Raw genomic sequence first — 57,671 nt, forward strand, 5'->3', positions numbered from 1 at the left:
GGGGTTGTTCCTAAAGGAAATATTTGTTAAGGATGGCATAAAACTACGAGTAAAATTGGATAAAAAAGGATCTTTCTGATACAATTAGTGCACGGAAAAAAGCAAAAAGAACCAAAAAACCTTGCATCAATCAGAAAGAAAAGCCGATGTATCTGCGAAAGAATCAACAGCAAGATTTGTGTAAAACCGCTCAGTGGTATCAATTCGATCGGAATTTAAATCCGGAAAACCGATGGGTAAGATTAGCAGAAATCATCCCATGGGATAGTTTTGAAAAAGAATATGCCAAACAATTTTCTGAGAAATCCCGGCACACAGCGCATCCGGTAAGAATGGGATTGGGGACGTTGATAATCCAGCGAATGATGGATTTGTCAGATCGGAAAACGATAGAAGCAATTGTGGAAAGTCCGTACTTACAATACTTTATCGGGTTGGAAAGGTTTGAATTTGAGCTGCCATTCAGTTACAGTATGTTGAGCAAATGGCGAGACAGGATCGATCTGGGGATGATTATGGGACTGATTGAGGAAATCGGACGTCCCGGAGAAAATTCAAATACGGCTGGAAAAAAGAGCGATGATGAGAGAAAAGGTGACAACAAGGGCGAACTGATAATTGATGCAACTTGCGTACCCTCCGATATACGATATCCGAAAGATACCGATCTATTGAATGAAGGAAGGGAAAAGCAGGAAAAAATCATCGACATCATGTATGCTGGAAGCAGCGAACGGAAAAAGAAACCAAGGACTTATCGAAAAACTGCCCGAAAAAAGTATTTGATGTTTGCAAAGAACCGGAATCCAAGTCAAAGAGCGATCCGAAATGCAATAAAAGCACAAATCGGCTATGTCAGGAGGAATTTCAAAACTATCGATCAGATGCTGGAAAAAGAGCCGGGTTTAATTGAATTATTGAGTGAGAAACAAAAAAGGGAATTGGAGACAACTCGTCTGGTATATCAACAACAGGAGGAAATGTATCGCGCAAAAAAGCATAATGTCGAAAACCGGATTGTCAGCATTTCACAGCCATACATTCGTCCGATTGTCCGGGGAAAAGCAAAAAATAAAACAGAATTCGCAGATGATGTCAATCAGCGTAATTGATGGGTATTCATATTTGGATCGCGTCCAATTCGATTCCTACAATGAAAGTGAAGACCTTTGGTCACAGATAGAAGCGTATAAACTTCGCACGGGGCATTATCCGGAAGCTGTTCTGGCAGATCAAATCTATCGAACAAAAGAAAACCGGCGAAAATGTGCTGAATTAGGAATACGACTGAGTGGGCCAAAACTTGGCAGAAAACAGGTCAATCAGGAGAAAGCGGAAAGAAAAATTGCCCAAATGGATTCCAGAAAACGGAATGCTGTTGAAGGCAAATTTGGTGAAGGGAAACGGTTCTATGGAATGGATTGTATCAAAGGAAAGACTGAACATACATGCAAGGTCATGATTGCTCTGTATTTTGTAGTTCTGAACTTAGCTAAAAGGCTAAGAGATTTTTTGTCGCAATTTTTAGATTGGATTTTAATCCTGTGCAAGTTCAATATTTTCATTAATTTTGGAAGAAAAAATGGGGCTATTCCACAACTTGCATAATATGGAACAACCCCTAATTAGAAAACACGCGAAAAATTGCTTTCTGGAGTTATTTTCCTCGTGTTTCGCAGATTGTTCTTATGTGGACTTAATTATTCACTGTAAAACTCGGGTTATAATATGGATCAGACGCTTGAACGAGCACTAGAGTTTTGCAATCAGCTTGGTCGTTATTTTTCGGGAGATTTAGCATAAATGGAGAACAAAAACAACGAAACACAGAAGTGTTGGAAAGACCGAGAGATGGAGCAAGGATTTGACTGGCGGATATATGAGGCAAGGATTCTGACATTATCGAAGTATATCGATAATAAGGATACATCTATTCTTGATTTAGGTGCCGGAAAGATGTATTTAAAAAAATTGATCCCTGAGTCTATAACATACTTTCCAGTAGATTTCGTCGCAAGATGCGAACAGACAATTGTCTGCAATTTCAATAAAAAAGAGTTTCCTGATCTGCAAGCTGATGTGGCATTCCTTTCAAGTATATTGGAATATATCGAAGATACAGAATGGTTTTTTGAACAAATTTCTTTGGTTGTGAAAAAAATTATTTTATCTTATAGTTGTTTGGAAGCCTTTCCTGATATTAATTATCGGCGAAGCCGCGGATGGCTAAATGATTTATCAACAGATGAAATAATCAGCTCACTCCAAAACAAAGGATTCATACTCATAGATCGGAGTCAACGGGGTACAAATCAATCATTTTTATGCTTCATTAAAGCAAAACCTGAGAATCTCCCACAAAACTTTTATTGTTCTGGATGCGGTTCATGTGCGAATGCCTGCCCCACGGATGCAATACAATTGCATCCTGACGTAAATGGCTTCTATCGCCCGTTGTTTGATCATGCAAAGTGTATCCAGTGTGGCAAGTGTGTTGATATTTGTCCAACGCTTCATCCGTCCTACAAAAATGTAGCTACACCACCCTGCTATGCATTTATGGCAGATGATTATACCCGTTCCGAAAGTTCATCCGGCGGTGTATTCCCTCTTATCGCAAAAAAAATGTTAGAAACTGGGGGAGTTGTTTGCGGGGCAGCATGGGACCAAAATTTTTGTGTGGAGCATATTATTATTGATCATGAAGATAACCTGGATCGACTGCGTCATTCAAAATATCTGCAAAGCTATATAGGAACCATCTATCGAGAAGTTAAATCTCGTTTGGGGAAAGGTACCCCGGTTTTGTTTACCGGTTGCCCTTGTCAAGTTGCAGGGTTAAACGCTTTTCTCAATAATAAATATGAGAATTTATATACCATAGATTTATTCTGTCATTATTCCCCTTCACAACTCCATTTTAAAGAGTATCTAGAAGATACGTTTGGTATAAGAAATATTAGTAAATACGAATTTCGTGTAAAAAACACGGGTTGGCTTGACGATACACACAAGGTTGTTTTTAAGGATGGAATTGAGCAAATCCGTCATTTGGATGATGACATGTATCAACAAGCCTATCATCCTAGGTTGCTCATGAATAAGGCATGCGAAAATTGTCGTTTTTTTGGTTTTCCGAGGCAGGGGGATATTTCGATAGGAGATTTTCATGGGATAGATGCTTATGATCCGTCGCTGAACGATAAAAAGGGGACAAGTGTAATTCTTGTCAACAACGAAAAGGGAGAACAGCTTTTGCAAATAGCTCAGACCGGGAGTAAGTTATGTAAAGAAGTTCCTCTTGCATGGATTATGAACAATCGGGTTACTAATAATTTTCCGGCGCATCCGGCACGCAATAGATTCTATGAACTCTCAAGATACATGCCTTTCCGTCAAGCAGTGGAGTATTCACTGAAAAGCAGATATGATGTAGGAATTGTTGGAATATGGAGTGTAGAAAACTATGGCTCCAATATGAGCTATTATGCCCTGTATCAAGTGATACGCGATATGGGCTTTGAGCCTCTCATGATTGAACGGCCGACAGATTCTATATGGAAACCGCATGATATGCCTATTAGGTTCAAATACAATCCGTATCGCTCCTTTGATCTTGCACATTTATATCAAAGTAAGATTGAAATGAGAGAACTCAATAACTTTTGCGATATGTTTTTGGTTGGATCAGACCAACTTTTCAGAGACAATTTGTATCATCAATTTGGTAAATATATAACGCTGGATTGGGTAAGTGACCGAAAGAAAAAAGTTGCATATGCTGCATCTTTTGGTGCTGATTATTTCGAAGGATCGGATGAAACCCGAGCTGAAATGTCTTATTTTATGAATAAATTTGATCGGTTTTCGGTTAGAGAAAAATGCGGTGTTGATTTAGCCAAAAATGCTTTCGGCATTGACGCGGATTTTGTTCTTGATCCCGTATTTTTGTGTGATAAAAAGCACTATGACGCTCTGGTCGCAAAGGGACACAAGCCGAAAGAAAAACATATCGCAGCCTATATACTGGATCCTGACGATGATAAACAAGAGATACTCACATCCATATCCAAAACGTTAGGGTTGAATTGTAATATCTTCTCAGATTCTAATTATCAGAATGATAGATTCGGGGAATGGTGGCATATTTCTGCAAGCAGTTCCACTTACAACGAGGACTGGTTGAGAGATATTGTAGACAGTGATTTTGTAATTGCCGATTCATTCCATGGGATATGTTTTGCAATCATCTATAGAAAACCCTTTATCGCAATAGCAAACAAAAGAAGGGGAATAACTAGATTCACATCCCTGCTGAATTTGCTCGGATTAGGAGACAGGCTCATTTTCAATGCACAACAACTTGAGAACAAGTTCGAGTACCTTATGAAGATCGATTATGACAAAGTTTATTTGATTTTAAACAAGGAAAAAGCACGAAGCATAAACTGGCTTAAAAGTACCCTTACTCCAATGATTCCCAAAAAACCGATGTCAACGTACGATTTTTTCAGTGAAAAACTACTTACGGTCGACCAGCGTTTTGCCAGAGTAGACAATTTTGCAGACGATGTCAACCAACGTTTTACTGCGATCAACGATTTCACGGATAATGTCAATCAACGTTTTACTGTAGTAGACAAATTCGCAGACGATGTCAACCAGCGTTTTACTGCAGTCAACGATTTCACAGATAATGTCAATCAGCGTTTTTCTGTAGTAGACAAATTCGCAGACGATGTCAACCAACGTTTTACTGCAGTCAATGATTTCACAGATAATGTCGACCAGCGTTTTTCTGTAGTAGACAAATTCGCAGACGATGTCAACCAACGTTTTACTGCGATCAACGATTTCACAGATAATGTCAATCAGCGTTTTACTGTAGTAGACAAATTCGCACACGATGTCAACCAACATTTTACTGTAGTAGACAAATTCGCAGACGATGTCAACCAACGTTTTACTGTAGTAGACAAATTCGCAGATGATGTCAATCAGCGTTTTACTGCGATCAACGATTTCACAGATAATGTCAATCAGCGTTTTACTGTAGTAGACAAATTCGCAGATGATGTCAACCAACGTTTTGTTTTGATAGAGAAATGGGTTAACAACCAAAATAATCAAATAAACTCGTTAAATAATGATATAACCCGTTTACAAGACACATTGTGCCAGAAGGAACAGGAATTGGCGAGAATGTATAAATCGAAAACATTTAAAATTGGTCGGATAATTGCCTATATTCCTCGAAAGATATATTTTTTACTTTCAAGAAAATAGTCCAAGGTTAAATGCCTCAAAATATCCTCTGAGCGAATTTTTCATTACTTATAGATTGTTACTCAACCGGGTCTATGCTAAAATATCGGACAGAAAGTTAAGCAGAAAAGTACCGAAAAATTTGAATCAAATGGGGTTGAGGAATTGACCCTTGCAAAAAACACGAATGGCTTGATGAACGATTATGAAGCTGTTCAGAATGCAGTGATTTATCCTTACTCAAACGGATTTGTTGAGGGTTGTAATAACCGGTTGAAAATGATAAAACGGACGATGTATGGAAGAGCCCGGATATCACTATTACGTGCGAAGATTATTTTGTAATGATAAAAGTACTCTCAACTTTGCGGAAGAACCCAAATTCACCGGATTACGCACTCAGTAAAAACATGCATTTATCAGGAGGAAAAACATTAAAGTGAAGCCTCTTTCCTTTTGCTCCACTTTAATGTTTATAAATTGCACTTAGCTTTTTCCCGACTTTAGGAGAACGAAACGCAAGTTACTCATAAGAAAAAGATAAAATGAGCCAAAAAACGGTTGGAGAATTTGTCCTCTTATCTAAGGTTAATAGAAAGGTCGAGTTTGGTAGCAGCCCGGAATTGAGTCAACGTCATATTCGTTTTCAAAGGAGGGCAACCGATAAGTTGAGCAAGATCGAGAAAAGACTGCTCAGTAATCGTGGGCGTCACCACGCAACGGGGAAACTTACCCTGTACCAGGATTTCAGCTTCACGAACTGAACGCATAATATCTTCAGCCGAAATTGAAGTTTTGTACTGTTGGTTCCATAAAAACTGGATATAACGAATAATACACAGACAAAGATAACAAAGTAAGAAGTGCCCACGAATATGGGCATCATTCCAAACGAACACAGGGCGAGCTTGCAAGTCAGTTTTCAACACTCTGAAGCTTTCTTCGATTTTCCACAATCCGCGGTAAATCCCCGTAACCTTGGCAGTGTCCAGATCAAGATTGTTTGTGATATATGCATAGTAACCATCAAACCTTTCGGACTCCGCGACTTTGGCGTTATCAATCATCCAATCACTCGTATCCAGTTCCATGGCAAGAAACTGGTTGCAACCACGTCTCATATCAGCCTTCAATTGATATGGCTTATCCAGACGTTTTCCAAGTTTCGCAAGCAATTGTTCCCGATCCAACCGATCTTTTGTCGCCCGTTCCTTTGTCCAGGTCATATGTATTTTCACGGGAACCCGCATCATATCGTACTTTTTGGGGCGGCCTCTCTTTTTGGGCGTATCTGTTTTTTTACTGTTATCGATTGGAACATGAACTTCAAGGTACTCTTCGCTAATCTTGCTTTTTGAGAGAACTTCTCCGGTTTTATTATCCCTGATTTCTTTCCAGTCAGTATCGTTGAATACCAGATTACGAAAAGCTTGTGGTGACTTTTTCAGCGTGTAGCTTATAACAAAGTCATGCCCGGAATTGTATAGAAACTCCAAATTGGTGCCACTGTTCAGGCCACGATCTGCAACGATCGTTATCTTGTCCAAATTGTACAAACGTTTCAGCTTTTCGACAGCCTTTGTCAGTGTGGTCTGATCCATCGTATTCCCCGGAAACAGTTCATAGGTGATCGGAATGCCATTACTGTCGATCAGTAGTCCCATAACAACTTGTACTTCATTGTTTTTGTGATCTTTTGAAAACCCGAACATCCGTAATTCACCCCATTGCGTGCTTTCAAATGCATATGTCGTTACGTCATAAAAGGTCACCTTCTCATTACGATCCGTTGCCTTTCCTAAGAAACTTGAAAGATGCTCAATAACGGTTTCCTTTTGCTGATCCAGGACATCCAGAACATCATAACAAACATCAAGGCCAACCGGGTATACGCCAGCGTATGCAGTTTGTTCCTTCTGACTGCTGACTATACTGTCAGGATTGATGCATCGGTGAGCAACAAGATAATATAAAGCATTGGCAACCATTTCGGCATTTCGCTTCCCGCAGTTGTCTATAAAAAATTTGTCTAATCCCATCTTTTTCCATATCTGCCTGATGATCGCATGTCCGAATTGATATCTTGGCGTGCAATCTTCAACGCATTCGATCTGTTTTACCGGAAGAGATATCTGGATGGGTGCAATTGCCTCTTTCTTTTGGCGGGTTATTTCTTTTGCTTCCTCTCGGAGTTTTGCGATTATGTCAGGATCATCGGCCAGCATTCTTTCATAATTACCAATTGTCTTGACGACATGTGTAGTCTTTTTCTTTGTTCCAGGAATTCTTGTGTCTTCACGATACTGGATAACGCGCGCGTGTCCATTCCCTGAAATAGCTACATACATGACAAGCCTCCATAAAACATTTTATGTCTGAATTATACTCGACGTCCAAGGCGCAGTCAAGGAAATAACAGTTCATAACAGGACATTAATAAACTAATATGAAGCAAAGAAAAAGCTTGAAATCCTGAGGTAATTTCAGCATTTCAAGCTCCAAATAAGCTGTTGTTATCGATTATCTTCTAAAGTCAGGTGGAAAGGAGATCTCCAGCCACCGCGCCCAAGAAGCTACTCAACGCATGCAAGAAGAAACCATTGAATAGTTGTTTATCCAGGGGCTCAGCTGTACCCACTGCTATAGCCCTGCACACCTTTCAGGTGTATTATTCCTAATGGGCATTTCTAATTGTCGCCATATCCATTTCTAATTGTCGCCAGGGGCTTTGCGGAAGAACCCAAATTCACCGGATTACGCACTCAGTAAAAACATGCATTTATCAGGAGGAAAAACATTAAAGTGAAGCCTCTTTCCTTTTGCTCCACTTTAATGTTTATAAATTGCACTTAGCTTTTTTTTTACCTTATTTCAATCCATCATGTTTACTTATATTAAATTCACGGTGCATTTTAATTCTTTTCCTGTTTCATTAGTGACCAGTTATTTTCTACTCGGAATCGGGATATCACCAGACAAACCAAATTGCACATTGTACTGGTCTTTTACATACCATGTACCGTTTGAAGGCCGGTATACAGCTACATCAGTTTTTCCATCTCCGTTATAATCTCCCGGTACTGGGATTTCTTCAGAAGTGCCCCAACCTACATTGAATTGATTTCTTACATACCATGTACCGTTTGAAGGCCGGTATACAGCTATATCAGTTTTTCCATCTCCATTATAATCTCCCGATACTGGAATTTCTTCAGAAGTGCCCCAGCCTACATTGAATTGATTTCTTACATACCATACACCATTTGAAGGCCGGTATACAGCTATATCAGTTTTTCCATCTCCGTTATAATCTCCCGGTACTGGAATTTCTCCAGAAGTGCCCCAACCTACGTTGAATTGATTTCTTACATACCATACACCTTCCCACGGCCGGTATACGGCTATATCAGTCTTTCCATCTCCGTTATAGTCACCTGGCACTGGAATATCACCAGATAAACCAAACACTCCATTGAACTGGTTTTTGACAAACCATTCACCACTCCACGGTCGGAATACAGCTACATCAGTCTTTCCATCTCCGTTATAGTCACCTGGCACTGGAATATCACCAGATAAACCAAACACTTCATATAACTGGTCTTTGACAAACCATTCACCATGCCACGGTCGAAATAAAGCTACATCGGTTGTACCATTTCCATCAAAATCAGAGGCGATATTTTGTTTATAATTAGTAAACGCTTTGATTCGGGCGCAACCTAATGAAGTGGAAGCCATATCATACCACTTACTATTGTAATAAAAACTTTGACCTGCTGATGAATTATTAACAAATTGTATCCAGTTACCGTTTGTATAGGAATAGTCAATAAAATAACTATTTTCATTGGCGGCTAAATCTACAACAACAGAGAATTTCGTACCCGATGTGATTGCAATCGGGTTTGTCAGCTTAACTGTATGATAGCCTGCATAAGTTTCTGTGCCAGTAATTACAGCCGATAAAGTCCCATATTCTGGATTAGTTGTTCCAATAACATTTGTGTAAATTTTTATCGTATAGCCTATGTTTGTTTCGTTTGAAGCGAATGAAACAGCTTCAATCCGTTCATTCTTTTGTGAAGTGAACACGTTTGCCATCTTGTCTACTTTAGTCATATATGCCGAACCTGCTGATCCGTCATATTGGTAATTTCGATCATAATTATTAGATGACTCAGTATCAAAAAAGAAGAAAGTATTGTCAATGGAAGTATCATAGTAGGAAAGCCAGAAGTATCCACTATTTCCCCAACCAGAACCCCAGCTGTTTTTAATCAACCAAGCTCCATTCTCAGGCGGATAATCTCCGGAGACATAACCTTTTTTAAAATTGTACTTGGAATAATCATCATCCCAGCCAACTACACTTACAATATGATTTATAGATGTGAAGTAATCATTATAATAAGCATAATTTGTATTATAGAATAAAGAGTAGGAATAATATTGAATCACACCTGATCCATATTCCATGATTAGTGTCTTGATAGCATTAGTATCTGCGCTATTGATTCTGTAAATATTTTGTACATGTCCAGCATCATTCCAATAAGATAATGAACTATCCAATGTCATGTTTGAATCAGCACTAGAATAGGGGGCGAGGTATTCATGAATCGGACCAGTCCAACTGGCAGCAGTCCAAGATGAAAAAGATGTATTATGTCCAACATCTAACCAACTATATGAACTAATATTATTTACTTTATCATTAGTGATCAGATTTAAAGGATCTGCAACACGATGGTAACAAAAATAAGCGAATTGCAGTTCTGAAAAATCAAGATTTGTCGTTGTGACTCTGTTATTAATTATTGCTGATTCTTCTGCATTCATAGCAGCATGTGCCCAGCAGGTGCCATATGAACCTTGATTTTTTACAGACGTAACTTTCCCATAATTTCGCGAATCATAGCTGACTGGAACTGTAGCTGGAAGAGTTTTTTCGTCATAGGTAATTCGCGGTGGTATATTAAGATCACTCAACACATCTTCACGTGCGCCATAATTTTCAGGCTTTACTCCGGTAGCCTGATATATTTCCAATTCTTTTTGTTGCTGTTCATCAGCTTTGGCTGAATTAAAAACATCTCCATCTCTAATGATTGTTTCTTCCCCCCCTAAATCCAACTGGTATGCATTGACTGTAAAAGCATTTACCAAGAAAATAATTATTGCAATCAATGTAATCCGAATGCCCAAAGTTTTCTTTTTCATAATTCACCTCTTTTTATCTTAAATTCCTTTAGTATGCTTTTTAATTACTTTTTAATTAAACGCAGAGTTCTTTTTAATATGGTTATTTTACATGCGGCGTTTATTTAACCAAACTTTTTTATATTATAATTCTCAACCTTCTCCCAAAGAATTGTGAGGAAACAAGACCAAAAAGTACAACCCTTTACAAAAATAGCACCTTAACAAAATCATTTTGAATAACAGGGCTTTGCGAAATCCAATCCAAAATGCTTCGGAATACGACTGACAAAAGTATCTAAAAGAGCATTTGCAGATGAGATCACATCAACATTTGAACAAAAAGCGGATCTGACCTCAGAAAAAGCCTCGAAAAAGATTTGGGCCAGCGATTCGAAAACCGAAAACCATCTCTGATTTCATCACACAGGGCGAAAAACAGGATACCGAAAGTTTTTGCATCCTCATGATTGCGAACTTCAAGACAAATCATGCTGTAGCGTAAGAAGACAATTAAAATAAAAGCAACCATGGCATCTTAATTGGGATCCTCATATTCTTTCGTCAGATTCAGGTAAGTCTTGCCCATTTTGAAGAACGTTTCAATCTTCCAGCGTTTTCCATACATCTGAATGATCTCCAGACTGCTCAAAGCAATGTCATAAGATGCGATGATTTGGAAATCATTGGTGTCTGATTTGCTCTAAACATAATCAATCCCGAAATGCTTCACCTTCTCCAACATCTTGAGGGCTGCTTCCGGCATTGGTAACAGGGACTCAATCCTTCTTTTTCCAGACAGTGTCCGTTTGTCATATTCTTTTCCCTGAAAAAGCAGACAATGGGGAGAGCTAATTAAACGGAAAGCTACCGGTACAAAGCTGAATCGATTTCCCTGATGGCAGGTATTTCTTGAAGTATTTTGTGGACTCGCTTCGAGTTTTAAGGTCAGATAACTGGTTTTGTGTTAAAGTGGAATCCATAGAAACCTTTGTTAGTATTTATTTATTATATTATCGACAATAATAATTATATCATACTTGAGGCTTCTATTTGTTATTCAATTATATTTTGTTGTCAAGGTTCACATTTTTACTGAGTAATTTCTCCAAAATTTATCTGGGAAGATTGAGTTATATTTAAATTCATGGTGCATTTTAATTCTTTTCCTGTTTCATTAGTGACCAGTTATTTTCTACTCGGAATCGGGATATCACCAGACAAACCAAATTGCACATTGTACTGGTCTTTTACATACCATGTACCGTTTAAAGGTCGGAATACGGCTACATCAGTTTTTCCATCTCCGTTATAATCTCCCGGTACTGGAATTTCTTCAGAAGTGCCCCAACCTACATTGAATTGATTTCTTACATACCATGTACCGTTTGAAGGTCGGAATACGGCTACATCAGTTTTTCCATCTCCGTTATAATCTCCCGGTACTGGAATTTCTTCAGAAGTGCCCCAGCCTACATTGAATTGATTTCTTACATACCATACACCATTTGAAGGCCGGTATACAGCTATATCAGTTTTTCCATCTCCGTTATAATCTCCCGGTACTGGAATATCGCCGTTGTATCCATATGGATTCGTAGATTGGCCTCGGATATACCATGTAGCGTTGGAAGGACGAAACACCGCAATATCTGTTTTTCCATCTCCGTTGTAATCTCCAGGTACCGGAATATCGCCGTTGTGTCCATATGGAATCGTAGATTGGCCTCGGATATACCATGTAGCGTTGGAAGGACGAAATACCGCTATATCTGTTTTTCCATCACCATTGTAATCTCCAGGTACCGGAATATCGCCGTTGTGTCCATATGGAATCGTAGATTGGCCTCGGATATACCATGTAGCGTTGGAAGGACGAAACACCGCTATATCTGTTTTTCCATCACCGTTGTAATCTCCGGATACTGGAACATCGGTACTTCTTCCATATGGAATACTTGACATATTCCGGATATACCAGGTGGCATTGGAAGGACGGAACAATGCAATATCGGTTTGGCCATCCCCATTAAAATCAGCATTTGGTTTTATTTTTTTTACATTGGTCGTTGTAAATGCTTTGATACGCGGATTGAGCTTGTAATTATTGTAATAATATAAATCAGCCCAGGAACCAGAAGACCATTGTCTAAAACTGATACCAGGTTTTGATGAATTTATATAGGTTCCACCACTTGAAGACCAATCGACATACAGTATATTTTCTGTTGCATTATAAATTTTAACAACTACTGAAAACTGGCTGCCTTTGTTGATGCTAATTGGCGTTGGAAGTTTCACCGTATGATAACCGGCAAAAGATTCTGAACCTGTCAAAGTCTTTACTAACGTTCCATTCGCTGGATTAGTCGTTCCTGTTACATTCTTATATATCTTGATTTCATACTGATAAACACTGGAAGGTGTACTATATGAAACTGCTTCAAGAAATTCATTCTTTTGTGATGTAAAAAGATTTGCCATGGTGATACTAGCTGTTCCATTCGACCACCAAGCGTTCAATGCTGTTCCATCATACTGATAATTATGATCATAATTATTAGCCGGCTCAACCTCAAAGAAAGTTATTTCGTCTTCTATTGTTGCGTCATAATATGAAATCCAGAAATATCCTTCATCGAGCCACCACAAATCAGATCCCCAGCTATTTTTTATCAACCATGCACCATTTCCGGCAGGTCTGTTTACAAAATTTGAAGCAGAAAAATTATCATTCCAACCAATAACACTCACTTCGTGATTTGCATATTGAAAATCAGGATAATAATACGCAAATGTATTCGTATTATATGACAAAGACGTATTAAAATTTGAATAAAACGCGAGATCTCCTGCGCCATATTTCATAATCATTTGTTTTACTGCATTCCGGTCAGTTTTAAGAACCTGGAAGGCGTTCTGTAAATGCGCAGAATTATTCAGGTAAGACAAGGAACTACTCAATGCATAATTTGCTATATCTGCACTATTGGAAGGATAAGGAGCGCGTATTTCCTCTGTTGCTCCAGTCCAACTGCTCATGAGGGCTATCTCTCTAAAGGCGCTCCCGCCGGAATTAATCCAATCACCATAGGAATCATCCCAATTGTTCTTATCATTCGTAATTAGATTCAGAGGATCAGCAACCCGATGCCATAAAAAATAAGCCTGTTGTGCTTCTGAAAAATCAACACTTTTGTTAAATACGCCATCTTTAATCAAATTTGATTCCACAGCATTGATCGCGGCATGTGCCCAGCAAGTCCCATAACTTCCTTGATTTTTTACACTCGTTACAACATTGTAATTTCGAGCGTCATAGCTCGAAGGAATCGCTGCTTTATCAATAAAAATATCATTCGCACTTTCTACACTGTTCAGGGGCACTTTATTAAGAACGACTTCATGTCCAAAATTATAATCTCCTGAAAGAGTTTTGAATGCATTAAAATAGGCTGCATTTTCTGCATCACTTATAAATAGATTATCGGCTTGTCTGGTTTCCAGTTTTCCATTCTCAACAGAGGGTTCATTCTCCTCTTTGATGATCGCAGTTACGAGAGACCCTTCCGCTGGTTTTTCATTTTTTCCTTGAGCAGAAACTATTCTGCTGCCTGAGACCAACAATAAAATAAAAACCAAAAATACAAATTTCTTTGATATACAGGCTGATTTCTTTTTACAATATCTCCTTACATGTATTTCTATATTAATTACAATTGTTACTATTCATTATTGCAAGAATAATGCCATTACTGTAGTTGGGATAAAAATCAAATAGCAATCCAGCAAGTAAACCGATCTAAAAAATAATTTTTCGATAATCAAATTTAAAGATCTATTTTTCACGAAAATGATTCCATGGTCTGTCAATAAAATAATCCAGGATATCGATTTTTCCCAGCGGATTAACCCGAATTTCAGAAGTATCATAGGATAAATTCGGATTAAAACAGGGGTCATGCTTTTGAATAAAATTTTTCCAACGGGTGATAAACAGTCTTGCCTCCCGGCAAAAGCGCAAATGCTTTTCGCTGTTGGAATCTTCTGCACCGCGTGTCAGGGATTCATGGTGAAAAAGTTCAGCATAGGGTGTCCAGACATTCCGATAATCCTTTTCCAGCAATCTAAGACAAAAATCCACATCATTGTAGGCGAATTGAAAACGCTCGTCGAATCCACCCGCTTCTTCAAATTTCTTCTTCTGCACCATCAGACAGGCGCCGGTCACTGCCGAGTAATTTTGGATGACCTGCAGACGGCCAAAATATCCCATCGAGGTTGACAATTCACCCAGATAAAGATGTCCTGCGACGCCTCCCATTCCAACAACAACACCTGCATGCTGCAGCGTGTGATCGGGATAATATAATTTCGCGCCGACCGCACCAACATCCTTCCGCTGCGCATGCATCAGCAGCTGTTCGATCCAGTCTTTTGTAATGATCTCAGTGTCATTGTTGAGAAATAAAACAAATTCACCCCTGGCTCTCTGAACCGCAAAATTATTGACAGATGCGTAATTGAAATCTGCATCCCAATGCAATACCTTTATACTTTTTTCCTGTAATTCCTTATACAAATGAAAAATTTCAGGCGAAGAACTGCCGTTTTCGATGACGATGATTTCGTAATTTGCATATGTTGACAATGTTTGGATGGAATGGATGCATCTGCGTAAGGTTTCAGGCTGCTCTTGATTGGGGATCAGAATGGAAACGAAAGGCTGCCCTTCAATGTGATAAGAAACTCGGTAGGATGTGGGAATTGGACCTGACTGTACGTCCGCTGCAAGACCGCGTCTGACCAATGCATCTGCCAGTGCGTGCTTGCCCGCTTCATCCGCATACGGTTTTACCGTTATATCCCTGGCTGTTGAAGTTCGCGCTTCCCGCCAATGATAAAGTATCTTGGGAATATGAGTTACTTTTCTTGTTTTTTCTACAGCTCTCAGAATGAGATCATAATCCTGCGCACCGTCAAAACCTGGTCTAATCCAATCAATTGATTCTCCTAAAGAACGTCGAACGACCAGAAAATGGGTAATATAGTTCAGACTTAACAAAAAGTCGGGACAAAAATCCGGCTTAAAATGGGGATTACGGCGGTTGCTTCCGTCTTCATAAATAAAATCCTCGTCAGAGTATAGCAAATCAATTTTCGGATCTTCAGTAATTTTCGAAACCATTTCTGCTAATGCAATCGGCGCCAACAGATCATCATGATCCAGAAAACCAACCCATTCTCCGGATGCATTTTTAAGGGCAATATTGGTATTTTCTGCAATACCATGATTCTTTTCCAGTCGAATGATCTTGATTCGTGGATCATGCCGGGAATACTTCTCGAGTAAAGCGGAAACCGGACTGCCCGGCACACTCGCATCTGCAAGTATCCATTCCCAGCGTTGATAAGATTGTGCAAGAACAGATTGAATGGTTGCATGAATGATAGACAACGCCGGGTCTTTGACAGGGGTCACGATCGTAAAGAGCGGGGATTCCAATTCTTCTTTCAGAATATGCGGAAATAGATCATTCTGTTCATTAATCTGAATCCATAACTGATAATCCGGATTTATCGATCTCTGAGGCGGGTGCCAACTGTTGTTTAAAGAATTTACTTTCTGTTCTTTCATCGGCGTAATAGGATTCGCTTTATCGTAAGTGATCCAGCAGGTAGAGCACGATCCCGCCATGCATAGAGGGCAAGAATCCAGTGCCAGTATCGACTTTGCGAGACTCTTTGGGTAGTTTTGTTGACGATTCGAAAAGCTCGATAAGCTGCCTGTAACTGGTTGTGAAGCCTTACATTTTCTTGTTCCAGTTCTGTAATCCGTTTCGTCAGTTCTTTGATCTGCATTACTTCTGTATTCATAAATTGAATTATACTCTCAGGAAATGGTTTTAAAAGTCAACCGGGGATTCGAAATATAGGGAGAATTATTTGTTATTGTGTTGTTTTTGCGCAGAGCGCAAAAACAACACAATAACAAGTTTTCTCTTTTTTTTCAAAAGGCTTTTTTTAATTTCGAATTACTGTTAAATTAAAAATTTGCAGGACACATCATTCTCAGATTGATTTACCCATATCGGAACTATGGATTGTCCAGAAATAAATTTTGATGATTTGATTCAAAAAAAATCAGACGATCCAGAATCCGTTCCGAGCCTGCGGGATAAATGCTAAAACCGGTTCGTTCATTACAATCCGGATAATCGCCTGTAAGCAGATAACACTCCTTCCATTTTGTCTTGCCTTCATAAAAATTAACAATGGAGTCTTGTTCATTATTGTCGAAGGGCAAAATCGTTTTTACCAATGAAAATGCAAGCAGCACAGAAAGAGCGATCGTTATTTTTGGAATCCTGATTTGTGAAATCGTCATCAGCAATCCAACAAAACCGGGAATCAACAACGTCATATAGCGTGACGATTGAGCCTGTTCCAACCCTAAACAGATCCGACCCACCGAAGTGAAAGCAGCAAAAACCAATGAAAAACCGAGCAGGATCGATATGATCTTATGAGTCTGGTCCGGACTTAATGGGTCAAGCAAATAAGCCCGAAGATTCCAGCCAAATGCAGCAATAAAAGCAGCCAGAATCAGGAGTCCGGCGATGATGGACGGGTACGGATTAATTGAATTATTAATACCGAGAAATTTGGCAAGCATCAAACCAACATATACCGGATAGCGCAGTATATAATCCCATTGAAAGCCAAAGCATGCCACTGCCGGTGAAAACTTATACCCGCAGCTAAATAAGTATAGAGAAGAAACTGCCCCGCTGAATCCAATTACTGAGAAGATCACCAACCTTTTTTGGTGGCTCCGAATACCCGTGATCAATTCAAGCCCAAAAACTGCTGCCGTGATGAATCCCATAAACAATCCAAAGCCTGTAAAGAGGAGCAGGAAGTTTATCAATAAAACGATTGTATACCGCCAGGGTTTATTGGGAATCATCCAGGATAGAACGTATACGAATATGAGCAGTAGCGGAAGGACGGAATGTGAAACATTCGGAGTAACAACAAACTGCTCCCATTGATATTTATTCAGGACAATAAAGGGAATGATGAGGTCTATCCATTGGAATCGGCCTATCAGTTTGCGTTTTAACAACAATACTGGTGGAAGGCTGAGCAGCAGTACCCCGAAAATCATGAATGATTCTGCTCTGGTATTCCATCCGGATAGTCGAATGACTACCCAGGTTAATAATTCGCCTAATCCTTGGCGATGGGGTCCATGCTGCCAGGTAAACATGGTCCAGGCGTTTTGTTTTAAGAAAAACGGAGTCATAAAATCAAACTGATCCCAGAAAATGATATTCACAGAATACGCATCCACAAGTTGATATAATGCTCTCGCCAAGAGGGTTGACAGGATAAAGATGAACAGAATAATCAAATTTTGTTGACCTGAGGTTTTCCGAAATAATAAATGTCCTAAATGGTTTTTTATTAAAATCTTCATCGGACTCCAAATTCTAAAAATCTTGATTTTTGGAATTATGATTGAAATATTTTTATAATTATAGATTAGAAAAACATGGTTTTCGCTTTTCATTCCTACACAAAATGGTAGCTGACATCTGCGCTGGTGGTCGCTATGCTGGTTTGGTTAATATTTCTAAATTCCATGGTATCTGTTTCAAATTTCCATGGTCAATTTAATGGAAGAAGTTCCGAATGAATTATATTCCTGAAAAGATCATAAAATGGAGCAGAAGCTTTATAAGAATTTAGAATTGGAAAAGAAGCGTGTTTTCCAGAATATTCACTAACAACAGACTTGTTTCTGCGTGAATTATGATGATTTTTCCGATCCTTTGCTCGAATCTCTTCATATCTGAGTGTATGAGCTGATAATTCCTTAATATGAGACAGAATGGCCACCATTGCTTCCGCACCCGAAAGGGACCAACTGCAGCCACGGCTTTTCTTTCAGTCTGGTCCAAGGTTTTTTCGTTCTTTTTGCTTTTATTCGGGCACAACTTGAATCAGAAAAATCCTTTTTAATCCGCTTTTACTCGGAATTCTATGCCATCCTTAACCGATATCTCTTCTGGGAACAAACCCTATTTATTCTGCCAAAGTCAGTAGGATGGCATTTCTTCATCTCATTTCTTCATCTCATTTCCTCACTTTTTTGTGGGAAGGTTGAATTTCTAACTCAACGGTTCATTACCGCATGCCGCCGCCATTTGGCATACCGCCGCCACCTGGCCCGCCTGGACCACCGCCCATCATCATTCCAAAATCAAAGAAACCGGGAGTTTCTTCTTTTCCATAAACATCCAATTCAATCTCATCTCCTGCTTTTAAGTCATCCGAGAAAATCTGAACATTGGAACCGCTGATCAACCCGATTGTTATTTCAACATCTTCAAAGGAACCATCCTCTTTTTTATGATGAACAAGATAGCGGTCTCCATCCAAAAGCACTGATGTTTGCGGAACATATAACGCATCCGGTACAGAATCAATATTGATGGAGATATCCGCAGTCATTCCGGACTTAATCTGTTCATCTGCATCCACGATAGCGACTGATAAATTATACGTAACTGACCAGCCGGATGTTGTTCCGGTATCTGCAATATTGGTAACAATACCATGATACATTTTTCCTGGAATTGCAGTGAAACTGATATCAACAGGCATATCCAGCGTTATTTCGTTGACATACAGCTCAGATACGCTGAAGTCGATATAGAAAGTGGAAATATCATCGATTCGGGCGGCAAAAATATTCCGTTGGACACTGGAGGAATCATACGAAACGATGTCATTTTTTTTCGCATCAATTTTTGTGACTGTTCCTGCAAAAGGAGCGATAATTTTTGATGAATCAATTTTTGTCTGCGCTGCATCGATTGCCGCCTGAGCAGCGTTTATTTTTGCATCGGTCGGTCCGTTAAGCAATTTGTTATATTGATACTGCTTATCTTCCAAAGTGGCTTTCGCTAATAGTAATGTCGCTTCCCTAAGCTGCAGCTCCAATTCATCAATTTGTCCCAAATACCAGGTATATTGTGCCAAGGCATTATCACGGACGGATCGGTATCCGCCAACATCGCCCAATCTTTTTATTCGGGTGGAATCGTCTGCATCATAATCACGCGTTGTCTCAAACTTGGCGATGGCAGCCTCATAATCATCCTGGGCTTCTAAATAGGTTTCATAAGCCAAATCAATATTCAAATCTGTAGCCCGAGACAGATCCATGCTGTCCAACGATTTCTGTGCATCTTCAACGTCTTGCTGTGCAGTAACCAAAGCTGATAATGCCTCAGCCAATCCCGATGAATTATTTTTAAGTTCTTCCATCGCGTCCTGGGCGTCACTCAGTTCAAGTTCAGCATTCAAGACATCCTGATCCAAAGTTTGCGGATCGAGCGCTGCCAGCACATCTCCTTTATTAACACTGTCACCCGCCTCGAAATATACATCCTTGATTGTTCCGCTTGTCTGCCAATACAAATCAACAGACTGGTTGGAACGCACGGTTCCCGTAACATCTTCCACAACTAATGAAAGAGGACCTTGTTTGATTTTCGTTGTTTCCGTTTCTGTCAAAGCAGCCAGCTTAGCCGCTGCTTGTGCCTGTTGTTTTTGATATAAAGAATATATCCCTATCGCTGCCAGCATCAGAATGATGACCAGGATTAATAACGCGATGACACAACCTGGTTTATGATTTACTTTTTTTGTTTCAATTTTATGATCCATGCCTTTGCACCTTTCGATTCAAGATTTCTTAATTGTTGTCTGATATCGATTCAATCAGTCGGAGCAGGTGTACTCACCGATTCTTCCACGAATTTCTGATCGGCTGACGATACCGTTAAGTTCATTGTGGGCAACATCTCTGATGGGGGGAATCCATCTGCCGATGGTCTATTTCCTTGTCCAGGGGCCATTACACCATTCGAATTCGGACCCATCGGCATCTTTGTTCCTTCGAGTCCACCAAATTGGCGATCAGTAACTTGACCAGAAGGGATACCTGTTTGATTTCCAGGTTGCAGATTTTTTCCATCCATCGAAACATTTGTATCTGCACTTACTTTTCCTGCCACACTTTGATCATCATCGCCGATAATCTGCGTTTGCTCTCCACCGACCGGATTAAAACTTGCTGAGCCGGGCATTCCTTGAAATTGTCCTGCTACTGCCGGTTGGATCCCCAGTTCAGTATAAATTCTCGAATCAATTGATGGTACTTTGACAACGTCACCTTCTGATATTCCGGATGTAATTTCAATAAGAAGGTTCGAACGGATACCTGTTGAGACTTCAACCGAATTCCATCCATTTTCGGATGATACCGTTACATAAGATTTTCCATCCTTTTGACTCACTGCATTCGTTGGAATTAGAACGACATTTTCTTTTTCTTCGAGGATAATCTCTGTTTCGGCAGTCATGCCTGCCTTGATATTCGCATCGGGATCTGTAATTTCAACTAATGTTTCAAAAGTGACGATGGAATCACTTTCCTCACCCAAATCAGAAATTTTGCCGATTATTCCTGAATAGGTTTTGTCGGGTACTGCATCTAACGAAATATTTACTTTCTGTCCGACAAATAGTTTATGAATGTCAATTTCTGAAATTTGCAGCGGAATGAATATACTGGTCATATCATCAATTCCGAATGCAACAGTTCCTGCCTCTACATAATGACCAACTTCAGCTTGTGAGGATGTGACCGTTCCATCAAATGATGCGATAATATTGCGTTTGTTATATACATTCTCAGCATTCGTTACATTGATTTCAGCTTCCTGAATATCTTTTTGACGAGGCATCGACTCGTACGTCTGGTATTCCTTCAACGCTTCATCATATGCCTGTTGTGCAACTGCAACAGCCCCCTGAGCTACAGCCAATTCGGTATCGGTTGGCTGCCCTTTTGTCCACACCCAGTTTTCATAGGCTTCAATCATAGCATTGTATGTACTGAGGTACGATTCATAATAGGTTTGACGAGCCTGATCTTCCCATCCTTTTGAGTTTTTCACAGAGTCATAATCAGCTTTTGCATAGTTGAAATTTTCAACAGCCAGCATATAGGCATCATAGGCCATCTCAATGGTTAATTGATCCGCTCTGGGATAATATAGAGCTTCCTGTGCCTGTTTGGTGGACTTGAGAGAAATCTCATTCACAGTTAATGTGGAATATGCATTCATTTTAGATGTTTTTGTTTCGATTACATCCGATAAAGCCTCCTGAGCATCAATGAGTGTTTTCTCTGCCAGGATCACGGCGGACTTCATGGAATCAGTTTCCAATTCCGCCAGAACATCCCCCTTTTTTACAGAATCGCCCAATTTCACAAGAACTTTGCCGATGACACCGTCAGTTTTCCAGACCAGTTTCGCAGATTGATTGAATTCGACATTTCCGATAAAATCTATCGATCGGTCAATCTTGCCAGTTACAGCAGTAAACGTCAATTCCTGTGTCTCTTCATTTTTAGATGCCTGCAGCTTTGAAAGAAGCGTACAGCCACTTATAATCATCATAAAGAGTAGAATCGACAGAATTTTTCGATTTTGTTTTTTATGCGTCATTTTTACTTAACTCCGATTAAGAGGTGAATTCCGCAATTCTTGCAGCAATTCCCGATTATTTTCCATGTGTATTGTCCCGTTTTTCAAATAATCCTTCCCGCCATGCAAAAACAGCAGCCTGTGTCCGGTCAGCTAAATGCAGTTTGTGTAAAATATTAGAAACATACCCCTTGACGGTTTTTTCAGTTATAAATAGTTTCCCTGCAATCTCGCTGTTATTGTTACCCTGAGCAATCAATTCGAGAACGTCATATTCCCTTTCAGTCAATTCTGCGAATGGATCAATCACGCGACCGGGACGATCATGCAGCTCACTCATCAATTTTTTTGCGATTTCAGGAGACAAAATTGCAGTTCCTTTTGCTGCCATTCGAATCACATTAATGAGTTCCTCCGGAGGGATGATTTTCAGTACGTATGAAAGCGCGCCGGCTTTCATCGCAGGGAATACAAGAGAATCATCATGATGGGATGTCAAAACAACGATATGCGTGCGGGGACTGATCTGTTTAATCATTTTTGTCGCTTCAACGCCATTCATTCCTTCCATGAGCAAATCCATCAGAATCACATCCGGAATATTTGATTTTACAAATTCGATGGCTTCTTCCCCGCTGCCAGCTTCTCCAATTACTTCTATGTCATCCAATGTTTCCAGATAAGACCGAACCCCATTTCGAACGACTGGATGATCGTCCACCAACAATACGCTGATTTTATTGGATTCTTTATCTGTCATATTCCCTGCTTTCTTTTTTTCTTTTTCATCTACGAACACCACATCAGAAAAACATCGAAGTGAACTCAAACCGGCAATTCAAAAAAATAGATGATTCATTCAAACAACTGAGAGCATTTTTTGAATTACTGATTAAAAATGCATCGCTCTTGGGATGTGAATCAATAACGTAGTTCCTTCCCTTCCTGACTGAATATGAAACGTTCCATTCATGTTTTCCACTCGCTCGTGAATTGATTGAAGTCCAATTCCTGACGGCTGTTCCTGTGAATCGAAGCCCTTTCCATTATCGTGAATGGTCAGATTTACTTCAATTTCATTTGTTTCCAGTTCAATACGTCCGATTTTCGCCTCGCTATGCCGCATCATATTGGACAATGCTTCCTGACAGATCCGGAATATTTCTCCTGCCATGTATTCATCCATGGGCGGATAGTTCTGCAGTTTTAATTCCAATTGAATTCCGGAACTCATCTGCCATGTTTTCCCATACTGCTCGAGCTTGTTAATCAGAGCATTTCCAGAGATGACTGGCGGACGAAGGGTGCCGATTAAATCATCCAGATCCTGCAATGTGTTTTGTGTCAGATTGGCGGCAAGTTCTATCTTCTCTTTCACTTGTTCCGGTTTTTTTTCGATCAAAACTGCTGCAGCCCCAAGATTCATGTTGATGGAAAAAACTTGCTGTTTAATATTGTCATGGAGCTCCCGCGAAATCCGGTTTCTCTCCTCGGATGCTGCCAATTCCTGCCGTGTCTGGACCAATTGACCAAGCTGATCAGACATTGTGTTCAGTTTGGAGGAGACCATATTGAGCTCGCTGTAATCTTGTTCGGTTTCAACGGGTATTTTGAAAGAAAAATTACCTTCTGCCCATTGATTGGATGCCCTGAAGATTTCATCAAACCATAGCGACCATTTTTTTGAAAAGATATAACCGACAATCAAACCTAATATTGCCGCAAATAGAATCAATCTTAAAAAACTCATCATGGATGACAGAAATATGGCACGAATCATCTCCCACGAACTTGGCTGCGTAACATACAGAAAAAAATTTCCGACGATATGATTGCTGTCGTCTTTAAAGGGAACCAGCGCCATCGAATAGTTTTTTTCTGCCAGGATGATCTGTCCATCAGTAGAACCGGTCATCACTTTTTCGGATAAAGAAACCACTTTTTCTTTAATCAGATTTGCAGTACCAACATCCAAATCTTCTAATGGGATTGGAATCGTTCCTCCAATAGAGACTGGAATTATTTCTTGTTTTTCAGTCACAAAGTACATTAGTACTCTGTTTTTTAAAAAGAATTTTGTGTTGACCCGCAAATCTGCTTCAAAATGATCCGACTGCAAATTGAGATCGCGCGGCGGGATTCCAAAATGTGTCTGCTCTTTGATCCACTCGTTTGTCTGATCATGCAAAAATACATTTTTTACCCATGGATCATGCAATAATTGTGTCACTGCATTTGCGATGATGGAACTGCTGTTGCTCTGGCTTAACTCATAGGAAGTTCGTATATAACGGTAGGCAAGTACGGCAACACACACAATGACCGAACTGACTGTGATCAGCAGTGTGATCTGCCATTGGATTGTGTGAAACGCTCGTTTCAACCTTCCGAATCGAAGCCTGACAGCATTCATCTTTAGCATTCCTTTTCCTTTTATTCAGTCCTCAAGGCAATGACCGGCTGTAATTTTGCGGCTTGATTTGCCGGATAGATCCCAAAAAATAGACCAATGGCAACCGAAAACAAGGTTGACCCAAGGATAAATAACGGATTATAGGAAGCATGCAGTTCTGTTCCCATCATTGTCGCAATATATGCAATCAAATAAGCCAAACCAAGACCGAACAGAATACCTAAAATACCGCCAACCAGGCTCAGAACGGAAGATTCAACCAGGAATTGAGCCAAAATATCACGTTTCTTTGCACCCAGAGCTTTTCGCAATCCAATTTCTTTGGTACGTTCTGTAACCGTTACCAGCATAATATTCATGATTCCAATACCACCAACCAACAAAGAAATGCCGGCAACGCCTCCCAGGAACAGAACAAAAGTATTCATAATTGAATTCAGAGTATCCAATATTTCCTGTGTATTCATGATCGTGAAGTCATCGGGGTTGCCTTCAAAAATACCATGTCTTTCCCGCATCAGATTTTCAATCATCGTCTGCGCCTGATCAAGCGAGACTGAATCTTTCACATTGATGGATATTCGTCCAACTGTGTTCCTTTGCCGGGTTATCAGCCGATTTTGCGCAGTTGACAGTGGCATAAAAACGACCTGATCCTGGCTTGTCCCCATTGTGGAACTTCCCTTCGATTTCAAAACCCCGATAACTGTATAAGGCTGACCGCTAATTCGAATGGTTTCACCAACCACACTGATATTTGAATTGCTGAATAACGAATCACTGATTTCGGAACCAATCACAACGACCATGGAATTCTCATCCAATTGTTCCTGCGTAATATATGAACCGCTTTCGATTTCATAATTGCTGATTTCCAGATATTCCGGAATTACGCCGGTTACCGAAGCATTGACCGTGTTTCCATTACTTTGAGAAAGCGTGAAAGGTTGAGAAACGGTAGGGGCAACAATATCTGCAATACCTAAAGTTTTTATCGCTTCCACATCCGAATTGGTCAGATCCTGCGGATTTCTGACATTTTCAGTGAAATTTCCAGCTGATAAATAAAGCGTCTGCGTACCCAGAGAACTCATCTGGTCTGTGATCGAATTTTTCGCACCCTGACCAATTGACATCATCGCAATCACAGCGCCAACACCGATAAAAATTCCGAGCATCGTTAATAATGAACGAACTTTATTGGAGAGTAAGTTACGGAGAGCCTCAATAATCAATGTGCTGATATTCATGCTGTTTTTCCCTCCTCATTTCCCTTTATCGGATTCACTAAGAATTGTTTCCCCGCAGGCAGCTCTTCATTTGCCACTTTTTTCCTGTTTCCAAAAGCCTCTGCCAATGCATCAGCGGCAGAAGATTCTTCTTCCTCTTCCAAATCGTTGTCATCTGTTCCAAAAGTATCGGAAAAAGGATTAGAAACGGTTTCTTTTGCTTCATTTTTCATCTTCCCATTTCCATTGGGATTTATTTGCTCTTTTTTCAATGAGACACTTGCTGAATCCGGTTTCTTTAGACCTGAAACATTCAGAAAATCCGGATTTTGCCAGTTTTTAATAATCTCCTGTTCCTCTTCCGTTCCAATCATGCCGTCAAAAACGCTGATGACACGAGGGACCTGCCTTCCAATCTTTGGATCATGGGTAACCATAAGAATTGTTTTGCCTTTATCCTGATTCAGGCTGATTAAGATCTGCATAATTTCTTTACCGGACTTGCTGTCGAGGTTACCTGTTGGTTCATCTGCCATAATGATTTCAGGATCGTTGATTAATGCCCGTGCAATGGCGACACGCTGCTGCTGCCCGCCGGAGAGTTCCTTCGGTTTATGACCTAAGCGGCTGCCCAGACCCACCAAATCCAGTACCTCCGCAGCGCGTTCTTTCGCATGATCTTTATTTCTTGAATATAAAAGCGGCATCATCACATTTTCTAACGCGGAAGAACGAGAAAGCAAATTGAAGCTTTGAAAAACAAATCCAATTTTCTTATTTCGCACCTCTGCAAGTTTTGAATCATCCATGCTGGAAACATCCGTTCCATCCAGAATATATAATCCTCCGGTGGGACGATCCAGACACCCCAGAATATTCATCAGTGTTGATTTTCCTGAGCCCGAAGGGCCCATGATCGCCGTAAACTCTCCATAATTAACATCCAGACTGATATCATGCAGCGCTCTCACCTCAATATCACCCATGATGTAGTATTTTTTCAAATGTTCTGTGTGTATTACGTTTTTCCCGTTTTTTTCTGTCATTTTCGCATTTCCTTTCTATTGGGAACGTCCGCCACCTGCACCTGCTCCGGGAGGAGGACCGCCAGCACCACCAGGGCCGCCTCCCGGACCACCGCCGAATGTTACCCCTCCAATCGTTAAACCAACGTTCACATCCATAGGCATTTTATGATTTTTTATTTCGTCACCTTCCTGAATCTGATCCGAAATGATTTGCATATCTGATCCTGATACCATACCCAATTGAACAGAGATATCGGTAAATGTTCCATCTGCATTCTTTTTACTGATGGATCGCGTTCCATCCGCTTTCATTGCAATGGCTGTCGATGGGACATAAAGGACATCAACCGCTTCTTTCGTAACAATTGCAACGTCAGCCATCATCCCTGCTTTAACTTTGTTATCCACTCGATCCATTTTTACTGTCAAAGAAAAAGTTACAGTACTATCCGAGACTTCACCGACATTTGAAATATTTGTGATCGTTCCTGTATACTCTTTCAAAGGAATTGCATCAAAGGATATGGTCACTTTTTGACCGATAGAAATCTGGTTGATATCTAATTCATTGACGGTTATATCGATAAAATAGGAAGAGAGATCATCAACGCGTGCAGCCAAGATATCGCGAGATGTCGAAGTAGATTCATAAGCAATTACATCAAATTGTTTAGCACCAACTTCAACAACCGTTCCATCAATTGGTGCAACAATATAAGCCGTTTTCATCGTTGCTTCAGCTGCTTTAATTTGTGCCTGGAGTGAAGCAATCTGCGATTCGGTCGGACCATTTTTTATTTTTTCATAAGACCGAACCGCATCCTCATATTGTGCCTGAGCTAACAATAACGCTGCTTCAGCCTGTTGTTTCTCCAATGCGTCAACTTCCCCGTTGTACCAGTTATACATTGACAGCGCGCTTTCCATTCTGGAACGAGCACCCTCAACCATCTGTACGGCTCGTTGCCGATCCACGTCATCCAGCGCTCTGTCTCTCATGGTTTCAAAATTATCTAAAGCTTTCTGATAGTTTTCCTTTGCTTCCAGATAGTCATTATAGTAAACCCCGATTTCGACCTCATCTTCACGAACCACTCCCAGTGCATCCAGGGCATCTTGGGCATCTTGCACTGCTTTCTTTGTTGTGGCAACGTTGGACATCGCTGTAGCTAAATCGAATGAAGAGGTATAAAGCCTTTCTAAATCTTCTTCTGCTTCCTCTTTTGTTACTTCGGCTTCAATGATGGAAGTGTCAATCGTACTCCGATCTAAAGCGGCTAATACATCACCCTTCTTCACATTGTCACCTAATTGAACATTTACATCAGATACCGTGCCGCTGGTCTGCCAGTATAGATATACAGATTGGTTGGGGCGGACAGTTCCGGAAATATCATCTAATTTTTCTGTAAGATTTCCTTTTTTTACTACTGTCGTTTCGGTTTGACTGGCAGCAGCTTCATCCTTAATTTTTTGTGCTTGTTTCTGGAGATTCAGATATTGCACAACTCCTGCTGCGGCAATCAGCAAAATTATGCCAATCAGCACCCATATAACGATCGTAGTTTTTTGTGGCGGCCTTTTTACTTTAATTTCGGACTTCTGATTCATAGAATATTCCTTGAAGTTTTTTGTTTTCTATTACCGTAAGTTTTTTTATCCTGAGATTACTTTTCAAATTCCTGAAAATTTTGTGCAGGTGTTTCGGACAATATTGGTCGTTGTAGTTGAGGTGCCTGACCATCTACAGATGGCGGGAAACCGGATTGACCAGATGTGTTGGGAAGATTCAGCTCAGACAATGTTTTCGATTCAATCGAAGGTACTACAACAGAATCTCCTTCTGAAACCTCTCCGGAAGTTATTTCAGTGATCACGCCATCCGTCAAACCGATTTCAACGGGTATCTTTCGTCTTTCAGCTCCATGTAGCACTTCTACATAATAATGCCCATCCTCAGATAAAATTGCATTGGAAGCAGTCAATAAGACATCGGTTTTTTTCTCAAGAATGATATGAATTTCAGCTGTCATTCCAATTTTTATTGAATCGTCAGGATCCATAATTTCAACATAGGTCTCAAAAGACACGGAATTGTCAGTTTCATCACCTTGCCGAGAAATTTTATTAACAATACCTTTGTATGATTTTCCAGTATTCGCATCCAGAACAACATCCGCTTCTTGCCCATTTTTAATTTTTACAATATCAATTTCAGAAATATTGATCGGCACAAAAAGTCTGTCACGGTTATCAATTCTGACAGCAGTCTCGCCTTTTGTGACATAATCTCCCGAACGAGGATTAACAATGGTAACAATGCCGTTTATATCCGCAAGGATTGAACGTTTGTTATAGTTTTCCTGAGCTGTCTCTATCGACAATTCAGCAGATTTGATATCCTCTTTACGCGGAAAACCATCCGAGTAGGTCTGAAATGTTTTCAAAGCATCTTCATATGCTGCTTTTGCGACTTCGATATCCGCTGCCGCCTGTTTTTTTGTGTTTTCTGATGTATTGTTTACATCGTACAACCATAAATCGTATGCTTTGGCGTAGGCATTTAATGTACTCTGCAGTTTTTCGTATAAGGATTTTTTCTGTTCATCGAGATGATCTCGCAGAATAACACTCTGATACTCCTCCGATGCATTATCATACGCGTCTTTCGCACCATCTAAAGCCTTTTTTGCCGCATCAATTTCTTCCTGATCGGCAATCGGGTATTTTAAACCTTCAGCAAAGAGTTCCGCATCCCTTAATGCCACTTCTTTATCTCGTAAATCTTTATATGCCTGGGCTTTAGCAGTTTCTGAGATTTGCAGATCGTTGAATGATTCCTTTGCTTCAATCAGAGGAATTTCAGCTTTTATGACATCCGCTGAGAGCGTTTCCTCTTCCAAAACAGCCAATTCTTGTCCAACTGTAACAGAATCACCCAAACGTACTTTGACATCTTCAACCACTCCGGAAGTTTTCCAGGTTAATGTTGAAGATTCACTGGATTTAACGTTACCAACAAATGTCAGGGTATTTGATATTGGCCCAACGACAATTGGCACACTTAATGCCGTATCTTGAATATCAGTTTTACTTTGGCAACCGGTTAAAATGAATAACAAAAGAAACAGTATTCTTTTTAAAATTTGATTGCTTTTATTTTCATGCATGCCATCTCCAAAAAACACACGAATTTTTTTACCTAACAGTAAAAACAACTGTACATTTTTCTAAATATCCAAAAACAACTTTCCTCAAAAGAATAATTCACAAATGATGGTTGTTTTTCCGATAAACTCACAAAATTTCATCCATCTCATTATACGTATTTTCTATTAGACCGGAACGGACTGCAGACAGAGACTATTACCCTTCCAAAGGTCTGTTTTCTGGTAAAAATATCAATCTATCAAAAAACAGAAGAATCCTTCCATTGTTTCCAATCAATCGAAAATAAGTTGTAGTTACGTTCTGCGCTCCGCGAAAAAACGACACTACAACAAAGAATTTTTCCCAAATTTCGAATTGCTGATATTCAACTGTGATTGATGAGAATCGATTAGAATTTGATTTATCAGAATCAATATTCGCATAAATCGTAATACGCCAGATCTTTCATAATACATTGGATTGGATGAAATAATTCGAATATGGTCAGCAAACTTAAAGGTTTTTTATCGGATTTTCTTAAGAAAGAAACCATTTACGATTACCTGTATCTATTGTTTGGCAGTGTGATCCAAGCAGCAGGAATGGCTTTCTTTTTAATTCCGTCAAAACTGGTAAGCGGTGGTGTATCCGGTTTAGCACAAGTTTTGAATCATTATTCTTCCTGGCCGATTGGTATTATGACATTAATTGGAAATATACCGCTCTTTATTTTAGGTTGGCAGTATTTGGGAAGAATTCGATTCGCTGCCCGGACAATTTTTTCTGTTATCATTTTTTCCATTTTTACGGATCTGTTATCCGGTTGGACTTCGTGTTCAGCGATAACTCAGGATATTTTTCTGAATATGATGTTCGGCGCAGTAGTTCTGGGTATCGGATTCGGTTTCGTCTACAAAGGAAGCGGAACCAGCGGCGGCAGTGATATCATCGGGCGAATCCTCAATCAGCGCCTGGGTTTGCCAATTTCTCAATCCTATCTTTTAACTGATTCGATTTCCGTTATTTTGGGCGGAATTGCTTTTGGTTGGGATCTGGCACTCTATGGTCTGATTGCCATATATATCAGCGGATTTGCTGCAGAGATGATTTCAGAAGGCAGCGGATATTTTCGGGATGTCATTATTATTACTAAAGAACCGGAGAAGATTACTCGGGCTGTTATTGAAATCCTCGACCGCAGTGTCACACAAATGAAAGGTGTGGGTGGGTTTTCCGGTGAAGAAAAGTCGATCCTCTATTGTGTCATTGGTCGAAACGAAGTGAATCAATTAAAAAAAATGGTAGTAGATGCCGATCCCGCTTCATTTATGGTTGTCGGACATGCTCATGAAGTGCTGGGAGAAGGATTTCAAACGTATAAAAACTTGTCATAAAAAAAAGCGAACTGTATTTATCGCAGAAACATCCAGATTATTCATTTTTTGAATATCCAAGAATTTTTAAAATCTGTGGATTATTTTGCCAGTTTTTTTCCACTTTGACCCGCAGTTCGAGATATATTTTTCGATCAGTCATTTTCTCGATCTCACGTCTGGCATCGAGTCCTATCTTTTTGATCATCTCCCCGTTTTTCCCGATCACAATGCCCTTATGCGCTTCTCGCTCCAATAGTAGCGTTGCCAGAATATAGGAATTGATTTCAGACCGATCCTTATAATCATCAATCCGGACGGCTATGGCATGCGGAATTTCATCATCCAGATTCTTTAATAGAGATTCACGAATGAGATCAGAGGCAATTTCTCTTTCGTATAAATCGGTAATCTGATCGGAATCATAAAAAGCCGGTCCTTCCGGTAATCTGCGAATAATCGATTGAAGCATCTCATCGCATCCTTCACCATTTTTTGATGAGATGAAAAACGTTTCTCGAATTGATAATAATTCCTGATATTTCTCTTTAACGGATAATGCCTTTTCTGCAGATATTTGATCGCATTTATTGATTAAAAGCAAAATTTGATCCTGATTCCTGATTTTCGCAAGCTGTTTGGCAATCATGCGATCCTCTTCTGTCGGAAGCATTGTCCCGTCAACCATCCAGGCAATACAATCCACATCCTGCAGCGTTCCCAAAGCCGAATCATTCATCACCTCCCCGAGTTTTGATAAAGGTTTATGGATTCCCGGAGTATCCACAAAAATCAACTGGTATGCTTCTGTGGTAATGATCCCTAATTGCAATCTGCGTGTCGTTTGCGGACGGGGCGAAACGGCTGCAATTTTCTGCCCCAGTAAGTAATTAATCAACGTCGATTTACCGACATTTGGTCGTCCAATGATGCTGACAAAACCGGAATGAAATTCTTTTTCGTCCAAAATCTTATACCTTATAAAAAAATAATATTCCAGCGATTCGAAATATAGAAAGGATTATTTGTTGAAGTGCTGATTTTACGTTCCGCGGAAAAATCAACATTTCCACAGGATTTCGCTTTCTCATATGGCTTTATCGAATTTCGAATTGCTGATGGTATCGTTATCAATTCCAGCAATTTTAATTTAACTTTGCTGGCTTAATTCCGAAAATCTCCTGAAAAACCATAGTTTACTGCTTGTTTTTCAACCATTCTTCCGACATTTGGCTCTTTTTATCGCGAGACATTTTTTTAATCTCGATCTCTCGCAACATTGCATCATGTCGGGATGGTAATTCTTCCATATAAACCAATGTGACTGGACAATGCATTTTTGTATAAGCTGCACCTTGTCCTGCATTATGAATCTTCACTCGATGTACGGGATCGGTTGTCCAACCGGTATAAAAAGCACCATTACTGCAAAGAACCATATAACAATAAAAATGCTGTTCGGGAACCGTCGATTCAGCATTTTGTTGAGTCACTTTTTTTTCTTTCTGGCCAATCCGCCTAAAAATAGCTGCCCGAAAAAATCCCCTGTTGTCGGAGTTTGCATGTTCGTCTCCCTTTCGTGACGCCATTCACCAGACTGATACTCCTGCAGCCATTTTTCTCTGTCTTCACCGCAATTTTTTAACAGCGTCTTCAATGCTGCTTCGTCATTTTCTTGGATCGCATCACGGAATTCTTTCAAAGTGAACATAAATTCATGAATCATATGTAATGTGTTTTCTCTGTTTTCCAACAGGAATTTTCCATACTGTTCACGATCCGGCTGCATGGCTGCAGACTGAGTCATTTCGGAAAAAGTCTTCCCTCCCATTTTGCGCACTTCACGCCAACTATTCTGCCGCCTGGCTGTATTGAGAATGACATTCCCCATTAAATAGGGCATATTAAAAATCGAAGCGATAAAACCATCCAACTCTTCAGGATCACAAAAAGCGCTAAAGGAACCTATTAAAGAAGCCAGATCGGATGCCAATTTTACGACACTGGGAGCTGTATCTGCCGTTGAAGAAATAAAAAGAGTGCCATTCTTAAAAAGGTCTTCATGTGCCGAATGGTATTCATTGGATGTTTCATTCAGCCATGCAGGATTTATTGCGGCATAGAGTCCTGCAAAATTCGACGGGGTTTTTAAATATTGACTCGCCCATCTTTTTGCAGCAGCCTTTGCAAAGCCGGTCTCAAAAACAACGCAATCTTCTTTCAAATCATTACCGATTAATTTCATCACCGCTTCAACTTCATCGGTTGGAATTGTTAAAAAGACGATATCCGCATCTTGGATGGCATTAAAGAGATTATGTTCAATTCGATCAATCGCATCTGCTGACAACGCATTTTGTTCGGCATATTTATGAATATCCGAACCGACCCGGAGTATAGTCTCTTTCTGATACTTTAATGCCAATCCTAATGAAGTGCCTATTTCACCTAAACCGATAATAGTAATTTGTACAGCCATGATTAATTGCCTCCTGTTATCAAACGAAATAATCCTGCAATAATTGGTGAAAGAAGTGACGAAAAAATATGAATCCGGAAATAGGGCAGAATCAGAAATCCAAGCAGGAGGATCATCATGCCATAATTTTGAAAACGATCCCAAAGGGGCTTGAATCTTTGGGGGACAAAAAATCCAAACACCTCATGTCCATCCAAAGGTGCGAATGGAAGCAAATTAAAAACCATCAGGCTCAGATTGATGTAGATAAATTGAACCAAAAACGAGCCAAAGAAATAAAGTGTCTGAGAAGTTTGAAAAAGTGATTCCGTTTGCATCAATCGAAATAACAAACCGGCTGTAATAGCCAGCAGCAAGTTTGAAAAAGGACCTGAAAATGAAACAATCATCAGTCCTGCTTTTGACTTTCTCTCGATGATAGCAGGATTAATTCGGACAGGTTTTGCCCATCCAAAACCGGTCACAATCAGCATAATGGATCCAACGATATCCAGATGTCTGACAGGATTTAACGTTAACCGACCATCCTGCCTCGGTGTCGGATCGCTAAATTTGTCTGCCACAAAAGCATGAGAGAATTCATGAAAAGAAAACGAAATCAATAACGTGACAATTCTGAAAATTAGCAGTGTTGGTTCAATTCCTAAACGATTCATTCCTTAATTATATCAGGTACGATTTTTTGGTAATTCTATAGGTTTTAGTCGCAATGATTTGAAATATGAAAAGAATCCATTGTTGTTATTTATATGAAAAGTCGATCCTTATTTCGAATTACTTTTTTGGTTGTCAATGTTTCAAATTTACATCATCAAGAAAAATTGAAACAGATTCCAGCGTTGGTGATGATGAATCTTTTTCAAAAATGGAATTCTTTATCCAAATAGATCAGCTCGTCTTGAAATTGAATTCTTCAACTTCGACCTTATTTCCATTAAAAACCTGAATAGATGAATTGGTTGACGTCGTAACTGGGACCATAAATACCATAAACCAGGATAAAAAAAATACATCCGATGATCAACATCCAGCGAAACCACAATGGCTGATTGTCAATTTTCTCCCGCAAGCTGCTTTGATCGCGCTGGAGCCAGTTGACCACAAAAAGAATGAGCAACGAAAAGATGGTAATTTCAAAATTGGTTCTATCCATCCCGAACGTAAACAAATTGGCATTGAACAATAGACTTGGATTAAATCGGAAAATTCCACGGATAAAAGTAAAAGCATGTTCTAATGATTCTGATCGGAAGAAAATCCAGGCAAAATTAACGAGGCAGAAGGTAAAGAGAGTCTGGGCTGTTTTAAATCCGAAGGTGCCGTACGTTTTCATATTGTGAATTTTTGTTTGAAAAATAGGAGTCAATATTTTTTCTATAATTTGGAAACTTCCGTGTAAAAATCCCCAAAAGATAAAATTCCACCCTGCACCATGCCATAGACCGGATACTATGAAAACAATCATAATATTTAAAAAATGCCGAATTTTACTTACACGATTTCCTCCCAGAGGAATATAAAGATAATCGCGGAACCATGTTGTTAATGATATATGCCAACGTTTCCAGAAATCCACAATACTTTTTGCAAAATAAGGTCTGCGAAAGTTTTCTGAAACGGTAAATCCTAATACTTGCGCAGCTCCAATCGCAATATCTGAGTATCCGGAGAAATCGCAATAAATTTGGAATGAATAAAAAAATGAAGCAACAATTCCAATTACGCCTGAGTGTACATAAATCTCTTGATTATTAAAAACTTCATTGACCATTAGCGCCAATCGATCTGCAATGACGACTTTTTGAAAATAACCCCACAACATCAGCCATAAGCCATGTTTGACATTTTCAAAACGGAAATTTTTTGATTCTGTAATTTGTGGAATTGTCGAAATAGCTCTATCAATAGGTCCCGAAACCATTGTTGGGAAGAAAGCTACATAAGCAGCATATTTAAGCAAGTTCTTTTCTGCATCGATTTTCCCTCGATAATTATCCATCAGATAGGAAAGGACCTTAAATGTATAAAAAGAAATGCCTAACGGCAAGATAAAGCTGAAAGGATTTTCGACTTGAGTAAAGTGGATCCGGCTTAATACTTTATTTAAATTAAGAAAGAAAAAATCCAAATATTTATAGAAAAAAAGGATACCAATATTCAGTGAAAAACAAGAAAATAAGATCATTTTTTGACCAAATTTCCGTGGTCTTTCCACTCTTTTTTTTACGTATTGAATTCCAATGCCTCCAATGTATGTGGTAATAGTAGAAAATAATAACAATAATGGTAGTTTTTGATTCCAAGAAAAATAAAAAAAATAACTAGTAATTAGTATCCATAACCAACGGATTTTTTGGGGAATGATATAGTAAAAAAGACAGACAATCGGAAAGAATAGAAAGAAATTTTGAGATGTGTAAAGCATAATTTCCTATCCGGGTTACTTCACAGCTTTTAGACCTGTTTGGGGATCAAATGTAACATTGTCAATGATCAGTCCCTTTTCTTTGTCATACACAAGTATGTTCAAACCATGTTGATACGTCGCTACAATTTCATGGTTTAATTTGACCTGCATCGGTATCGTTGTTGTTGTTGAATTTTGAATATAAAGATAGTCATGCAAATATGTATTAAAGGGGTAATTAGCTTCTATTATTCGGCTGTGTTTTTCAACTACCGATTTTCCTTGATCAATAATTCCAATAAAACAGGTCGAGTGGTCTTTTTTATTGCCAATAAAACCAAAATCCTGCAACTTCTCAATAGCCTCACGGGGCAGAAGGTCATAATCCCCATCTCCTCCAGTCAGAACACTGACGTAATGAGGATTGTCAATTCGATTGAGATATTCTGTTAGATCAGTAATTTCTTTGAGATGACGAATATTATCATAATATGCGTAAGCGTCATTCCAATTTTGTAGAATATCGCTTTTTTTTGAACTGTTTAAATTGTAAGTCGATGCCAAATATCTTCCAAACCAGGAAGAGATTTTTTCTGCTCCGAATACATTCGTGTGTCCTTCATCTTTGAAATCAGTTGTCGATAGAATTCCAATCTCTTCAACACGCTTGTTGAGATCGAGAAATGGAACATTGTTCTGTTCCGCAATAGAAGCAATGTAATTGATTTGTTGATAATCTGTTAATGATGTTTGATAGGGAATGGCTGTTAAAAGTAGGGGAATGTGATTATCTTTTGACCATTGAATTATTTCCAACAAAGTCTTTTCATTTTCAGGTTGAATTGCCTTTTTTTCAATAATTTGATTCAGTTTCTTTAAGAACTCGACCTCATAAATGGAATCGAAATATGAATACCCTTTCAGCAAACTTGTTGTGTTTATTAACGGGTATAAAAAATCTTGATTTGATAATTCTTCTTTCATTAATCTGGAATGGTATTTTACAAGAGGAAATAGAAACTCCAATTTGTTTTGAATTCTTTCAGTTTTAATGATGAAAAATGCTTTCTGTAGTGTAAGAGGAAATGGATCCAGTGCCTTATGATTCCATTCAGATGCATCAAAATTAACCTCTCTAAGAAACATATATACATCTAAGACGATAAGTTTCGGCTTTTGAAAATCTTGCGATAACCTGGCAAGCATCAAACTTGCATAAGGCATCTGAGCGTTGGTAGCCAGTGAATAGGATGTGATCTGCTGTTCATTCCAAATAATCAGAGGATTTATTCCACAAAGGACATGACTGCTTCCCAGAAAAAGGACATCTATCGAGTTTTTCGGTTCATTAACAAAAAAATTCGAAGCCTCCATTCGATCTTTTAATAAAAACACTTTGTTCACGTAGCTATATAGAATGACAACCAGAATAATGAAAAAAATAATGGAAAAAAATCTTTTCAATATTGAAGATCGAAAAAACGCCAGATTCGTTTTTTGTTCCATTAATCTCTCGTTACAATCCTTTATATAAAAAAATTTGAAACAAAAATTCAGTATAAGTAATGGGAATCAACAAAAAGCAATGTTGATATAAATTTTTAATAAGATCTATTTGCTAAATACGCGAATATTTTTTTATTTTACCAGAAACTTTTTTTAGATTTTTGCAGTCGAATTATTGGCCAGTGTCGCAATTTCCCCTTGACAATGGAAAATTGAAACGCAGACCCGAAGTACCCTTTCATGAAACGACGCGCATTCTCTGGTTTATAATTATCGAATGTCAGAAATCTATGAAATCGATGAAATCGTGACCTTAAAAAAGAATCATCCGTGCGGCAGTAACCAATGGAAAATCGTTCGTTTAGGCGCTGAAATCGGTTTAGAATGCCTTGGCTGCCATCATAGAATCTTATTATCCCGCCGTGATCTTCATCAAAGGATAAAACAGAAGACATCTCGTAAGGCAGAAATTGATGATCAGAAAGTATCTTTATAATTCATGTCTATTTTAAATTCTGAATCCATTGAATACTTCAGTCGCAGTCCTGAACAATCCAAAAGATTTGGGATGCGTTTGGGATGCCTGCTTCAAAAAGGGGATTTGATTTGTTTCAGCGGTGATTTAGGCGCCGGAAAAACAACCTTTGTCCAGGGAATCGCAAAGGGATGGGGAAGTATCGATCCTGTAACCAGTCCTACGTTTGTCTTGATCAATGAATATAATCGAATGGATAAGAATATATTATTTCATTTTGACGCATATCGCATCGGCAATACATGGGAAGCGGAAGATTTAGATGTGGACAGAATGCTACGATTTGGTTCATTAGTAATTGAATGGGCAGAGAGAATTGACGAAATATTACCAAAAGAAAAATTATGGATCAAAATGGAGTGGGTTTCTGATGAACAAAGGCGAATTACTTTTACCCCGCAAGGGAAAAGATACGTCCAGATCACTCAATCTTTTCGCCAAAAAACGTTCGGAGTATAAAATATGCTTTTAGCGATTGATACGTCTACCAGCAGCGTTGGAATTGCAATTTTTGACGGCTCGACGATTCTCGGAGAAACTACATGGGTCAGCACGAATCGTCATACAACAATCCTTGCCAAAGCAGTAAAACAGATGTTTGAAGATATCGAAATTGACCAATCCGGATTGAAAGGAATCGCGTGTGCCTTAGGGCCGGGATCCTTCACCAGTCTGCGTGTCGGCTTGTCTTTTGCAAAAGGCATGGCAGTTGGTTTGGAGATACCGGTCATCGGAATTCCAACATTTGATATTCTTGCTTCTGCACAACCGGTCAATGATTTTCCTTTATGTGTACTGCTGCAAGCGGGAAGAACTCGTTTGGCTACATGTATTTATCGACAGGAAAAAGGTCGTTGGGTTTCGAATTCCGAAATCACAGTTCACACAGTGGAAAGTCTCGTCGATTTCATCCATGAACCGACAAATGTTGCCGGAGAAATCAATGCTGATGCGCGAGCAATGTTCCGCAGACAAAATAAGAATATGAAACTGGCTTCTCCGGCTATGTGTCTTAGAAGACCTGGTTATTTGGCAGAATTAGCCTGGAAACAACTTGAAAAAGGAAATGTTCCATCAGCGGCAGATTTGGCGCCCATATACCTTCACACGAAAGATCCGATGATTCATGAATCCAATGAAAAACCGACAGTTTCAGATCCGCAGGATGATTCCGGAAGATATCTCTGAAGTATTTCGGATTGATGCTCAAACTGCTGCATTGTATTGGCCAGAAAGCTCCTATCATTTCGAAACCGAAAGAAACGATGCCTCAAGGTGCTGGGTAGCTGTAAATGAAAACGGATCCATTCTTGGATTTTTGATTTTATGGTTGATCGTTGATGAAATTCATGTAGCAAATTTCGCTGTACATCCAGAATACCAGAATCAGGGGATTGGAACAGCATTGTTGATCCATGGATTGATCAACGCCTGGGAAGAGGGTGCCCGAGTTTCCTTTCTCGAAGTGCGTGCAAGCAACCTCTCAGCAATTCATATCTATCAAAAGTTGGGGTACGAACCAGTCGGTATCCGAAAAAATTACTATCAAGACAATCATGAAGATGCAATCATGATGAACCTTGAATCAGAAGCCTACACAAAAATATATAATCAACAGGAGTAAAAATGGACGACCGCCTTGTCAAAATGAATCAGCTTGCAGCAGAAATTTCTAATTGTTCAAGATGTCAGCTCCATCTATCTCGGAAAAAATCTGTTCCTGGAGAAGGGAACATCTCTACAAAAATTCTTTTTATCGGGGAAGGTCCTGGTTTAAACGAAAATGAGTCAGGCAGGCCATTTGTCGGTCAAGCCGGAAATTTCTTAAATGAATTGTTATCCGTAGCAAAAGTAAATCGTTCAGATGTCTTTATCACCAACGTAGTCAAATGCCGTCCACCGGCAAACCGTGATCCTATGCCCGAAGAACTTTCGGCTTGTGCTGCTTTTCTGGACAAACAAATCGAGATTATTAATCCACTGGTAATCGTCACATTAGGACGTTTCTCCATGGCGAAATATTTTCCGCTTCAGCGCATCTCCATGATTCATGGAAAAGGTCACTGGATCGGGGATCGGCTCGTTGTCCCCATGTTCCACCCTGCTGCAGCACTTCATCAACCGAATCTGCGCACTAGCATCCTGCATGATTTCGCTTTACTGCCAAATTATCTTAAAGAAGCCGCCGCAAGAATTGTAGCAACTCAAGAGGAAGAAATTCCCGCACCAGAATTAGCGAAATCATTAAAAATCGAGACTGAGTTAACAGACCATTTATCACAAAATGATGTCACACAGCTCTCTCTTTTTTGAGTTTATTAAAATTTTTTGCACCAAGCCTGATTATTTTTTTTTGGATAACAAATGGCTGATCATAATTTAGCGTTTCGAATGATTAGTAGGATTTTTTGCAGTCTATTTGTTTGTGCACTTTATGCGAAAACAACCCGACAACAATTTATTTTTCCTAATTTCGAATTGCTGATTGCTGATGCACCAGGCAACTGTGATATATAATTGTCAAAAAGATTCAATACTAAAGCAGGTCATGTGAAAGCCATTTTTTTTGCAAATACGGATTGGTATCTCTTCAATTTTCGGCTGGATTTAGCCAAGTTCTTGCGTTCCCGCGGTTGGGAAGTTGTTTTCATGGCGCCGCCAGGAGATCATTTTAATCAGATCGAAAAACAAGGCTTTCGACAAATCCCTTTTGAATTTTCGCGGAAAGGGATCAACCCAATTATCGAGAAAAGAACCATTGACCGAATCGCAAAAATCTATTGCACAGAAAAACCGGATTTGGTTCATCATTTCACAGTAAAGTGCGTCATATACGGTTCAATGGCTGCAAAAAAATGCGGTATCCCCTGTATCATCAATTCGATTACCGGTTTGGGATATGTCTTTTTAGGCACAACGCTGATCGCACGGATGATTCGTAGAATTGCAATTTTTTTATATAAAAGCGCACTGCAACACACACAGGTGATTTTTGAAAATCCGGATGACGCCGCATTGTTTCAAAAAATGTCGCTTGTCGATGAGAATAATTTCAATGTGATTCTCGGTACTGGAATTGATACAGATGCTTTTGTACCGGTTCCGCCACCGGATTCAATTCCGTTAGTCGTTCTTCCTGCGCGAATGCTGTGGGACAAAGGAATCGGGGAATTTGTCGGTGCTGCCGGTCTTCTTCGTGAAAAAGGCATCAAAGCCAGATTTGCCCTGGTAGGGAGAAAAGACGAAGGAAATCCAAGCAGCATTTCTTACGATCAACTGACCTTTTGGCAGAAAGAGGGAGACGTTGAATGGTGGGGCTGGCAGGAAGATATTATTACAGTATTATCGATGTCAGATATTGTCTGTCTGCCCAGTTATCGAGAAGGGCTGCCAAAGGTTCTAATTGAAGCATGTTCCTGTTCCCGTCCCATTGTTACAACTGATGTTCCAGGCTGCAAGGAAGTTGTCTTGGATCAGGTGAATGGATTATTAGTTCCTGCAAAACAAATCTTGCCTCTGGCAGACGCATTGGAAAAATTAATCCTGGACAAAGACCTTCGAATACAGATGGGAAAAGAAGGCCGAATAAGAGCAGTCAATATTTTTTCTACAACGCGAGTGAATTCAGAAACGCTGAATGTATATCAAAAAGCAGGCTGTAATCCATGAATCTCAGTTCTTTTACTACCGGAACGATTTTTGAAGCGCTTTTTATCAGTTTCGTTTCATGCTTGATCATTACTTTTTTAAGCACAAAATTTGCAGTCCAGACCAAACTTCTGGATATTCCTGCCTCTCAACCACATAAAGTACACCAAAAGCCAGTTCCGATCAGTGGAGGACTGGCTTTTTTTGTCACATTATGGCTTTGTAGTATGCTCATGAGGCATGACCTAAGTTCACCAATCATCAAATTGCTCATAGCAGCAACAATCATTTTTATTTTCGGATTGTGGGATGATTATTCACCATTAAAACCTTATCAGAAAATCATCGGACAGACCGTTGCTTCCAGTGTATTAATAGCATTTGGCACGCAGGCACAAATTGTGGAATCCTTTCCGCTGCCTTTCCAATTAAATCCTTATCTGGTGAAATCGATTGATATTGGAATTACGCTTTTTTGGCTTCTTTTCATAACCAACGCTTTTAATTTGATTGACAGCATGGACGGATTAATGGTGGGGATTGCATCCTGGACTATCGGATTTTTTATTTTAGCTGCGATTGATTCAAAACAATGGCCACTTGCATTTTTCTGCGCAATCATGCTCGGCAGTTGCATCCTCTTAACATTTTTTAACGCTCATCCGGCATTTATTTTTTTTGGAGATTCCGGAGCGCAAACCATCGGTTTCCTGCTGGCAGCTATTGCAATACTCTATAATCCTCCGGAACGACTGCAGAGTAACACATGGTTTATGCCGATTCTCATGCTGGGCATCCCGATTTTTGATACAGTACTTGTTGTTCTTTCAAGAAGACGAAGAGGATTACATTTCTATTCAAGCGGCACAGACCATACGTATCACCGTCTGGTGAAACTAGGTCTCTCCAGTGTTCAGGCAGTCCAAATAATGTTATTAGCTGCATTTGCATTAGAGATACTCGCCTTTCTCGCCATTTCTCAGACACCCTTAAGAGCCAACATTATTTTCGGTATCGTGTTGATTTTCGGAATTCTTGGAATCGTTTTTTTTGAAAGTGAGAAAGTTTGGAAAAAAGAAAATTCAACCCAAAATACAGAACAGCGCCAATAACGCTATTTTTCTTATTAGCTGCCTTCGAAAGCATCCTTTCCGGAATTTTATTAGCGACAATTCCTTCCGATTCAAAAAACGGGTTATGGTTTGGCTTTACCCTCGAAAGATGGCTGATGCTATCCTTCTTTGTGCTTTTAACATTCTTTTTTTTAGGAACATACCTTGTACTAAGAAAAAAGCAACGTTTTTTTAACCGTTTCATTCGTTTCAGCGAAAATCACCTGAAATGGCTGCTTTGGATTTTCGTCATTCTTTTCTGGATTATGTTCTTTTTGTTTTTTATGCCGGCGTATCGATTTTCGCATTTTCAGGCATATTACCAGCGGCTGCGTCCCTTTTTTCTGTTTGGATTCCTTTCAGGATTAACCGGCTTGATTACACTAGTTTTCCAGTTTCCTGCCAAATTCCCGCCATTTTTAAAAATCTTTAAATTTTCAAAACCAATTAATAAACCATTTCTGGTTTTCTTTGGCTGCTTCATAATCCTTTTCTTGTTTATCAGACTCAGCGGCTGGGGGATTACGCCGGGAAAAGAAGCCTGGTATGCAAATGCTGTCCCGTTGGAAAGCCTGCAAGTTGTTCTTATTTTGGCATTTTATATATTATTGTTATTTATGATAAATAAATACAATAATATTATTCGATTCTTTTCTAATCGTGTTGTACTATTTTTCTTACTGTGGGGAATTGCAGCGTTGATTTGGGGCTTGGCGCCAATGGAGAGACATTTCTTCGCTCCAGGACCTTATCCTCCTAATAATGAATTTTACCCATATTCGGATGCTGTTTTCAATGATTTATCGGCGCAATCGGCGCTTGATGGATATGGTTTTAATTTCCATTCGCTTGTTTTCAAACCGGTAGTAACCTTTATTATTTTTATATGCCATGTGATCACCGGAAATCAAATGAATGAATCCATTATGCTGCAAAGTGCAATGTATGCAATTCTGCCTGCGATTCTTTTTCTGTTTGCTTCGGCCTTAGCCGGAATTCCCTGCGGGATTTTAGCTTCGGTATTCATGATGCTTCAGGAATGGAATGCTTTGAATACAACACACATTTTAACGATTCATTCCCGGTTACAGATGAGCGAATTTACTTCCCAGATCATTCTGGCAGCTTTATGCTTTTTTGTTTTCCAATGGTTTCAGAAAGGCAAATACCGTTATCGTTATGCAGCTGCAGCAGGCGGAATGGCTGCTTTTGGAATTTATACACGCTATAACATGCTGGGTGTTGTTTTTGCCATTGTATTTCTTGCGGTCATCTTTTTTTGGAAATCAAAAAGACAAATATTTCGATCATTAATCGTTTTTGTTATAGCATTGGTCATAAGCGCTTCCCCATGGTTATATCGTTCCTATCAAATAACAGGTTTATTTTTACCGGAAATAACCGGATCCTTTCGGGCGGTTGTTATCGATCAACGATTGAAACCGCTGCTCGAAGAATCTGGCGATGTCAAAGATCAGGAACAAAAACAGGCGATCATATCAGAAACGCAACCACAACCGACACTTGTACCCCAAGAAGAAACAAGCAAGCCGGAAATATCGACGGTTTCGGAAGAGAAAGAAACAGAACGTGGAAAAACACTTTCTCTTCAGATTCATCCGCTCATTGACACCTTAGGCAACCATTTTTTTCATAATCTAAGCGCAATTTTTTTCATCCCGCCAATTCAAATTCAATTTGACAATCTGGAACATCTGTATACGAATAAGGATTCAGTTTGGGCAGACGGCTGGAACGGATCGCACACTTGGCAACAGGTAGTCTTTATTTTTCTCAATTTTCTGTTGTTAAGTTATGGCTTTTCGTTTCTATGGAAACGTTTTTCATTTTCAGGGATTTCATTTACGCTTTTAGTTCTATCCTATGCAGCCAGTCTGGGTTTGGCCAGAACATCCGGAGGCAGATATCTGGTCCCGATGAATTGGAGCATGATTCTGTTATACGCTATCAGTCTCAACGCTGTGATCCAGACTTGTATTGACAAATTATCACAAACAAAAAACAGCATTCCCCTGCAAAAAAAAATTCCGCCATCGGCTGATCCATGGAACCGGCATGAATTTTTTCCGATCATTAAGGTAATATTCATTTTTTTCCTGTTCTTTTTTTCGATGGTACAAGTGGAGAAATGGATTCCTGAATCGCTAACTCCGCTATCATCCAATCAAATTATTGACACTTTTCAGAAAGAAACGGATATCACTGCTGATTGGGAAAATGTCCGTAATCAAATCACCGAAAAGAAGATGTTTGCGCTGCAGGGAAAAGCTTTGTATCCCCGTTTTTATTACTTTAAAACCGGCGAACATGGTACGGATAAAGCTTTTCAATATAAAGATTATTCAAGACTGATTTTTAAACTAATCGGGAAAAATCAAATCTTGGATCTGGTCATGCCGATCAATACGATCCCGGATGTATTTCCTCAAAACTCCGATGTACTGGCGTTAGTTTGTAAAGAAAGCCATTACATTGATGTACTGGCGCTGACTGGAAAAACCTCGGATGGGAAGATGTTCACATATATTCGAAATCCGTTACGCGAATTATCCTGCCCTGTTTCTGAACCTGTTTGTACCGGCATCGAAAACTGTTATTAATGACTTGATGGTTGAAGGACTTCAAAAAAAACTTTTTCATACGCTTCTGCTGTCTTCTTCATATCAAAGCGTTGTGCGAATTCTATGCTGTTTTTTCGAAATCGCATCAGCATTTCCGATTCCTGTAATAGAAGCGACAAGTCTCGGACAAAACCATTAGTATCCTCAGGCTCCTCTATAAAACCATTTTCACCGGCAGTTACAATTTCGGGATTCCCACCGGCTGAACTTAGTATTAATGCTAAGCCACAACTCATCGCCTGGATGCCAACCACTGGCAATCCTTCATTTTTTGAAGGTAAAAAGAGAATATCGCTGTTCTTAAAGATATCAATCACTTCTTCGGGAGTTTTCCAGCCAGGAATTGAAAATCGATCCTCCAAGCCTGCAGATTGGATCAGTGTGATAATGGAGTCTTTATCTTGTCCTTCGCCAATTAATGTACAATGCCAGGGCAAATCCTTTATTTTTTCGCAAGTCCGGATGATTTGATTAAGATTCTTTTGTGGGACAAATCTGCCGGCAAATACAATCTGCGGAACTGCATGCAGTTGGACAGAAGACGCTTTTATTTTTTGGTAATCGACTCCGTTTGGAATCACCTGAATCGGAACATCGTAGGTTTCTAATGCAATTTTTCGGGAGTATTCACTGACGGCGATAACTTTCGCCGCCTGCTTCCAGATAGGAGGAGTTAAAGGTCTGACAAAACGAAACCATTGACCGGTTTTTTCCGGAGAAGCTCCAGGGATATCGCCCAGATGCACTGTAAGGACGTAGGGGATTTTTTTCAATTTTGAAACGAGTAAAGCAACCGGTCCACCGGGGACAGCAAAATGAACATGAATCATATCGGGCTGGAAGTCTTTCATCTTAAATAGACAATACCAAACCGCTGACAGAATGAATCCGGTCATCGCTTTCATTTTCGCACGGAACGGTTCCGTCCTGAATGATGATAAACGGATAATCTCAATGCCATTCCAAATCTCTTTATGAGGCAAATCCCCATAATGTGCGCTGATTATCCGAACTTGATGCCCATTTTTTACCCATTCGGCGGATAAGTCGCGCGCAATTGGACCACCCCCGCCCCCAATAGGGGGAAACTCATGAATAATTACCAGGATTCTCATCAGTCCGTTTTATCTTTAGAATCAAAATTGATCATCTTTCGAACATAATAGGTCTTTTTATCCTGAGACTCGTAATATGCTCTGGTTAATAACTCTGCGATCAATCCCATCAGAATCGATTGAAAACCTAAAATAAAGATCATGGCGCTCATTTGGAATAAAGGAGATTCCATGACGGAAACACCCCAAAACAGTCTGCGAATTGCAAGAAACAACAACACACAACCGCTGATGCCAGACAAGACTAATCCAGTTCCTCCAAAGAGATAAATGGGTTTATTGGCATAACTGGATAAAAATTTTACTGTGAACAGATCCAGGATGACTTTTGCTGTTCGTTCCATCCCATAATTTGCTTTGCCAAATTTGCGTGGATGATGCGTAACCGGCATTTCCATAATTTTTGCACCAACCGAGTTAGCAAAAGCCGGTATGAAGCGATGCATTTCGCCATATAAACGATATCCTGTCAAAACCTCGCGGCGGTACGCCTTTAGTGTGCAGCCATAATCATGAAGAGAAACACCGGTAACCTTACAAATGATTTTATTCGCAATCCGTGAAGGAATGGTTCTTACGAGACTGTCTTTCCGATCTTTTCTCCATCCGCTGACCAGATCATAACCTTCCTCAATTTTTTCAAGCATCCGCGGGATATCCACCGGATCATTTTGCAGATCGGCATCCATCAGGACGATAATATCGCCTGAAGCGTGATCCACTCCGGCAGCGATTGCTGCTGTCTGACCAAAATTTCTCCTGAGGGATACGATTTTTACTCGCTGTGGATCAGCCATGGCAATCTTCTCCAACGCGAGCAAAGATTCGTCAACTGAGCCATCATCGACCAGAATAAATTCCCAATCTGAAATATTCTTTAATGCTTCTTTAACAGCGTCATACAACAAAGGAATATTGTCATGTTCGTTATAAACCGGAGCAATCACAGATAGGTACATAGAAAAATAATCTCCGTTCTTTCTTCTTATTCGTCAATATTGATAGAAGCCCATTCTTCAATCATTTGATTTAGTTGATCCTGAAGCGCATTATATTCCAATCCCAACTTAGCGATTGCCTCAAAATCAAGACTTTTATCTTCAAGTTTTGTCCCAATAAGGCTGCATTCTTCTTCTAATTTTTGAATTTCCTCTTCGAGGAAACTCTTTTTTTGTTTCTTTTTTCGATCCGATTGCAATGAAACGTTTTGGGCTGGCGCTTTATAGTTTTTTTCCTGTTTTATGATGACAGATTTCGCGTTTTGGGCTTCATCTTTCTGTTTAAGCCATTCTTTATATTGGCTGTAGGTTCCCTGATAAAGTTGCAGCGTCTTCTTTTTTGGCAACACCTCCCAGATTTGGGTGGCAATGCCGTCAATCAAAAAGCGATCATGAGAAACCAATATGATTGTACCGTTAAAGTCTTTTAATACGGATTGAAGCACTTCCTGTGATTCAATATCAAGATGATTCATCGGTTCATCCAGCATCAGCAAATTCGCACCCTGCAAAGCCAATATAGCCAATGCTAAGCGACCTCTTTCGCCTCCTGATAAGATTTTTACTGGTTTATAAATGTCATCTCCAGTAAAATGAAAACGCGCTAAATAGGAACGGATCTCTGATGGAAGCATCTGCGGTGAAACCGTTTGAATCTCATCCATTAAATCTGAATCGGGATGGAGTCCTTCATGCGCCTGGGCAAAATATCCGATTTTCAAGTTAGAGCCAAGTTGAACATTTCCGGAAAGCGGTGGAATTTGCGCCAAAATCGTTTTAATTAACGTTGTTTTCCCCACACCATTCGGACCAATCACCGCGGCACATTCTCCCCGCACCAATGTCAGATCTGGCAGCGAGAATAAGACTTTCTGATCATCCTGATAACCGATTTTGACATCTTTGGTTCGCAAAACAAGATCACCAGAACGTAAATCGGAAGATAAGTTCAAACGAATCGATTTTTCCGTTCGCGGTTTTGTAATTTTTGCATCTTTCAGCATTCGTTCCAGACGCGTTCTTCTACCTTGTGCCTGACGTGTATTCTGTCCTTCAAGATTTCGGCGAATATATTCTTCCTCTTTTTCGATAAAAGCCTGCTGTGCTTCAAATTCCTGCAGGTGGCGAACATACCTCTCTTCCCGCTGCGCCAGATAAGCACTGTAATTACCATGATACGTTTCAAATTCAGGAGAAAGCTCCCAAATGATGTTCACGGTTTGATCTAAAAAATACCGATCATGAGAAACCATTAAAACAGCGCCAGAAAAATCTTTCAAAAAAGATTCCAGCCACTCAATAGCACTGATATCCAAATGATTAGTAGGTTCATCAAAAACCAGTAAATCCGGATCACTTAACAGTATTTTTGCGATATAGGCTCTGGTTTTCTGTCCACCAGAAAGTTGATTCCACGGGCGATTTTCCTCACCATTTTTCAGTCCAAGACCCTGCAGCACTTGTTTGACTCGCGCCTCAAATTGATAACCGCCTTTTTCTTCAAATAATATTTGAAGACGTCCATAATCATCAAGCACAGACTGATCATAATTCTTCTCCTGCATTTCCTTTTCCAGAGCAATCATCTTTCCCTGAATGGAATCCAGATCAGAGAAAAGGGATAAACACTCTTCCATCGGTGTACGAGCATACGAAACGTTAATTTGCTGTGGCAAATAACCGATACGAGTGTTTTTCGCACGAATTACAGATCCGCTGTCAGGAGATTCCAAACCGAGCAAAATCTTTAAGAGCGTTGTTTTTCCAGAACCATTCGCTCCAACAAAGCCGATACGAGCTTTATGCGGGACAGAAAGGGAAATGGATGAAAGAATATCATTATCTCCAAAAGATTTCGAAATATTGTTAGCAGTAATCAATGGCATAGCGATTATAATTTTCCTACCGAAGTATACCACTCTGAAAATGTTTCACGTGAAACATAAAAGGGAAATACGCGGATTCTTATTCAGATAAGTTGAGGATGTATGTCGAATCATAAAAAATGGTCTCAGAAACCTGATTACTCATTGGATCTCACAAAGAAATACACAGCCACTATTTGTACAGATCTGGGCGATATTATTATATCGTTGTTTGCCGATAAGGTTCCTATGACCGTAAATAATTTTGTATTCCTTGCTAATGAAGGATATTTTGATAATACGATTTTTCATCGCGTGATTCCCGGTTTTATGGCGCAGGCAGGAGATCCAACGGGAACGGGTATGGGCGGTCCCGGGTACCAATTTAAAGATGAATTCCATCCTGATTTAAAACATTCCAAGCCAGGAATTCTCTCTATGGCAAATGCGGGTCCGAATACGAATGGTTCTCAATTTTTTATTACACATGTCCCTACTCCATGGTTAGATGGAAAGCACGCTGTTTTTGGCGAGGTAATTTCCGGTATGGATGTGGTTTTAAGCATTCCTGCGCATGATCCGCGTATGAATACACCAGCTGGAAAAATTTTAACCATTAATATTTTGACTATTTAATTTTATTTTATCTTAATTATCATTATTTAAATGATTGTCAGGATTTTTATTTTGTGATATCCTATCTAAAATTATGTAATAAAAAATTCGAGGTGTAGCTATGGCTTATAAGATTAATGCTGATGAATGTATCGATTGTGGTGCATGTGAGTCGGAATGCCCTGAAAACGCAATTTCCGAAGCTGATGGTCATATGGAAATCAATCCGGATCTTTGTATCGAATGTGGCAACTGCGCTGAAGTTTGTCCTGTAGGCGCACCGACAAAACAGTAGCGTTGATTATTAAAAAAAAAGGAATCTGCAAATAACAGATTCCTTTTTTTTGTTTCTATTCATCTACACATTTTTATAAATATTTTAATAAATATATTCTTTATAGTATAGCTTGTGGAAAATGTGGACAAAGTTTTTCATCCAAAGGAATTCCTTTGAAAAAAAGGCTTATCTTAAAAATTAATATCTGTGGAATGACCTTAGAATCAATGGGAAAGAAAAAGGATCAAATGTGGAGAAAAACGCATTCTTCAGAAAATAAGTAGTATTCAACAAATAGAAAAAAAAGAATCCACAGTTCTTTGTGGATTCTTTTAAAGATAGATGGAAGAATTTTCATCAATGCCTTGTTTTTTCCCCCATTCAAGAATGCTCTCTTCAATAAGGTCAAGATAGTTGTCAACTTGTTTCCTTCTTTTCTCTAAAAATTGAGGTCCAATCTCAATAAAAGAACAGAAAGAATGGAAATATTCGTTTTCATCCAACTGATATAACTGAATAATTCGGCTCCAACTTTTTGCGATCAGCCATAATGCTCCAGGGATAAGTTCTTTCCACAAGCTTTCCACAGCTTTTGTATAATACAACAGCCGATCGGCATGATAACGGATATCATAGTTTACAAGCTCGTTATTCCCAAAATAATCAAGGTAATATTTCCAGGAATTGAAGAAATAATCGTAATAAGGAGAAGGATCTTTCTCTCCAATCATCAATCCATATAATTCTCCGGATAAATCTTTCTTATCAATCGCTTCGGCTTTGCTACGGAAATTTCGCATTAATAAACGATCGGTTAATGGCGAACTGCTTAAACATACGACAGCATTCGAGGCGTTTTCTAAAATCTGGAGATATTGTTGAACAAAAGAACTTTCCTGAATGATTGATCCCGAGGACAATTCAAGCCATTTTTTCTTTGCTTCATTCAGAAACTGTAAAGATCGCAGGATTACGTTTTCGGCCAGAAAAAAATTCGCTTCCAGCGAGGCTTGTGTGAATTTGAACCAATGCCCCCTTTCATATAACAGGATGGGATCAAAGCATAACGATGAACCTATCCAAGGATCCGTTCTTAATCTTCTGGGTGGAATAAAAAAGTTTTGGTCGAGATGAAGAATATCAAAAGAAATTTCTGGAGATATTTTTTGGATCTCCCGCCGCTGAACGGTATATTCTTCATGGACAATTACCAGATCGATATCCGTTGTTCCATTGATTAATGGTTCGGCTGATGTCATCGAACCAGTCAGATAAATACACAGTAAACCGCGATCCTGGTGAATTTTTTTGTTGACGTAACTTTTTGTATAATTGATGAGGCTTTCTTTTGTAACCCGCATGTTTTTATTTTATTTGTTTTCTGCTGATTTTTCAAATCCAAACACATTCCGGAGTTATCCTTTGGGAGATGAAAAGAATTCTTTCATTATTCAATAAGTCAATCCAAATTTTGAATCGATGGATCCGGACAGTGCTTGGAATCAGGAAATACTTCCTGACAGTGATGGATTGATGGCACAGGGCTATCAATCCATCACTACGAATCAGATTATCATTTCATTAAACTCTTTAAGAAGTCCAATTGCTCTCGTAAAACATTAAAACCGCCTTGCCAGAAGGATTCTTCATAAAAATTAAAACCTCCTTTTTGAAGAATAGCTTCCGGAGACTCTGAACCTCCTGCAGAAATGATCTGCCAATACTTAGGCAAAAAGTCTTTGCCTTCTTCTTTATACTTTTGATATAAACTCAGAACGAGCAGCTGCCCGAAAGAATAAGCGTACACATAAAAGGGTGTGGCATAAATATGCGGGATGGATATCCATTCCCACTGGAATTCTTCATCAAGAATAACCGCATTGCCAAATTGATCTTGCAAATTATCTTTATATGTTTGATTTAGCTCTTCAAAACCAGCCCCCTGAGGAATCATTTGATGGGCTTGTTTTTCAAATAAAGCAAAATATGCCTGGCGCTGAATCGTAGAATAATTATCATCCATCTGTTTCAACAGCAAATCCCTGCGGACTTCCGAATCGGGTTCTTTTTTTAACAGGAAATCCGTTAAAACCATTTCAGCAAAAGTGGATGCAGTCTCAGCTAATGGAAGACAGGCTTGCTGTTCAAAGATGTTTTTATCATTTGCGCTCAAAGAATGAACTGCATGACCAAGTTCATGAGCCATTGTGGATATATCTGTGGATTTTCCCTGGAAATTTTGCAAAACCCACGGGGTTAACTGCGGTCCTGCCGTCAGACAAAACGCACCGCTCCGTTTGCCATGTCGTATTTCGCTGTCCATGTGATCTTCACGGATGATTCTCATTGCCAAATCTGCAAATCGGGGATCAAAAGCATAAAAAGCTTCCTGAACGATATCCACCGCGTCAGAGTAGCTGGTTTTTTGATCACTGGAGGATATCGGTGCATAGAGATCATAGCGATGGAATTCTTCCAATTTTAATAATTGTTTTTTGACTTGGAAATAATCTTGAAACAATCCCGTATTCTTCTTGCAGGTCTCCAGCAGCAGTTCGACGACCTGGTCCGGTATATCATTGGAGATATTTCGGGCGGAAATGGCGGATGAATATTTTCTGAGATGTATATTTTCATAATACCAATCCCGAACGATATTCTGATAAATTTGTCCTAAAATTTTTCCATCATTACCATATACACGATATAACTCCTGATAAGCCGCTTTCCTTTGGTCAGCAGAAGCGCTGTGTGCATACATCATCAGACCGTCTCTGGTCAGTTTTTGTTCTTCACCGTCTACCGAAAAAGAAAATTGATATCGATTTGTGATCATCTCGTACAAATTCACAAGGGCGCTGACACCTGTAATATTTTTTAAATTGATAATTTGTTCGGATGTTTCTGTCAGTGTAAACGGTTTGGTATGACGAATTTCTCTTAAGAAATATTCATGTCGTGGACAATGCTGGATCAACCGCTCTGCTTCTTCATCGGTCAGGGATTTCCACCATAAATTAAAAAACAGCGTCCGATTTCCGGCTTCTGTAATCACTGATTCGATCTGTGCATATAGTGTCATCGCTTCATCATTTTGCGTGTCTTCTGAAAACCATAATTCCGTATAAGCCATTAAGCGGGATTCCAATGTGATCAGTTCTTCATATTTGTTCAAGATTTCAATAAATTGAATACTCGAAATCTCCGCTGTCAGCAAGGGACGATACTCTTCAAAAGCTGCAGAGAGGGTTTCAACCAGCGCCATTTCTTTAATAAAACGATCGTCTTTATGACTGGCATAGAGTGCGGACAAATCCCATTTTTTTTGTTTCACTGTCAATTTTTCCATAATTTTTCCTTATTTTTTTTCTTTGAATTTCCATGCGTTGCGATAATCAAGCAATTCGATTGAAATCCCTTATTTGGAATAGGATTTTCCAGAATTAATATTACTGTTCAATGTAAAAGTTCCATCCTCCTGTTGGGGAAAAGGTAATACGCGCAGGACTTTTTCAATCCGCAGGATACCGTAATAATGCGGGAAGAGATCTCCTGGATTCTCCGGTGGATTCTCAAACCGGACGAGAGGATCTTCCTGATCCTCTACTTCTAACAAGACCAGATCCTTATTGTTTTTATAAAATCGATTAGCGGTATCACAAACTTGTTCTGGCTTGGAAAAATGAATAAAACCGTCTTTTTCATAGTTTTCGGGTTTATAAAACCCTTTTTGCAGAGCGTTTTCCCAATCATTTTTGTTGCATATATGATAAATCATCCTTCATCCTTTCGGTCAAGTTGCGATTTCCATTGGTTATGAGTATGAGAAATATGAAATCTTGCATTCCGTTAATACTTTTTTGACCATTCCTCTATCATAATACGAATCTTTTAAATCTCTAAGTAACAGCGATTCAGCAGTAGTTTGAAATATGAAAAACATTCTTTGATTTTCCTGATTGATTCGAAAAGTCAGTCCATATTTCGAATTGTTGATCAGAAAGAAGTTACAATAGAACCTATATTATCTTCATTCAACAAGGATTCATCATGGATTATCAAGCCATTCAATCGATTTGTAATCAATTATCTGATTGTGAATACGTTTTTTATTATTCGGATTCGAAAATTTCTCCAGTCTTATTAACAAATCAACCCCGGGAGCATCGTTTTCTGACTGCTTCAGTAATTAAGGTTCCGATCCTTTATGCGTGGACATTACTTGAAAGAAAAGGGTTGGTTTCCAGCGATGCGATTTGTGATTTTGCGGATGAACCGGTTGTCAAGGGTGCCGGCTTTTCCTATTTGTTTCGGACGCGAAAGCTGGCTTATAACGATGTTCTGACGATGATGATTGCGACTTCAGATAATTTTTGTACCAATCTGATCATTCAAAAACTAGGGATGGAGTCAATTAACCGAATTTTTAGAGAGGATTTACAGCTTAAAGATACACATCTTGGTAGAAAAATGATGAATGCACCGGATCGGCTGCACGATAGAGATAATTGGACGACGGCTGAAGATATGATCCATTGTTTTGATCTGTTTGAAACTTTTTCGAAAGATGAGAAAGAATTTATTTCCCAGAAATTGCTGGTTTGTGAATCATCAAAATTATTTTTACGTAACATTCCTGGCGATTCGCTTGATTTCTTTCACAAATCAGGCGGTCTATCCAACGTCATCAACGAATGGGGGTTTACGGATGACCGGAAAATCTTTTTACTGACCAATGAAATGAAGGATCACAAAAAAGTTTTTGAATGTTTTGGAAAGTTAGGGGAAGGGCTGCTGATTTAAAGAAAGAACCGGATTATTATATTCGGCTCTTTCTTTTTCGATTATTTGAAAACAAGACAATTTGCTTTCGCTGTTGAAATCAAGGTGCAGATAATCAGGGAATGTAGCGGATAGCGGCAGCAAAAGAGTCTCTCAGATGTTCCACTTCTTGTACATTGTCAATATAAACACCGTTTCTTGACCGGGAAGAGTGGATAACTACCCACCCTCCCAGACTGATGGATGCATGCGTGATGGACAACTTCTCCGGCGTTTTATTCCCATACAAAACCACATCCCCCGGAAGAAATGGAGGCTCAACAATTTGTTCTGCAATATACTGCATATGAGCATCTCGTTTGATTGAAATACCGGCAAGCCGGTAGGACCATTGTGCAAGTCCGGAACAATCGATTCCGTTTGCAGAACTGCCGCCCCATAAATAAGGAACGCCAATCAGACTCTTGGCATTTTGGCAGACCAACTCTCTCAGCAGATCAGGTTCATCCGGAATTGATGCAAAGGATCTAAGGGCTTCCCGCCGGATCCAACCATCCACACTGGCTCGGATTTTTACCATTTCATGATCTTCATCCAGAATACCAGTCTTTGTTCCTCCAAACACACGGGAAAGAATTTTCTCTCTTTTTGGTGAATCATAAACTCTGACCACCGGATCTTTAACGATGTGGGTTAATTGCGGCAATTCCAATTTTGAAAGATAGTTTTTATACGTATGGCTGATATAGCCATCGGTAACATTTCTGCCAAGTACCCAATCCCCTTCATCGGCTAAAATTTCAACCGGATCACCAAATAACATCTGCGTTGTCAATTCAGATTGAAAAGAAAGATCACTGTGCATACTGGTCAGATTTTTATTGACATTCCATATGGGAGTATCCGGATTTCTCAATACGGCTATTTGTCCTGTATCGATGGAAAAATTCGGGAACATATCTAAGATTGCGCCACATAAATTTACCAGGTTTTCTTTTTCGAGGACGGTTCCTTGCAGTTTGATTTTTTCACCTTCAATCCGATCGACATGTACATCAAAAATATCCAGTTTTGGTTCATTGTATTGCTTCTTTTTGAGATCATCAATGATCTGTGCGATTTTTTCGATCATAATTAACCTTTCTTTTTCATCACATTCAACAAAAATTCTCTTTACTGATTGAATTTCAGAAATATTATCTGTTGATTTTTTTTAAAGAATTTATTAACGATCCGATTTCAGTTCGAGACCAATTCCAAAACCTGTCGGAGGGATAAGTTCTGCCTGATCCGTATAATGCAATCCACGAAATGGATCATTTGAAATCAGCATGGGTGTATCCAAATCAATCCAGTCTGCCAGCCCCATCAAATGCGTCATAGCTCCTACACCAACGGAGGTCTCCACCATACAGCCAAGCATTACTTTCATCCCATAGGATTTTGCTTTCTTGAGCATTAAGAGACCGTTGGTTAATCCACCGCATTTCATTAATTTGAGATTGATTCCCTGTACACCGGCTGCGTGAAGACGATCGATGTCTTCAATCGTCTGAACCGATTCATCTGCTACAATGGGAATAGCTGTCTCCGATTGGACACGTCCCATCCCCTGAAAATCTTTTTTCGCAGTTGGTTGTTCGATCAGCTCTAAATTGAACTTCTCCAGTCTTTTAACCAGCCGAATAGCATCATCTGCTTTCCATCCGGCGTTTGCATCGATACGCAGACGGGCATCAGGACGGACCGCACGGATGGCTTTCAATCGTTTTTCATCCAAATCCTCTTCGCCGGGAGCACCCAATTTGATCTTGATATACGGATAATTCTGGATACTGTCTGCCATTGCTGCCATTGCTTCCGGAGTATCAATGCTGATGGTATAAGAAGTGATCATCGGTTGCGGTTTTGGTACACCAAGAAGCTCATAGATCGGTTTGTGCTGCTGTTTCCCGATCCGATCATAAAATGCGATGTCCAGAGCCGTTTGTGCCGGTGATGGAGCTGTTTTGTCAATCCATTGTGGGATTTCTTCGATCGACTCCGGAAAAGGTTCTTGTTTCTGAGCAGCACGGTCCCAATAATCCGTCATCGTCTTAAAATCAATTCCGTAATAGAAAGGGATCGTTCCTTCTCCCCATCCTTCATCGTTGTCGAGACGGATCCAATATGCTGTACGTGTTGTAGAACTGCCATAGGAAACGGTGAAGGGATTTTTCAAATTTAAGGTAAGTTCAGTCCAGGTGAGGCGTTTATTCATAAAGAAATCCTTATTGGATTAAATTTTGTTATTTCTTGGTTGTTGAAAAAACAGCCAGAAATTTGAGGAACGGTTCTGGCTGTTTGTTTAGCTGTTTTTTATTTTACTCGCTCTGTGGCGGGATTATCAAAAAGATATACAAAATGATAGGGAGGTGATGATCGATTTTTCAATTAGAAAAAATTTATGCAGGATCATCC

Annotated in this window: 43 protein-coding genes and 1 pseudogene (1 of these 44 running past the window's edge); 15 read left to right on the forward strand and 29 right to left on the reverse strand. The window is 39.5% G+C overall.

All coding sequences use genetic code 11. From position 1 onward, the window contains the following. Positions 1-146: 146 nt before the first annotated feature. The 3 genes and pseudogenes from ATC1_RS00005 (at position 147) to ATC1_RS00020 (ending at position 5,610) form a co-directional block, all read left to right on the forward strand. Positions 147-1,608 (forward strand): annotated as a pseudogene (locus ATC1_RS00005) (IS5 family transposase). Between the two features lie 195 nt (positions 1,609-1,803). Then, positions 1,804-5,286, forward strand: a complete 3,483-nt coding sequence (locus ATC1_RS00015) for a polysaccharide pyruvyl transferase family protein (RefSeq protein WP_062276704.1) — start codon at positions 1,804-1,806, stop codon at positions 5,284-5,286. An 84-nt stretch (positions 5,287-5,370) separates the two neighbouring features. Beyond that, the gene (locus tag ATC1_RS00020; protein ID WP_062276706.1) at positions 5,371-5,610 is read left to right on the forward strand and encodes a transposase; all 240 of its coding nucleotides are present in this window, start codon (positions 5,371-5,373) and stop codon (positions 5,608-5,610) included. A gap of 233 nt (positions 5,611-5,843) precedes the next feature. On the opposite strand, the gene ATC1_RS00025 is transcribed toward ATC1_RS00020, so the two are convergent. From ATC1_RS00025 to ATC1_RS00100, 14 genes are all read right to left on the reverse strand, one after another. Further along, positions 5,844-7,613: an IS1634 family transposase gene (locus tag ATC1_RS00025; RefSeq protein WP_062276710.1), complete on the reverse strand. Its 1,770-nt coding sequence runs from the start codon at positions 7,611-7,613 to the stop codon at positions 5,844-5,846. Positions 7,614-8,208: 595 nt separating this feature from the next. Further along, entirely contained in the window at positions 8,209-10,488 is a 2,280-nt protein-coding gene (locus ATC1_RS00030; protein ID WP_062276713.1) for a lectin like domain-containing protein, read from the reverse strand. 1,167 nt (positions 10,489-11,655) lie between these two features. After that, a complete protein-coding gene (locus ATC1_RS00040; RefSeq protein WP_062276717.1) occupies positions 11,656-14,109 on the reverse strand; it encodes an FG-GAP-like repeat-containing protein in 2,454 nt (817 codons plus the stop codon). Positions 14,110-14,305: 196 nt separating this feature from the next. Further along, on the reverse strand, positions 14,306-16,105 hold the full coding sequence (locus ATC1_RS00045; protein WP_062276721.1) for a glycosyltransferase family 2 protein: 1,800 nt from the start codon (positions 16,103-16,105) through the stop codon (positions 14,306-14,308). Next, positions 16,102-16,344 (reverse strand): hypothetical protein, encoded by a 243-nt coding sequence (locus ATC1_RS14865; protein ID WP_062276728.1) that lies wholly within the window; start codon positions 16,342-16,344, stop codon positions 16,102-16,104. The genes ATC1_RS00045 and ATC1_RS14865 overlap by 4 nt, the downstream gene beginning before the upstream one ends. A 220-nt stretch (positions 16,345-16,564) precedes the next feature. Further along, positions 16,565-17,950, reverse strand: coding sequence for a hypothetical protein (locus ATC1_RS00055; protein WP_152024181.1), 1,386 nt, complete (start codon positions 17,948-17,950; stop codon positions 16,565-16,567). Positions 17,951-18,660: 710 nt separating this feature from the next. Continuing rightward, positions 18,661-20,208: an efflux RND transporter periplasmic adaptor subunit gene (locus ATC1_RS00065; RefSeq protein WP_062276737.1), complete on the reverse strand. Its 1,548-nt coding sequence runs from the start codon at positions 20,206-20,208 to the stop codon at positions 18,661-18,663. A gap of 50 nt (positions 20,209-20,258) precedes the next feature. Then, positions 20,259-22,058, reverse strand: coding sequence for an efflux RND transporter periplasmic adaptor subunit (locus ATC1_RS00070; protein WP_062276740.1), 1,800 nt, complete (start codon positions 22,056-22,058; stop codon positions 20,259-20,261). A gap of 55 nt (positions 22,059-22,113) precedes the next feature. Then, positions 22,114-22,797: a response regulator gene (locus ATC1_RS00075; protein WP_062277872.1), complete on the reverse strand. Its 684-nt coding sequence runs from the start codon at positions 22,795-22,797 to the stop codon at positions 22,114-22,116. Between the two features lie 132 nt (positions 22,798-22,929). Next, positions 22,930-24,459, reverse strand: coding sequence for a sensor histidine kinase (locus ATC1_RS00080; RefSeq protein WP_062276743.1), 1,530 nt, complete (start codon positions 24,457-24,459; stop codon positions 22,930-22,932). 11 nt (positions 24,460-24,470) lie between these two features. Continuing rightward, on the reverse strand, positions 24,471-25,700 hold the full coding sequence (locus ATC1_RS00085; RefSeq protein ID WP_062276746.1) for an ABC transporter permease: 1,230 nt from the start codon (positions 25,698-25,700) through the stop codon (positions 24,471-24,473). After that, on the reverse strand, positions 25,697-26,725 hold the full coding sequence (locus tag ATC1_RS00090; protein WP_082174584.1) for an ABC transporter ATP-binding protein: 1,029 nt from the start codon (positions 26,723-26,725) through the stop codon (positions 25,697-25,699). The genes ATC1_RS00085 and ATC1_RS00090 overlap by 4 nt, the downstream gene beginning before the upstream one ends. 15 nt (positions 26,726-26,740) lie before the next feature. Then, positions 26,741-28,318, reverse strand: a complete 1,578-nt coding sequence (locus ATC1_RS14775) for an efflux RND transporter periplasmic adaptor subunit (RefSeq protein WP_062276750.1) — start codon at positions 28,316-28,318, stop codon at positions 26,741-26,743. 56 nt (positions 28,319-28,374) lie between these two features. Further along, complete coding sequence (locus ATC1_RS00100; protein WP_062276753.1) at positions 28,375-29,877, reverse strand: efflux RND transporter periplasmic adaptor subunit; 1,503 nt, start codon at positions 29,875-29,877, stop codon at positions 28,375-28,377. A 480-nt stretch (positions 29,878-30,357) separates the two neighbouring features. Here ATC1_RS00100 and ATC1_RS00105 point away from each other — a divergent pair, with 480 nt between their 5' ends. Beyond that, positions 30,358-31,251 carry a YitT family protein gene (locus tag ATC1_RS00105; RefSeq protein ID WP_062276756.1) on the forward strand — a complete coding sequence of 298 codons (894 nt, stop codon included), beginning with the start codon at positions 30,358-30,360 and terminating at the stop codon, positions 31,249-31,251. Between the two features lie 37 nt (positions 31,252-31,288). Here ATC1_RS00105 and era read toward each other — a convergent pair whose 3' ends face one another. The 6 genes from era to ATC1_RS00135 all read right to left on the reverse strand — a co-directional run bounded on the left by era (position 31,289) and on the right by ATC1_RS00135 (position 37,622). Next, positions 31,289-32,197, reverse strand: coding sequence for a GTPase Era (gene era / locus ATC1_RS00110; protein WP_062276758.1), 909 nt, complete (start codon positions 32,195-32,197; stop codon positions 31,289-31,291). Between the two features lie 229 nt (positions 32,198-32,426). Beyond that, entirely contained in the window at positions 32,427-32,723 is a 297-nt protein-coding gene (locus ATC1_RS00115) for a GIY-YIG nuclease family protein (protein ID WP_236688096.1), read from the reverse strand. Next, positions 32,720-33,709 carry a prephenate dehydrogenase gene (locus ATC1_RS00120; protein WP_062276761.1) on the reverse strand — a complete coding sequence of 330 codons (990 nt, stop codon included), beginning with the start codon at positions 33,707-33,709 and terminating at the stop codon, positions 32,720-32,722. The genes ATC1_RS00115 and ATC1_RS00120 overlap by 4 nt, the downstream gene beginning before the upstream one ends. A gap of 2 nt (positions 33,710-33,711) precedes the next feature. Beyond that, positions 33,712-34,365, reverse strand: coding sequence for a site-2 protease family protein (locus ATC1_RS00125; RefSeq protein WP_062276765.1), 654 nt, complete (start codon positions 34,363-34,365; stop codon positions 33,712-33,714). 278 nt (positions 34,366-34,643) lie between these two features. Further along, positions 34,644-35,894, reverse strand: a complete 1,251-nt coding sequence (locus ATC1_RS00130; protein WP_201777215.1) for an MBOAT family O-acyltransferase — start codon at positions 35,892-35,894, stop codon at positions 34,644-34,646. 255 nt (positions 35,895-36,149) lie between these two features. Continuing rightward, the gene (locus ATC1_RS00135; RefSeq protein ID WP_062276770.1) at positions 36,150-37,622 is read right to left on the reverse strand and encodes an SGNH/GDSL hydrolase family protein; all 1,473 of its coding nucleotides are present in this window, start codon (positions 37,620-37,622) and stop codon (positions 36,150-36,152) included. A 277-nt stretch (positions 37,623-37,899) separates the two neighbouring features. Here ATC1_RS00135 and ATC1_RS00140 point away from each other — a divergent pair, with 277 nt between their 5' ends. From ATC1_RS00140 to ATC1_RS00175, 8 genes are all read left to right on the forward strand, one after another. Beyond that, a complete protein-coding gene (locus tag ATC1_RS00140; RefSeq protein WP_062276773.1) occupies positions 37,900-38,118 on the forward strand; it encodes a DUF951 domain-containing protein in 219 nt (72 codons plus the stop codon). Between the two features lie 3 nt (positions 38,119-38,121). Then, a complete protein-coding gene (gene tsaE, locus ATC1_RS00145) occupies positions 38,122-38,616 on the forward strand; it encodes a tRNA (adenosine(37)-N6)-threonylcarbamoyltransferase complex ATPase subunit type 1 TsaE (protein WP_062276777.1) in 495 nt (164 codons plus the stop codon). Between the two features lie 3 nt (positions 38,617-38,619). Next, a complete protein-coding gene (gene tsaB, locus ATC1_RS00150) occupies positions 38,620-39,345 on the forward strand; it encodes a tRNA (adenosine(37)-N6)-threonylcarbamoyltransferase complex dimerization subunit type 1 TsaB (RefSeq protein WP_062276780.1) in 726 nt (241 codons plus the stop codon). Further along, positions 39,293-39,781, forward strand: coding sequence for a ribosomal protein S18-alanine N-acetyltransferase (rimI, locus tag ATC1_RS00155; protein ID WP_172667681.1), 489 nt, complete (start codon positions 39,293-39,295; stop codon positions 39,779-39,781). Before tsaB ends, rimI begins: the two co-directional genes overlap by 53 nt. 2 nt (positions 39,782-39,783) lie before the next feature. Beyond that, the gene (locus ATC1_RS00160; protein ID WP_062276786.1) at positions 39,784-40,470 is read left to right on the forward strand and encodes a uracil-DNA glycosylase; all 687 of its coding nucleotides are present in this window, start codon (positions 39,784-39,786) and stop codon (positions 40,468-40,470) included. Between the two features lie 237 nt (positions 40,471-40,707). Next, entirely contained in the window at positions 40,708-41,826 is a 1,119-nt protein-coding gene (locus ATC1_RS00165; protein WP_172667682.1) for a glycosyltransferase family 4 protein, read from the forward strand. Next, on the forward strand, positions 41,823-42,917 hold the full coding sequence (locus ATC1_RS00170) for a glycosyltransferase family 4 protein (protein WP_062276791.1): 1,095 nt from the start codon (positions 41,823-41,825) through the stop codon (positions 42,915-42,917). The genes ATC1_RS00165 and ATC1_RS00170 overlap by 4 nt, the downstream gene beginning before the upstream one ends. Beyond that, the gene (locus ATC1_RS00175; RefSeq protein ID WP_062276794.1) at positions 42,872-45,538 is read left to right on the forward strand and encodes a hypothetical protein; all 2,667 of its coding nucleotides are present in this window, start codon (positions 42,872-42,874) and stop codon (positions 45,536-45,538) included. The genes ATC1_RS00170 and ATC1_RS00175 overlap by 46 nt, the downstream gene beginning before the upstream one ends. On the opposite strand, the gene ATC1_RS00180 is transcribed toward ATC1_RS00175, so the two are convergent. Genes ATC1_RS00180 through ATC1_RS00190 form a run of 3 tightly spaced genes read right to left on the reverse strand, consistent with a single transcriptional unit; the run spans position 45,535 to position 49,558 of the window. Then, the gene (locus tag ATC1_RS00180; RefSeq protein WP_062276797.1) at positions 45,535-46,674 is read right to left on the reverse strand and encodes a glycosyltransferase family 4 protein; all 1,140 of its coding nucleotides are present in this window, start codon (positions 46,672-46,674) and stop codon (positions 45,535-45,537) included. The genes ATC1_RS00175 and ATC1_RS00180 overlap by 4 nt on opposite strands. Continuing rightward, positions 46,674-47,633 carry a glycosyltransferase family 2 protein gene (locus tag ATC1_RS00185; RefSeq protein ID WP_062276799.1) on the reverse strand — a complete coding sequence of 320 codons (960 nt, stop codon included), beginning with the start codon at positions 47,631-47,633 and terminating at the stop codon, positions 46,674-46,676. Before ATC1_RS00185 ends, ATC1_RS00180 begins: the two co-directional genes overlap by 1 nt. Positions 47,634-47,659: 26 nt before the next feature. Further along, complete coding sequence (locus ATC1_RS00190) at positions 47,660-49,558, reverse strand: ABC-F family ATP-binding cassette domain-containing protein (protein ID WP_062276802.1); 1,899 nt, start codon at positions 49,556-49,558, stop codon at positions 47,660-47,662. Between the two features lie 102 nt (positions 49,559-49,660). Between ATC1_RS00190 and ATC1_RS00195 the strand changes: the two genes are divergently transcribed. Both ATC1_RS00195 and ATC1_RS00200 read left to right on the forward strand, forming a co-directional pair. Then, positions 49,661-50,173, forward strand: coding sequence for a peptidylprolyl isomerase (locus tag ATC1_RS00195; RefSeq protein WP_062276805.1), 513 nt, complete (start codon positions 49,661-49,663; stop codon positions 50,171-50,173). A gap of 100 nt (positions 50,174-50,273) precedes the next feature. After that, positions 50,274-50,447 (forward strand): indolepyruvate ferredoxin oxidoreductase subunit alpha, encoded by a 174-nt coding sequence (locus ATC1_RS00200; RefSeq protein WP_062276807.1) that lies wholly within the window; start codon positions 50,274-50,276, stop codon positions 50,445-50,447. Between the two features lie 314 nt (positions 50,448-50,761). Here ATC1_RS00200 and ATC1_RS00205 read toward each other — a convergent pair whose 3' ends face one another. From ATC1_RS00205 to ATC1_RS00215, 3 genes are all read right to left on the reverse strand, one after another. Continuing rightward, positions 50,762-51,790 carry a hypothetical protein gene (locus ATC1_RS00205; RefSeq protein WP_062276810.1) on the reverse strand — a complete coding sequence of 343 codons (1,029 nt, stop codon included), beginning with the start codon at positions 51,788-51,790 and terminating at the stop codon, positions 50,762-50,764. A 212-nt stretch (positions 51,791-52,002) separates the two neighbouring features. After that, entirely contained in the window at positions 52,003-53,778 is a 1,776-nt protein-coding gene (locus ATC1_RS00210; RefSeq protein ID WP_062276813.1) for a M3 family oligoendopeptidase, read from the reverse strand. 69 nt (positions 53,779-53,847) lie between these two features. Beyond that, positions 53,848-54,207 carry a DUF952 domain-containing protein gene (locus ATC1_RS00215; RefSeq protein ID WP_062276816.1) on the reverse strand — a complete coding sequence of 120 codons (360 nt, stop codon included), beginning with the start codon at positions 54,205-54,207 and terminating at the stop codon, positions 53,848-53,850. Positions 54,208-54,479: 272 nt separating this feature from the next. On the opposite strand from ATC1_RS00215, the gene ATC1_RS00220 reads away from it, so the two are divergent. Next, on the forward strand, positions 54,480-55,232 hold the full coding sequence (locus ATC1_RS00220) for a serine hydrolase (RefSeq protein ID WP_062276819.1): 753 nt from the start codon (positions 54,480-54,482) through the stop codon (positions 55,230-55,232). A gap of 94 nt (positions 55,233-55,326) precedes the next feature. Here the strand turns inward: ATC1_RS00220 and ATC1_RS00225 are convergent, their stop codons facing one another. The 3 genes from ATC1_RS00225 to rsgA form a co-directional block, all read right to left on the reverse strand. Beyond that, positions 55,327-56,343 carry a C40 family peptidase gene (locus ATC1_RS00225; RefSeq protein ID WP_062276822.1) on the reverse strand — a complete coding sequence of 339 codons (1,017 nt, stop codon included), beginning with the start codon at positions 56,341-56,343 and terminating at the stop codon, positions 55,327-55,329. A 93-nt stretch (positions 56,344-56,436) separates the two neighbouring features. Then, positions 56,437-57,471 carry a dipeptide epimerase gene (locus tag ATC1_RS00230; RefSeq protein WP_062276824.1) on the reverse strand — a complete coding sequence of 345 codons (1,035 nt, stop codon included), beginning with the start codon at positions 57,469-57,471 and terminating at the stop codon, positions 56,437-56,439. Positions 57,472-57,655: 184 nt separating this feature from the next. Further along, positions 57,656-57,671: the final stretch of a ribosome small subunit-dependent GTPase A gene (gene rsgA / locus ATC1_RS00235; RefSeq protein WP_062276827.1), read on the reverse strand. 896 nt of this gene lie beyond the right edge of the window; only the last 16 of its 912 coding nucleotides appear in the window; its start codon lies beyond the right edge, outside the window; it ends in the stop codon at positions 57,656-57,658.

Origin of the sequence: Flexilinea flocculi (genome assembly GCF_001192795.1) — a bacterium.
GTDB classification, from domain to species: domain Bacteria; phylum Chloroflexota; class Anaerolineae; order Anaerolineales; family Anaerolineaceae; genus Flexilinea; species Flexilinea flocculi.

Bases quoted from the DNA above. Each gene is read 5' to 3' on its own strand.
- ATC1_RS00075 (WP_062277872.1), bottom strand. From the start codon at position 22,797: ATGACAGATAAAGAATCCAATAAAATCAGCGTATTGTTGGTGGACGAT.
- ATC1_RS00200 (WP_062276807.1), top strand. From the start codon at position 50,274: ATGGCTTATAAGATTAATGCTGATGAATGTATCGATTGTGGTGCATGT.
- ATC1_RS00135 (WP_062276770.1), bottom strand. From the start codon at position 37,622: ATGGAACAAAAAACGAATCTGGCGTTTTTTCGATCTTCAATATTGAAA.
- ATC1_RS00205 (WP_062276810.1), bottom strand. From the start codon at position 51,790: ATGCGGGTTACAAAAGAAAGCCTCATCAATTATACAAAAAGTTACGTC.
- ATC1_RS00185 (WP_062276799.1), bottom strand. From the start codon at position 47,633: ATGTACCTATCTGTGATTGCTCCGGTTTATAACGAACATGACAATATT.
- rimI (WP_172667681.1), top strand. From the start codon at position 39,293: ATGAAAAACCGACAGTTTCAGATCCGCAGGATGATTCCGGAAGATATC.
- ATC1_RS00025 (WP_062276710.1), bottom strand. From the start codon at position 7,613: ATGTATGTAGCTATTTCAGGGAATGGACACGCGCGCGTTATCCAGTAT.
- ATC1_RS00045 (WP_062276721.1), bottom strand. From the start codon at position 16,105: ATGAAAGAACAGAAAGTAAATTCTTTAAACAACAGTTGGCACCCGCCT.
- ATC1_RS00055 (WP_152024181.1), bottom strand. From the start codon at position 17,950: ATGAAGATTTTAATAAAAAACCATTTAGGACATTTATTATTTCGGAAA.
- ATC1_RS00030 (WP_062276713.1), bottom strand. From the start codon at position 10,488: ATGAAAAAGAAAACTTTGGGCATTCGGATTACATTGATTGCAATAATT.
- ATC1_RS00080 (WP_062276743.1), bottom strand. From the start codon at position 24,459: ATGCTAAAGATGAATGCTGTCAGGCTTCGATTCGGAAGGTTGAAACGA.
- ATC1_RS00225 (WP_062276822.1), bottom strand. From the start codon at position 56,343: ATGATCGAAAAAATCGCACAGATCATTGATGATCTCAAAAAGAAGCAA.
- ATC1_RS00210 (WP_062276813.1), bottom strand. From the start codon at position 53,778: ATGGAAAAATTGACAGTGAAACAAAAAAAATGGGATTTGTCCGCACTC.
- ATC1_RS00065 (WP_062276737.1), bottom strand. From the start codon at position 20,208: ATGGATCATAAAATTGAAACAAAAAAAGTAAATCATAAACCAGGTTGT.
- ATC1_RS00220 (WP_062276819.1), top strand. From the start codon at position 54,480: ATGGATTATCAAGCCATTCAATCGATTTGTAATCAATTATCTGATTGT.
- ATC1_RS00015 (WP_062276704.1), top strand. From the start codon at position 1,804: ATGGAGAACAAAAACAACGAAACACAGAAGTGTTGGAAAGACCGAGAG.
- ATC1_RS00105 (WP_062276756.1), top strand. From the start codon at position 30,358: ATGGTCAGCAAACTTAAAGGTTTTTTATCGGATTTTCTTAAGAAAGAA.
- ATC1_RS00230 (WP_062276824.1), bottom strand. From the start codon at position 57,471: ATGAATAAACGCCTCACCTGGACTGAACTTACCTTAAATTTGAAAAAT.
- ATC1_RS00090 (WP_082174584.1), bottom strand. From the start codon at position 26,725: ATGACAGAAAAAAACGGGAAAAACGTAATACACACAGAACATTTGAAA.
- ATC1_RS00140 (WP_062276773.1), top strand. From the start codon at position 37,900: ATGTCAGAAATCTATGAAATCGATGAAATCGTGACCTTAAAAAAGAAT.
- ATC1_RS00100 (WP_062276753.1), bottom strand. From the start codon at position 29,877: ATGCATGAAAATAAAAGCAATCAAATTTTAAAAAGAATACTGTTTCTT.
- ATC1_RS14865 (WP_062276728.1), bottom strand. From the start codon at position 16,344: ATGAATACAGAAGTAATGCAGATCAAAGAACTGACGAAACGGATTACA.
- ATC1_RS00125 (WP_062276765.1), bottom strand. From the start codon at position 34,365: ATGAATCGTTTAGGAATTGAACCAACACTGCTAATTTTCAGAATTGTC.
- ATC1_RS00085 (WP_062276746.1), bottom strand. From the start codon at position 25,700: ATGAATATCAGCACATTGATTATTGAGGCTCTCCGTAACTTACTCTCC.
- ATC1_RS00215 (WP_062276816.1), bottom strand. From the start codon at position 54,207: ATGATTTATCATATATGCAACAAAAATGATTGGGAAAACGCTCTGCAA.
- ATC1_RS00180 (WP_062276797.1), bottom strand. From the start codon at position 46,674: ATGAGAATCCTGGTAATTATTCATGAGTTTCCCCCTATTGGGGGCGGG.
- ATC1_RS00160 (WP_062276786.1), top strand. From the start codon at position 39,784: ATGGACGACCGCCTTGTCAAAATGAATCAGCTTGCAGCAGAAATTTCT.
- ATC1_RS14775 (WP_062276750.1), bottom strand. From the start codon at position 28,318: ATGAATCAGAAGTCCGAAATTAAAGTAAAAAGGCCGCCACAAAAAACT.
- ATC1_RS00170 (WP_062276791.1), top strand. From the start codon at position 41,823: ATGAATCTCAGTTCTTTTACTACCGGAACGATTTTTGAAGCGCTTTTT.
- ATC1_RS00195 (WP_062276805.1), top strand. From the start codon at position 49,661: ATGTCGAATCATAAAAAATGGTCTCAGAAACCTGATTACTCATTGGAT.
- ATC1_RS00190 (WP_062276802.1), bottom strand. From the start codon at position 49,558: ATGCCATTGATTACTGCTAACAATATTTCGAAATCTTTTGGAGATAAT.
- ATC1_RS00120 (WP_062276761.1), bottom strand. From the start codon at position 33,709: ATGGCTGTACAAATTACTATTATCGGTTTAGGTGAAATAGGCACTTCA.
- tsaE (WP_062276777.1), top strand. From the start codon at position 38,122: ATGTCTATTTTAAATTCTGAATCCATTGAATACTTCAGTCGCAGTCCT.
- tsaB (WP_062276780.1), top strand. From the start codon at position 38,620: ATGCTTTTAGCGATTGATACGTCTACCAGCAGCGTTGGAATTGCAATT.
- ATC1_RS00070 (WP_062276740.1), bottom strand. From the start codon at position 22,058: ATGACGCATAAAAAACAAAATCGAAAAATTCTGTCGATTCTACTCTTT.
- ATC1_RS00130 (WP_201777215.1), bottom strand. From the start codon at position 35,894: ATGATCTTATTTTCTTGTTTTTCACTGAATATTGGTATCCTTTTTTTC.